This window comes from Pseudomonadota bacterium (assembly GCA_039033415.1).
Taxonomy (GTDB): Bacteria; Pseudomonadota; Gammaproteobacteria; order Xanthomonadales; family SZUA-38; genus JANQOZ01.
In genome coordinates this window covers 1-57,671 of record JBCCCR010000035.1, presented here as the reverse complement: position 1 = coordinate 57,671, position 57,671 = coordinate 1, and the positions used below count along the sequence as shown (strand labels likewise).

Sequence of the window (57,671 nt, the reverse complement as noted above, 5' to 3'; positions counted from 1 at the left end):
CGAGTACATGACGGGAGGCACCGTGGTGGTGCTCGGCAGCGCCGGCCCCAACTTCGCGGCCGGCATGACCGGCGGCCGCGCCTACGTGCTCGATCGCAACGATCGCCTCGAGCACAATCTCAACCCCGAGTTTGTCGACGCCGTAGCGCTCGATAGCCTGGAAGACGAAAGCCGGAAGGACGAGCTGCGGCGCCTGATTCAGCGCCACTTCGACCTGACGCAGAGCGCCTGGGGCCGTAGGATTCTTGAGCATTTCGACCAGTTCCTGCTGTCGTTTAAGGTAATCGAACCACGCAACGCCGGAGCGGCTGCTGCGCGTCAGCCCGAGGCGGTGCCGGTCAGACTGGTGAAAGGATGAGCGACAAAAACTTTCAGTTTCTCAACGTCAGCCGCTCCGGCCCCGACGTGCTGCCGGTGAAGATCCGGCAGGCCGAGTTTCGGGAGATTTACGAGCCGTTTGATCCGGTGGCTGCAAGCGAGCAGAGCGATCGCTGCCTGGACTGCGGTAACCCATACTGCGAGTGGAAGTGCCCGGTGCACAACTACATCCCCGACTGGCTGCAGCTGGTCGCGGAAGGCCGTATCGAGGAGGCCGCTGAGCTCGCCCACGAGACCAACAGCCTGCCGGAGATGTGCGGACGGATCTGCCCGCAGGATCGCCTGTGTGAAGGCGCCTGCACGCTTCATACGGGCTTCGGCGCCGTCACGATCGGTGCGGTGGAAAAGTACCTGGTGGACACCGCGTTCGAGCGGGGCTGGCGTCCGGATTTGAGCCATGTGCGCAAGACCGGCTACAGCGTGGGGATTGTCGGCGCCGGGCCGGCCGGCCTGGCGTGTGCTGACGTGCTGGTCCGGAACGGCGTGGCGGCGACGGTTTACGATCGCTATCCGGAGGTTGGCGGCCTGCTGAGCTTTGGCATCCCCGAGTTCAAGCTGGAGCTGGGGGTGGTGCGTCGCCGCCGCGAGGTGTTCGAGGGTATGGGCATCGAATTCAAGCTCAACACCAACGTAGGGACTGACGTCACGGCCGATGAGCTGCTGCGGCGCCACGATGCGCTGTTTCTCGGGATGGGTACCTACACCGCGGTCACCGGCAAGCTGCCAGGGGCTGACGCTAAGGGTGTAGTCCCTGCGCTCAGTTTTTTGATCGGCCAAACCAACCATCTTTACGATCTTGGCATGGACCACTATCCGCACATCGACCTGGCGGGCAAGCGGGTGGTCGTGCTCGGTGGCGGCGACACGGCGATGGACTGCGTCCGAACCTCCATCCGCCAGGGCGCCAGCAGCGTCACCTGCGTGTATCGGCGCGACCGCAGCAACATGCCGGGTTCGCAGCGTGAGGTGGATCTGGCGATGTCGGAGGGTGTGCAGTTTCAGTTTCAGGCCAACCCGCTGGAGATCCAGTCTGGGGACGGCCAGGTGACCGGGCTTAAGATTGAGCGCACCGAGCTGAAGCCCGACGCGAACGGCTCCCGACTGGTGCCCGTACCGATCGAGGGCAGCGAAACGGTGATTGAGGCTGACGCGGTGCTGGTTGCCTTCGGGTATCGCCCGAGCGTTCCGGACTGGATCACGCAGCTTGGCGTGCGCACCAGTCAGGACGGGCGAATCGTCGTCAACGGTACGGGCGGCGGTGGGCAGACGAGCAATCCCCAGGTTTTTTCGGGTGGCGATATGGTGCTCGGAGCTGACCTGGTGGTGACCGCCGTGGCAGGCGGCAGGACCGCCGCGCAGGGAATCCTTAAGCAGCTCAACGTGGCGGTTGAGGCCGCTGCGTGAAGCCAGGGGCCAGGCCCACGCTAGGGCTGCTCCTGTTGTTGGTCGCAGGATCGGCGTTGGCTGATCACCATGCGGCCGTCAGCCCGCAGCGACAGCAGGCGATCGTCGACGCCTGCACTCGCACCAACCAGGATTATCAATTCCATCGGGACCGGGGCAACGCCGAGGCTTATGGGGCGCTGTTCACCGAGGACGCGGAGTTTGCCCTCCAAAAACCGCTCAAGGGTCGAGTCGCGATCACGGCGGCGATGGAGAAGCGTTTTGCCGAGCGGGCAAGCCGCCATTTCATCAACGTGGTTCAGCTCGACGTCACCGGGCCGGACACAGCGGAGGGTCTGATCTATCTCATGCTGACCGGCGGCGCTCGCGGGTCGGCGGGCGCGAGGCCAGAAGGCAGCATCGACCTGGTTGCTGAGTATCAAGATCAATACGTCATGGACGGTGACCGCTGCCTGGTTCAGCGGCGCGCGGTGGAAGTCATCTTCTGGAGCCAGCCCGCCGGCTAGCGGCGCCGTCGACCGGCGCTGCAGCGGCCACCCGCGCTCGAAAGGCGGCGTCAATCCGGTTAGCATGCCGGCATGAAAAAACAACGCGAGCTGCCCACCGCAGCGATCCACGCTGGCGAGATCCGTCCCCGGATCGCCGGCGCCGTCAGCCTGCCCATCTTCCAATCGGCGACGTTCGAATCCACGCCGGGTTCGGGTTATCACGACCTGGGCTATATCCGCCTGAACAACACCCCGAATCACGATTCACTGCATGCCAAAATTGCGGCGCTGGAAGGGGCTGAAGCCGGCCTGGTTGCGGCCAGCGGCATGGCGGCGATCACCACAAGCCTGCTGACCGTCCTCGGCGCCGGCGACCACCTGCTGGCGCAGGATTCACTGTACGGCGGCACGCAGGATTTCTTGACCGAAGACCTCCCGCAGCTGGGTGTCGAGGTGACGTACATCGACGCGGCAAAGCCCGAGACCTGGGCTGATCTCGTCCAGCCCAATACCCGGGTGGTTTATGCCGAGGCGATTACCAACCCGTTGGTTCGGATCGGAGATCTCCACGCGCTAGCAAGTTTTGCCCGGCAGCACTCGTTGCTGTCGATGATCGACAGCACCTTTGCCTCGCCGGTCAATTTACTGCCGCTCGCCCTCGGCTTTGATCTGGTGCTGCACAGCGCGACGAAGTATCTGAACGGCCATTCCGACATTGTGGCCGGCGCGCTGGCCGGCAACGCACCGCTGGTGGAAAAGATTCAGCGCAAGCTCAACCACCTGGGCGGCTGTCTGGATCCACACGCGTGTTTTCTGCTGCACCGGGGGATCAAAACGCTGACGCTGCGCGTGGCGCAGCAAAACCGCTCCGCGCTCGCGCTGGCTGAGCGGCTTGAGGCCCACCCTGCGGTGTCTCAGGTTCACTACCCGGGGCTCCCGTCACATCCTGACCACGGCCGGGCGGCGGAGCTGCTGGAAGGTTTCGGCGGCATGATGAGCATGGAGCTGCGGGCCACCGGCGCTGCCATCGATCAGCAGCTCAGAGATCTTGAGGTGATGGCTTTTGCCCCGAGCCTCGGTGGTGTGGAGACGCTGATCACCCGCCCGGCCGAAACATCACATGCCGGCATGACTCAGGCGCAGCGCCTGGCGGCGGGGATTTCCGATTCGCTCGTGAGGATCAGTGTCGGTTGTGAGGCGGTCGACGATCTATGGGCGGACCTCAAGCCTAAGATTGATGCCCTGGCCGTTGCAGCCGCCCCCGAAGAGGAGCTGACGGCATGAGTCAGCCGAAGGTCGTTGGGGTGGTCGGCGCTGGCGTTATGGGCGCGGGCATCGCCCAGCTTTTCGCGGCCGCCGGCAGCGCCGTGCGACTCTTTGATACCTTCGAAGGCGCCGCTGAGAAAGCGCGTTTCGGCGTGGCTGGGCGCTTCGCCCGGCTGGCCGAAAAAGGCCGCCTGGACCCCGCGGAGGCTGACGCCGCCAGCGAGCGGGTCAGCGTGGTGGACGAGCTGGCCAGTCTTGCGGGCTGTGAACTGCTCGTTGAGGCGGTGGTTGAAGACCTCGACATCAAACAATCGCTTTTCGCCTCGCTGGAAGCGCTGTGCGGGCCGGAAACGGTGCTGGCGTCCAACACCTCGTCGCTCCAGATCTCCGAAATTGCGGCCCGCTGCGAGCGGCCGGAACGGTTTGCCGGCCTGCACTTTTTTAATCCGGTCCCGCTCATGAAGGTGGTTGAGGTGATACCGGGCGTTCACACCGATCCGCAGGTGGTGGACACGCTGTGTCGCTGGGTAGGACAAACGGGCCACCAGCCGGTGGTGGCGGCGGATCGGCCGGGATTCATCGTCAATCATGCGGGCCGCGGTCTCATCACTGAGGGGCTCAGGATCGTCGACGAGGGAGTCGCTGACGTGGTCGATGTGGACCGGGTGATGCGGGAGGCCGGCGGCTTCAGGCTGGGTCCGTTTGAGCTGCTCGACCTGACCGGACTGGACGTATCCGGCAAGGTCATGACGTCAGTCTATGAGCAGTTTTTCCACGAGCCTCGCTTCCGGCCCTCGGCCAGCACGGCGCCTCGGGCGGCCGCCGGGCTATTCGGGCGCAAGACCGGCGCCGGCTTTTACCGCTACCCGGAAGGTCGGCAGGAGTTCCCGGAAGAACGCACCGCGCCGCCGGTGACGCTGACCCGCGTGTGGATCGAACCGCCCAACGACTCAGCGGACCCGCTGGCCAGCCTGCTGGCAAAAGCTGGTGCGGAACGGGTCGCGCAGCCCGATGATGCGGAGCTGTGCGTGCTGAGGCCCCTGGGCAGAGACGCCACGAGCTCGGCGTCAATGCTGGGGCTGGATCTGGCCCGCTGTGTCGCCGTTGACACGCTGATGGCGGACCCGGATCGCCTGACGCTGATGCTCACGGTCAGTACCGATCCCGCCGTGCGAGACGCCGCGTATGGTCTTCTGGCCTCCGGCGGCAAACCGGTGACGGTGATCAACGACAGCCCGGGCTTTGTCCTGCAGCGGACGCTGGCCACGATCGTAAATATCGGCTGTGAGCTGGTGCAGCAGCGGATCGCCACGCCGTCCGACCTGGATAAGGCGGTGAAGCTCGGTCTGGGTTACCCGTTTGGCCCGCTGGCGTTCGGCGATCAGGTCGGGCCGGATCGTATCCTGACCGTGCTCCGTAATCTGCTGCAGGAGACCGGTGACCCGCGCTATCGCCCGAGCCGGTGGCTCACCCGTCGGGTCGCGGCGGGCCTCAGCCTGCTCGCACCCGACGCCCCGCGCAGCGCCGGCTGACCGACCCCACGCGAACCGCAAACCCACCGACGTCAGGGTTGGATCAGCTCAAGTTCACGAAGAATCTCTTCGGTGATGCCTTGGCGGTCGCGGCCGCGGCCGTCGCTGTGGATGTCCACCAGCAGGGCAAAAAACCAGACCCGGCGCTGCCGCTCCAGATAGCCGACGAACCAGCCGCGGTCGGGATCGCCCTGGATTGCCCAACCGGTTTTGCCTGACAGCCGATAGCCGTCTTCCTGCTTGCGGACAATCATGTCCTGCACGGCCGTCATATGGCGTTTTTCGAACGGCAGCTGATGGTGGTAGAGGCGGCGCAGAAACTCGATCTGCTCCTGGGGCTTGACCTTCAGCGAGCCGTCCAGCCAGAAGCGATCGATCACATCGCCAATCTGGCCGTTGCCATAGCCGAGCTGGTCGAGAAATCGCTGCATCGCCGAGCGGCCGACCGCGCGAGCGACACCTTGGAAAACCCATACGGTGGAGTACCGCACGGCCGAAGCCAGCGTCTGATCCTGATTCCAGCTCTTGATCTGGCGCTCAACCCCGTCCCACGGGATCACCTCATCCGGGGCAGTGATCACACCGGTCTGCAGGGCGATCAGCGAATTGGGAATTTTGAACGTGGACGCCGGAATTTCGGGGGTGCGACTTTTGGCCGGGTCACTCCGCAGGAAGAGCTGCTGCTGTTCGTCGTAAACCGTCAAGCTGCCGCTCGTCTCATGTTTCGCCAGCACGCGCGCAACCGCTTGCGTGAATGCTTCTTCTTCCAGCGAAGCTGCCGGCTTGGCCACCGGCAGCAGCAGCGCAACCGCCAGCAGCATCGGAATCATCGCCATGGGTTTGTCTCCTTTTTGTTGTTGTTGAGCGCGAGCTACTGTAGCGCCTGCGAGCGCGGGTCAGGTGGCATTTTTGTGGCGGTGCGCGACATTCCCGGGGCGTGTTCCCGCTTCGGCTGATCAGTTACATTGGCGCCATGGCCGACAACGAATCAATCGTGTTTCTCGACCGAGCCACGCTGGGGCCGGGTGTGCAGCTGCGGGCGCCGGCTTTTTCCCATCAATGGCACGAATATGACGCCTCCACAACCGAGGAGGCAGCGGCCCGAGCCCGCACAGCGTCGATCGTCATCACCAACAAAGTGCCAATCACCCGGGATCTGCTGCGGCAAACCAGCGCGCTGAAGCTCGTCGCCGTCGCGGCCACCGGCACCGATATGGTTGACCTGGGTGCCTGCAAAGCCCAGGGGGTGGCGGTTTGCAACGTGCGCGACTACGCAACCACGTCGGTCCCGGAGCACATTCTGGCCTTGCTGCTGTCGTTGCGCCGGCGCCTGCCGGCTTACCAGCGGCGGGTTCGTGAGGGTGACTGGCAACGCAGTCGCCAGTTCTGCTTTTTCGATCGCCCGATCATGGATCTGGCCGGTAGTACGCTCGGGATTATCGGAACTGGGAGCATCGCCCGAGCGCTCGGCACGCTGGCCGGCGCACTCGGTATAAACGTGCTCCATCACAGCCTCAGCGGTCGGGACCTCCCCGATCTGTCGGTGGTCAGCCTGGACGAGCTGCTGATCCGGGCGGACGTGGTGAGCCTGAATTGCCCCCTGACTGACGCCAGTCGGAACCTGATCAATCGTCAAACGCTGCGACAAATGAAACCGGAGGCGCTGCTGATCAATACGGCCCGGGGCGCACTGGTCGACACGCAGGCGCTGGAGACGGCGCTGGTGACCGGCGAGATCGGTGGTGCCGGTATCGACGTTTCAGCGCAGGAGCCGCCGCCAGTGGACGATCCGCTGATGCGTCTGTGTCATCTGGACAACGTGTTGGTGACCCCACACAGCGCCTGGGCCAGCGAAGCGTCGATGCAGGCGTTGGCGGACCAGCTGATCACCGCGATCGAGGCGTTTGTCGCCGGTCTGGAGATGAACCGCGTGGCGTAGGCCGCCACGGCCCCGCGGTCCAGCTTGCTATGATGCCAGCCAGGCCAAACCTGGGTACCACAGCATGCCCCAACGCCCGGTCGGGGGCGGCGCCGCCAAGGTGCTGTACACGCTAAAAACTGTTCGACGCATGGGGCTTGGTCGGGCCGCAAAAGCGCTGCGCTCCAATAACGCCTGCAAAGCGTGCGGCTACGGTATGGGTGGCCAGCTCGGCGGCATGACCAACGAACAGGGGGAATATCCGGCCGTCTGCAATAAGAGCGTGCAGGCGCAGTCGACCGACGTACAGCCGGCAATCCCCGATGAGATCTTTCATCGCCATTCGATCTCCCAGCTGCGCGAGCTGACCGCCAAGCAGCTGGAGCACCTCGGGCGACTGGGCAAGCCGATCCACAAGGGTGCCGGGGACAACCGATTCACGATCGTAGACTGGGAACGCGCGCTGGCGCTGGCCGCAGATCGGCTCAGGGCCTGTCCGCCTGAACGGAGCTTCTTCTACGCCTCCGGTCGTTCCTCTAACGAGGCGGGATTTCTGTTTCAGCTGTTCGCCAGGGCGTTTGGTACCAATAACGTGACCAACTGCTCCTACTACTGCCACCAGGCAACCGGCGTCGGCCTGCGTTCGACCATCGGTACAGGAACCGCCACGGTGGAGCTGGACGACCTGGATCGCTGTGACCTCATTTTTGTTATCGGAGCTAATCCGGCCTCCAACCATCCTCGGTTTATTCACAAGCTCAAGGCCTGCCGCGATCGCGGTGGTCAGGTGATTATGATCAACCCTGCGCTGGAGCCGGGGCTGGTGAAGTTTGCCTTGCCGAAGAGCCCACGGTCCATGCTCAGCGGCGGTAGCGACATCGCCAGCCACTACCTGCAGCCGCGTATCGGATCGGACGTCGCCCTGCTGCAGGCGCTGGCGAAGCGCGTACTGGATCTCCAGGTCGCGGAGAGTGAATTCCTGCGGCGCCACACGACGGGCAGCGAACGCTACCTGGCGGAGCTCGAATCGCTCGATTTTCCGACCTTGCTGCACCGGTGTGGGGTCAGCAAAGAAGCTCTGGACGCGGTGGCGCTGGCCTACGCCAATGCCGACAGCGCGGTTTTCGCCTGGGGTATGGGGGTGACACACCATCTGCACGGCGTGGAAAATGTTGAGGCGATCGCCGCACTGGCGCTGCTGCGGGGCATGGTGGGGCGCCCGGGTGCCGGGCTACTGCCGCTGCGCGGCCATTCCAACGTGCAGGGTATCGGCACCATCGGCGTCAAGCCGGTTTTGTCGGCGGAGATCGAACAGCGGATGGCGAGCACGCTGGGCCTGAAGCTACCGACAGCCCGGGGGATGGATACGGTCGAGGCGCTGCAGGCGGCGCATGACGGGCTGATGGATTGTGCGGTGCTGATGGGAGGCAACCTGTTTGGCGCCAGTCCGGACCGCGCGTGGATCACCCGGGCGCTCGAGCGCACCGGCTGCCGGATCAGCCTGACCACGACCCTCAACACCAGCCACGTGGAGGCGACAGACGGTGCGGAACTGCTGGTCTTGCCAGTCACCGCCAGGGACGAGGAGTGGCAACCCACCACCCAGGAATCGATGTTCAACTTTGTCCGGTTGAGCGATGGCGGAATCCGTCGGCTACCCGACGTCCGGCCTGAGGTGGCGATCCTGTCCGAGCTGGCCCAGCGGGCACTCCCGGACAGTCCGTTGGATTTTGCGGCGTTCGCTCGGCATCGCTTGCTTCGAGAGGCGATCGCGGAGATTGTCCCCGGACTGGAGGACCTGAAGGACATCGACGTCGCCAGGAAAGAATTCCACGTGCGGAACAGGCTGCTTCACCGGCCTGAGTTTAAGACCGCAGACGGCAAAGCGCGTTTTCCGCAGCTGACTTCGCTGGACCCAACCCCCGACAGCGGCCGGTTTCGTCTTGCCACGGTGCGCAGCGAAGGTCAGTTCAACACCATGATCTATCAGGAGCATGACAGCTATCGCAACATCCCGCATCGGTGGTGTGTGCTCATGGCCGAGCAAGATATTGCCAACCACGGGCTCCAAGCGGGTGATCGGGTTACGCTCCGGTCAGATCACGGCGTGATGGAAGATCTCCAGGTATTTGCCTTTGAGCTGCCGGCGGGCAATCTGCTGGCCTACTTTCCTGAGGCCAATCGTCTCACCGGCATTCAGGTTGATCCCCGCAGCAGAACCCCAGCGTTCAAGTCGGTTGAGGTATGGCTCGAAAAACCCGCCGCGACGCGCGTTGCGGCGGGCTGCTAAAATCGCGGCGCTGTTAATTCCGCAGGTTCCTCATGGGTGAAATCTATCTGGTCCGTCACGGCCAGGCGTCGCTGGGCGCGGAAAACTACGACCAGCTCTCCGAGCTTGGCCATCAGCAATCGCGCTGGCTGGGTGAGTACTTCGCCGAGCGTGATATCGCGTTCGACGAGGTGGTGGTCGGCGGCCAGCATCGTCATCAGCAGACCCTCGACGGGATCGCTGCGGCGCTGGCGCTGCCGGCCGCGCAGCAACGAGACACCGGCCTCAACGAGTTTGAGTTTCAGCGCCTCATCCAGGCTTACCTCGCTGCTAACCCCGGTCACCCCGCACCGGATCCGCGCGATATCAAAGGGATCTTTTCGACCTTCAGGCTGGCGATGCACGCGTGGGCGAAGGAGGCGCTGCCGGGCGGGATGGACGAGTCGCTGGCCGATTTTTGTGCGAGGGTTGCTCAGGCCTACCGTTCAATCCTTGCCGGTGATGCAAAACGGCGGGTACTGGTTGTCACCTCCGGTGGGCCGATTTCCATCATCATGAAAGAGATTATGGGTTTCGGGATCGATACGCTGATCGGGCTCCAGATCCAGAGTAAAAACACGGCGGTCAACCACCTCTACTTCAATCCCCATACCACCTATGTAACCAGCTTCAATCATGTGCCGCATTTGGACCAGCCCGGGCGGCTGGACGCCATCACCAACGCCTGATGCCAGTGAGCCGAGCGAATGCGCAGCCGGCCCCACGCCGATGCACCCCACAGGCTATAAAGCTTCGCGGGATTACCGTAACCTACGACGCTGTCGCTGCGCGCCGAACGTGGCCCGAACGCTACCCAAACATCACTGTTTAACCCCAGGAACTGTCCGTGAACTTTGAATACTCCGATCAGGTGAAACAGCTGCTGCAGCAGCTCGAAGACTTTATGGCCGACTTTGTGTACCCGGCTGAGCAGCGTTATCGGGACGAGCTGCACGGGGCCGCCAATCCCTGGGCCAATCCGCCCGTCATTGAGGAGCTGAAGGTCAAGGCTCGCGAGCTCGGCCTGTGGAATCTGTTTATTCCCGAGTCGCACCGGCAGTTTGGCGGCCTGGGCTTAAGCAACGCTGAGTATGCCCCGCTCGCTGAGGTGATGGGGCGGGTGCTTTGGAGCTCCGAAGTTTTCAACTGCAGCGCGCCGGACACCGGGAACATGGAGGTGCTCATGATGTACGGCACGCCCGCGCAGCGCGACCGCTGGCTGGCGCCGCTGCTGGCCGGGGAAATCCGCTCGGCGTTTGCCATGACCGAGCCGGCCGTCGCCTCATCGGACGCCACCAACATCGAGTGCCTGATCGAGCCGCGTGGGAACGACTACGTGATCAACGGCCGCAAGTGGTATATCACCGGCGCCATGCGGGAGTCCTGCCGGATCTTGATCCTGATGGGGAAAAACGATCCGGACAACCCAAGCCGACATCAGCAGCAGTCGATGATCCTGGTGCCTGCGGATACGCCGGGCGTCAAGCTCGTGCGGGCCTGCACCGCGCTGGGCTTCGACGATGCGCCCATCGGTCACGCTGAGGTGCTGTTCGAAGACGTGACCGTACCGGCAGAGAATATGCTGCTGGGGCCCGGGCGGGGCTTCGAAATCGCTCAGGGGCGGCTCGGCCCCGGCCGGATTCACCACTGCATGCGACTGATCGGGTGCGCGCAGAGAGCGCTGGAGCTGGCCTGCCAACGTTCCGTCAGCCGGTCCACGTTTGGCAAGCAGCTGGCGCAGCATCAGTCGATTCGAGAGGTCATTGCCCAGAGCTACGCGGAGATCGAACAAGCCCGGCTGTTGACCCTCAAGACCGCAGACCTGATGGATCGCGCCGGCAACAAGGTGGCTAAAAACCTGATTGCCGCCGCGAAGATTGTCGTGCCCGCGATGGCTCAGCGCGTGCTGGATCGCGCGATGCAAATCCACGGCGCCGGCGGGCTGTCGGAAGACTACTTTATGGCCGAGGCCTTCACCTACGCCCGGACCTGTCGGCTGGCTGACGGGCCCGATGAGGTTCACATGATGTCCCTCGGTAAGCAGGTGATCGGCGAGTTTGGCGGGGCGTAAGGCGCCGCCCCAGCGCGCCGCACGGGTCTACCGCTGAGCTCACCGGCTAACCGTCCCGCAGGACGCGTACCGCCATCCAGAGCACCAGCAAAACGCCAACGATCAGCGCTGCCCACAGCGCCCAGCGCCGCCAGCTGATCACTCTTGTCTCCCTAAGGTCGGTGGGGCCGCCCAGCGCATAGCGCTCCCCAAGCCGCGCGGCCGCGGTTGGCCCATCCGCGGCCAGCCCAAGGATCGCGTTGTCTCCATAAAGGCGTTCCAGCGGAAACTGCGCCCGTTCATCTTCGGCTCGCCCCGCCACCAGCACAAAAGGCGGCTCGCCCTGAGCAAGAAACGTCAGCTGGTCGGGACGCCACCCCAGCGCCAGCCTCGGTGGTCCGCCCGGGTTTCCGCGCTCGATCAGCACCTTGAAGTGACGCGCGCGGAGCCGGTTGACGCGTGCCGGCGGATTGGTCACCGACGCATCGCCGCGGCCGAGCCGGTAGTGGGGCCCGGCGGCGACCTGCACCCAGCGCTGGCGGCGGTCCTGCCAGTAGTAGATTCGAGCGTTGACGATGGTGTTCGCCTGCGGCAGATCCAGCCGCACGCGATCGATGGTGGGGGCGCCTCCCAGGTCGAAGAGGTAGCCGCCATCTTCGTCATCGTGACCCGCAGAATCAATCTCGGTGTACCGTCGGACCGGGCTGGTGCTGTCGTCTGAAACGATTGCGGTGCTGCCGATCAGGCGCCAGCCATCGGGCAGGTCCCGCCAGCTCAGGCGGAGAAATGCCTGCTTGCCGCCGTCGAGCGGGATGCGGTTCTGCAGCACGTGGGTACCGCTTTCCCGGAGGTCCGCAACGGCGCCGGCGCCCAGCGGGCGCCAGTCCTCGAGGTTGTTGCTGCCTTCGATGGTGATGCGGCCGATAAAACCCGCCAGATCTTCGGGCCATGCAAGCTCGATGGCCTGCGGCCAGCGATCCAGGTCACGGGCATCCAGGAGATAAGCATCGAGACGCTCCGTAGGTTCGTCGGCACCGGTTTGGCCTGCGTTGAGCTCCAGCAGGGTCCCGTCGCCGTTGCGTTCGAGCCGCAGCCGAAGGTCGTCGGGCGAAGTGTCGGTCTGCTCGTAAAGGGCCAAGGCTATTAGGGCGGCACGCTGCTCAGACGCTGACGTGGTGTCCTGAGCCACCTGAAAAACCCGCGGGACCGGGAGGCCCGCCCGATTGTACACACCGGCATCCCGCAGCTCGCTGTCCGCCACGGAACGGTTGACCAGCAGCGGCAGTTCGACGGTGTAAAAGCTCGCATCGCCGTCAAGCTCGAGGGGAAACCCCCATGCATAGGCGTCCGAGGTCGGCGTCTCGGTTGGCTGGCCCTGACAGAGGCCGGAAAACAGCACGGCGACAGCGATGGCAGGCCAGACCCTTCGACGTTTCTTGGTTGTCAGGCAGTTCATGCGCTCGGGGCTTCCTCGGCTGGCTTCAGGGCCTCGCGCGGCGGCGCGGGCGCCAGGTAGCCTACCACCAGGAGGAGTCCTCCGACGGCGAGGAAAGAGACGATTCTGGCGACGGTACCGGTGTTGCCGAGGTCGACTACAAACAGCTTGAGCACCACCAGCGCCATCAAGCCGGTTCCGATGAGCCAGGTCCAGCGTTTGCCCATTTTTGCTCCCCACAACATGGCGCCAAAGCCGAGCGAAGCCCAATAGACCGACAGCGCTGCCTGGACCTGAACCGCGTTCAGGAGCGCAGCGGCGTTCCAGGTTAGGTCGAACAGATGGAAAACGCTGCGCACGATGGCCAAGGTACTGAACAGAAACGCGGTGATCGCCATCGTCGTAAACGCGATACGCCAGCGCTGCGGCTCGCTGAGCCACCCACCGTTTTGCCGGAAAGTGATCAACAGCCTGAAGGCGGTGAGCAGGCCGGCCAACGTCAGCAGATCCAGCGGGTTCAGCAGCGGCACAAACGGCAGGGGTGCTGGATCACCCGGCATCTCCAGGCTGAGAAGCCCCAGTACCAGCAGCACGCCCAGGCTCAACACGCTGGCGGCGATCAGGTAGCTGCCGCCGAACCGGCTAAAAGGCCAATGCTTGATACCGGGAGAGAACCAACGCTCGATCTTCAGCCATGAGGGTGTGCTGAGCGCCACCGTCAGACCCACCAGGGCGAGCACCGCCGCCAGCCCGGCACTCCAAGACCAGAGCATGCCAAAGTCGGCTTGCTCCATGCGCATGACCACGTCGATCAGCAGAACCAACCCGAAGAGCAGCAGCCCGAGGCCGTGCCACAGCCGCACGAGGATCCGGCCTGCAGTGCTCGCTGCCGCTGAAAAGGGCTGCAGGACCGCAAAATGCGCGGCGATCGCCACTGGCCAGGCCAGCAGGCCAAGACCCACAAAAAAGTGGCTTCCGTCCAGCAGGTAAAGCAGCGCAGTCGGTGCCAGCAGCGGCAGGTAGACCAGAGACGCAAAGCGGGCCGCGGACCAGTCCAGGCGGGTGGCTAAACGCGCCAGGGCCCAGGCACTGAGCGCCAGGAATCCCAGGATCAGGTGGCGCCGAAACCCTCTGGGTCCATGGTCCAGGATCTCCGCGAGGCCGCCGCCGCCCCAAAAGGCCAGCCCCCAGAGTAGGAGCGGAATCGCCAGCAGGCTCTGCCAGCGCCGGGGTTTGGGATCATTGGTCAGATAGCGAGCCGCAAACAGCGCTGCGCCGGCAATCAGCACAGCCCTCAGGTAGTTCCCGTTGAGCACCGGCATGCCGGCATCCCGCAACCAGCCTTCATCCAGAAAGACCGCGCCACCGGCGAACAGCAGGAGCGTCCCGCTGATCCGCGCCAGCAGGCCGTCCTGCCGCACACCCACCCACACGAGGGCTGCACCCTCGAGGGCCCAGGCGGCGGCGGTCCAGCGATCGCCCAGGGCTAGCGGAATGGCGATCGTGGCAAATGCGATGGCCAGAGCGCTGAACGACTCGGTCAAGAGCCGCAGGCTGGCGTACCCAGATCGTTTCAGGCCGATTGCAGCCAGCACGTAAAACAGCGCTGTCAGGAGTGCTGAGATGGCGAGGCCGTATTCGGTATGCCGGACCATCTCAGCCTGCATCGCAAATGCGATGACCGGCGTACCGAAAACCAGCGTGCCGTCCACCAGGCCCCGCAGTTTGGGCGGCTGACGGAGAGCAAACAGCACGGCAATGCCCTGGTAAAAAAGGAAAAACGCGACCAGGAACGGTTGGGTGCTGGTCAGCAGCGCGGGCTCGTAGGAACGGACGCCCCATGCCGCGGCAACGCCGAAGGTAAAGAAGAAGCCCAGGAGATTAAGGACGCGCCAGGACTTGTACCAGGCGACCCCAAGCACGGCGGCGTTCAGCACCAGGTAATACGAAAACAGCGCGACATGGTTGCCGGCGCCGGTAGAGATCAGGACCGGCGCCAGAAACCCGCCGGCAATGCCCAGAATCGCCAGCCCTCGGGCGTCGAGGGCAACGGCCAGTACGCCGGCGGCCGCGGTGAGGCCCACCAGCAGGGCAAACGCCAGCGGCGCGGGCAGGAGGGGGTGCAACCGGAAGGCGGCAAAGATGGTCAGGAACAGCACGCCGATGCCGCCGCCCAGCAGGCTCAGGGCGTAGACGCGAAGGCGCTGACGCAGATGCCAGCCGATGCCCAGTATGGCGAATGCGGCGGCGGCGACACCCGCGTAACGCACCTCGATGGGAACGGCCAGCATCTGCTGGTCGACCGCGTACTTCAGCAGAAACGAAACGCCAAAAAAGGACACCACTACGCCCAGCTTGACCGGCACGTTGCCGGTGGTCAGCCAGACTCTGGCGGCCTCCAGCATCTTCTGGAAAAGGTTGGGTTCGGGTGGTGCGGTGGGGGCGGCGGGAGCTGACGCCTCGATCCCGGCGGATTCATCCTCGCGTGCCTGGCTGAGGGAGGTGCGAGCATCGGCGCGCGATGCCTGATCGGTGGTTTTGCTCCACGATGACTCGGCCGGCTGCGCCGGTGCTGCGGGCGTTTCGATTACCCGAGGATCCAGCCGCGCAATCGTGGCCGCCTGTTCCTCAAGCTGTTTTTTGTTTTGGCGGTTTTGCGCCAGCAGATAACCGAGCGCGCCGCCGAGGCATAGCCCAAGCGTCTCCCGCCCCATGTCCGCAAACACGATGCCGGCAAAAGCCCCTACGATGATCCATACCCATTGCATCAAATGATTCCCTCCGCCTAGACGCGGCACGTTCAGCTCCCACTATGCCAGTATTCAAACGACCGTTTTGATTTGAGCGTCACGGTATCGCTTGACGCAACTTTGGGTGCTGTGTGGCGCCACCGCGGTGGAAAAAGCCCGCATTAATAGCGATTTTGCGGCGGTCAGGTGAGTGTCAGTTGGAAGCTCTGGCGCTCGCTGATTGTGCCGTTGACGACAAGCGAAACGAAGTGTGTTCCGGGATAAAGCGTGCGGGTGGTCATCGGACGAAACGGCAGGCGCTTCTTGAGTTCTACGGACTCACCGGCCTGCAGCTCGATGTCCTTGAGCGTAAACATTTTGGCCTTGTGGGAGCCATCGTTCTTCAGAAAATCGACCTGCAGAAAAATTTTGAGACGCTGCTTGGCGCCGGATTTAAGCGTTGCACGCCAGTGTAGCGCCCCTCCGACCGGAACCCGATCGGTGAATTCCAGGCCAGCGACGCCAAATTTTGGTCGGTCGGGATAGCCCAGGAGCTTGAGCGCACCCACGTGGTTGCCCTTGACCAGGCTGCGCAGCGCGTGGCCGGTCAGCCAGCGCATCTCTGCCGGATCGGGGTGTGGACGGCGCTGCCAGCGTTTTAGCGTCGCCAGCAAGAGGTCCGGATCCAGCTTGCTCAGATCGTTCAGGTTGTTGGCCACCGACCGCACGACGTAGCGCGTCTTGTCTCGATAAAGCTGGTCGAGCACCTGGACAACGTCTTTGGAGGGAAGCACCACCCGCATGGCCCAGGGCAGCAGCGGGCGAATGCCTTCCGAGGCGAGCCGGCGCACGTGATAGTTTGGATCCTGCGTCCAGCGCCGAACCTGGACCAGCGTCTCCTTGGGATACTTCGCCAGGAAAGGCCGGATCGCCAGCTCTGACGAAAAGCGCATGGTGGCCTCCCGAAGGAAATCCAGCGATCGGTCCAGATGCTGCTCGGTGCAGCCATGTCGCGCTACGTACTCGCCCGGCACCACCCAGATAAAGCGCCCGAAGTCGTCATCGGTCAGCTCCGGGTCGAGCGGCGGGGGCAGAGCACCACGCAAGATTTCCAGGGCCTCCGGAAACTCGCTGGGGAGCTGCTGCTCGAGCAGATCGACCAGGCAAAAGATCCGTTCTTTGAGCTCCAGCTTTGGAAAGCGGCGACCGGCCGTTCGGATCAGCTTGGGTGCGCTGAAATTTGATCCGCCGGGGCGCTCAGCGGCTGACCGTGCCACCGACTCCGCCAGCAGCCGGGTGGTCTCTCGGTTAAACAGGTCGTCTTTGAGGGAAAACCCGGTTTCCGCTTTGACGCTCATCGGCGTGGGTTTCTGACGGGACGCTTACACGTAACGGCGGCGGAGCTTTCGCATGCCGCCGACCCAGCGACCGTAGTTCTCCGCTTTGTGCTGCATGTAATGAACCACCTGCGGGTGAGTGAGGATCAGAAACGATTCGTCAGTGATCCCCTGCATGATGGCTGCGGCCGCGTCGTCTACGCTTAAGATCCCGTCGAGGTCGTTACCGGCGATGCCAGTGGGCGCCTCGTCGCCGTCTTCGTCATAGCCGATCAGCGCGGTGGCCACCGCCTGCGGGCAAACCACCGACACCTTGATTCCGTCGTCACCGTGGGAAATCGCCAGCGACTCGGCCAACCCGACGGCCGCATGTTTGGTGCTGGAGTAGGCCGCGTCTCCGATCTGACTCAGCAGGCCGGCGGCGGACGCCACGTTGATCAAATAGCCATCACCACGCTCAACCATGCCCGGAATCAGGCGACGTGCCGAGTAAACGTGGGCCATCACGTTGACCGACCAGCACCGCTCCCAGACCGCGTTGGGCTGTGACGCAATATTTTTTGAATCCGGCGGCAGCTCGCCGACGCCGGCGTTGCTGACGAAAAGGTCGATCGGTCCGTGGGCCTGTTCAACCTCATCGATCAGCGCAACAACCTGACTTTCGTCGGCCACGTTGACCTCATGCCCGCTGCCGCCGATCTCGGCCGCCAGCGCCTGCGCTCCCGCGCCGTCGAGATCCGCAACCGCCACATGGCAGGCGCCGGCCTGATGTAAAGCTCGGCAAAGCGCCCGTCCAATCCCCCGGCTGCCGCCGGTCACTACCGCTGTCTTATTCTGCATATCCATTGCGTCAGTTTACCGCAGCCCGCCGCTCATCGGCGGTCACCAACCCGACTATTTCGTTCAAGCTCGAGCCCGGCGTCTCCGGATCCAGGCTCGACCCAGCAGCACGCCGATCAGCAGCAGCGTCACCAGAATTCCGGCGCCGATCAGATAGATCGGCGTCAGGTCCGGGCCGGTCAGCAGGTAAAAGGTCAGCTCGTTGCCGAGCTGCTCGCCGTACTCAGAATTGGTAAAGAGTACAAAGCCCCAATCTTTCTTGGGGTCCACCGCAAAGTAGGAGGTAAAGCCGTAGTTGTTGCCGCCGTGCAGGTAGATATTGGTGAACGGCAGGCGCGGCTTGAAGAAGCCCAGCGTGTAGTCCACCTTGATGCCGTTGTATTCATCGACAAACGAATGCACGGCGTACAGCTCGCGAAAGCTGCTGGGCCGTAACCCTTTATCGTCCATGAGGGCGATCAGCCAGCGGGAAAAGTCCTGAGCCTCCGAATGAACCGAGGCGGGTGCCACAAACCGAAAACGCACGGACCGGTCATAGTCCCTTTCCGGACTGATCCACTCGCCGTTCTCATCATACGGCTCCGCCTTGTGGGTTTTGCTGTAGTCGTCCTGGATGAAGACCGTGTGCTGCAGCCCCAGCGGCTGGGCCACGAGCTCCTGAAAGCGGGCCTCCAGGCCTTCCCAGTCGGTTTGGTCAATTTCCTTGAGCACCATCGCCAGGTACTGATAACCCTCGCCTGAGTAGAAGTAGTCGGTGCCGGGATCAAACTGGATCAGCAGCTTCTTTTCCGGCAGGTCTCCCCGCCAATTGGGAAAACCGGTCCGGTGACTCAGCACCATGCGCGCGGTGATCTGCTTGTATCGCTCGTCGTAGGCGATGTCCGGGTAGGGCAGGTAGGTATAGAGCGGCGTGTCGAGATCCAGCTTGCCCGCTTCCACATAGGTCATCACAAAATAGGCGAAGAGCGGCTTGGACAGAGAAGCGGCTTCGAAGATGGTTTCGTCATCGACCGCAACCTCATGCTGGACGTTGGCGAAGCCAAAGGTCCGATGGTGTATCACCTGTCCCTGGTTGATGAACGCGATTGACATACCGGGAATGTCGAGGCGCTCCATCTCGGAGGTGAGGTGCGCATCCAGTACCTCGGTCGGGATCGACAGGCCTAGATAGCTATTGACCGCGCGTGGGTCTCCACCGCACCCCGCGATCGCAAGGGTCAGCAGCAGGGCTGTCGTGGACGTCAGTCTCGTCATGCCGATGGTTTTCTCCTGGGTCTCAGACGGTACGCCGCTACTAGACAATCATTCGAATGCTTATGGAACCCCTCATCAGTCATGGGTGCTGCAACGAATTGTCGCCGCCGCAGGTCCATGGCGTATGAAGCGCATGATGTCCCTCTTCCTGCTGACCGGTCTGCTGACGGTCTGGCCCGGCCATGCCTTCGCGATCGAGCGATACCATCAACTGGCTGAGCTGTGGGGTCTGGAGCCGATTGAATCGGTAGAGCTTGTAGAAGATGACGTCGAGCTACGGTTCTGGACCTCGGGTTTTGGACCCAAGGGATACGTGCTCTCCAGACGGGGCGGACGCTGGACTGCGCTCCATCTTGGAGAAGACAATCATTCGATCGTCGAAGCGCTATTCGGGTATCGGGCGGCGCGGGTCGAGCCACTGTGCAATATGGATACCGTGTTCGCTCAGCTTGAGGCGCTTGGCGTTCGCACGCTTGCGCCTGCAAAACACAATCCCAGATGCGAGGCGCACCCAGACCAACCGTGCTCTGACCAAATCACCATAGGCGGCGGGTCCACTTACGTTGAGCTGAAGACCGCCCAAGGTCTCATCAGTCAAAGCTACTCCACGCCAGGTCTTCCGGTCTTCGCGAATAAGAGTGACGATCCGATGGTCTATCCATCGTATCGTGTTGAGCGTATGCATCGCCTTCTGGGTCACGTGCTAGGCGGGCAGCGCGTTACCGGCTTCGAGTACCACAGCGAACCCCTTTCTCTCCCCGCGATGGTGCTAACGCGTGCGACCTACATGCCGGGTGTAACGGCGACTCTCATTCATGAATACGCTTCAGATGAATCGGGTGGAACACTGCATTACGACGTCCAGTATTTTCAAGAGTTTCCGCAGGGCTTTTACGCGTGGGAAGACGAGGAGAGCGACTCGACCGTCGAGATGAACTGGAGCGGTTTCCGACGAGTTCTCGTAGGGCATGGAACTGAGGCGTTTCGCCTTGTGCGGGAAGAGAATCAACTTTGGGCAGCGCTAGAGACTGAGACCGCGGCTACGACGCTCACGCACGAACTTGCGATTAAGCAGGTAACCAATTTTCGCGATCTCACCTTCCTTGACCTAACGAGCGGCTTCGAACGAAATCTAAACGAACAGAATCGGACCAACGTATGCAGGCGCGCCGAGCCGCTGCAGCCGGCTGAATCCGTCAACCCGATCACGGAGGTCGTCGTGAACTCCACACCAACGGACAGTAAAGGTTGGTTCGTAGTACCTCCCGTGTTGGAATCTTTGAAGCTGCTTAATGTTACGCACGATCGAAAAGGCCACTTGCTGGGGGTAAGGGGCCTCAACATATATGTACCCAATCAGCGACTAGCCGTGACCCAGCGGGTTATTGCACCGATTCAAGGCAGCGACAAAGAGCTGCTCCTCCTGGAGCCTCTCCCGGTACCTCCAGGTCGATAACGAAGACCCTTCAATCGACGTAGCCTGTCGCGACGCGATCCGCAGCAAAACAACGATCTCGAAAGGCGCGACGCTACGCCGAATGACCCGATTTGGATCTGCACAACGCCAAGATAGCGGGGACGCGTTGGGAAACGGGTTCGTGCAACCACAGGTCAAAGCGCTGCAACGAGAGGGTCGGCACACTGCGTTGGTTTCTGACACACTTGAGTAATGAGTTATGCGGTGCCAGTCGGAAACGGCGGGCGCCGCCGTTGCCATACAGATCCAGGAAGAACTGAATGACGTTAGATCGATTTTGCAGGCTCTTGACCGGGATGAGGTCAGGACTCCTGTTGCTCCTTATCGCGCCGGCCCTGTGGGCCGGCACGACGCTACCGACCTTTGACCTGCTTTGGCCCAGCCAGCCCCGCCCGTACTTTTTTCAGACCAACTTTGCGACGGGGCCAAACTCGGTGGCGCTGGATGATCAGGGGTTCGTCTATGTTTCGGACCCTATCGCCAGCCAGATCCAGAAATACTCGAGTGACGGCGTGCTGGTCAGCAATATCGATTCTCCCGACCTTTTCAGCCCTCACGGAGTTGCCGTCGACAGCCAGGGCAACGTCATCGTGACCGATCGATCGGTTGGCTACGTCATCAAGTTCAGTCCTGACGGCGAGCAGCTGGCGCGAGTCGGGGGCTTGAGCGGCGGCGACGGGGAGTTCACGCCCCGCTGTATCCCCTGTGGATCGCGGCTCCAGGGTCCGTTTCAGCTCGCTGTCGATGACGCCGACAACTACTACGTGCTGGACCCGCCAGGCTATCGGGTCGTGAAGTTCAACAGCGATCTGCAGTTTGTCGCCAACTTCGGAGCCGAGGGGACCGGTCCGGGCCAATTCACCGAGCTGGGGCCCATTGGAATTGCCCAGCTAAACGGCGAGATTTTTGTTTCGTCGTTCAACACCGAGCTGATCAACGTCTTTTCGACTGAGGGCACCTTCGTGCGCGCGATCGACGGTCTGGGCAGCGGTCTCAACACCATCGTCAGGCCGGAAGGGCTTGGGCTGGATGGCGAAGGTAACCTGCTGGTCACCGCCGCTTCGCGTGTCGTTCGTATCGATGCGGCGGGCAACCAGCTGCTGGAGTTTGGTACCTTCGATAACAACGATGCCTCCCTCGGACCCGGGGAACTCGCGGGTCCTCGCCAGGCGCTTGCCGGCAGCAACGGAACGGCTTACGTGGTCGATCGCTATGGCATCACGCGGTGGGGCCGGGACAACGGCGAGTTCCTCTCGCGCTGGAGCGACGCCGGCGAGGAGCTGGGTAAGTTTGCGTCCCCGGACTCCATGGCGATCAGCAGCAGCGGCGATGTCTATGTCGCGGGCGCATTCAACAGGCGGATTCAGGTCTTTGATGCCGACGGAATCTTCCTGCGATCTTTCGCCCCCGTGAGGCCGGGGGAGAGCGAGACGGGCTTTCTGGGCGGCATGGCCATCGCGTCGGAGGGCAGCGTGGTAATCGTCACTTTTAATCAGGACGAGATTATTCGGCGCTTCAGCGCGAACGGCGGATTCCTGAACGGCTGGGGCAGGCGGACGCAGGAGCTGTCGGAAGCCGGCGTCGACGGGATTTTCGGCAACGCGGTTTCCATCGCCATTGGCCCGGATGATCTGGTTTACGTCGGTGACGAGCAGGTTCCGACAATCCAGGTCTTCGAGCTCGACGGCACTTTTGTTGGGGCGATCAGCGACACGTCGAGTGCTCAGCCACCGATCTTTTATGATGCCGTCACGGTGGCGCCTGACGGTACCGTGTTGGCCGCTTTTCTCAGGCAGCTGCAGCGGTTTACGCCGGAAGGTCAGCTGCTGGCTGAGTACGCGTTGACGGAGCGGACCTTTTCGCTGGCGGTCGACGACAGCGGGCGGATTTACGCCGGCGACACGCAGGTAGAGGTGCTGGCGGCGGACGGCACGCCGCTCGGCGTGATGGCGGAAGGGGGCGTGCTGCCAGGGCAGGTCAACACCGTGCGAGGTCTTGCCATCGGCAGCGGTCAGCGGGTCTATGCGCTTGAGCGTTCCAACAATCGGATGCAGCGTTTCCGCCCCGGAGTTTCTGCGGGCAACACCAAAGCGATTGTGGTCACCGGCGGTGGACCCTATCCCGGCAACGCGCTCTGGGATGCCACCCAGGTCAACGCCAACTTTGTCTACCGCACGCTGGTCAGCCAGGGGTTTCAGAAGGACACCATCCAGTATCTGTCGGCCGACACGGATCTGGACCTGGATCAGAACGGCGTCGCGGACGACGTCGATAGCGACGCGACCAACGCGTCGTTCGAGGCAGCGATCACCGGCAGCTTTGCGGACGACGCGGACAACCTGCTGATCTACATGGTGGACCACGGCGGCGTCGACACGTTTCGCATGAGCGGATCGGAGGTACTCCAATCGGCGACCCTGGACGGCTGGCTCAGCGCCTGGCAGGCCACCCATCCCGATGGGGAGCTGACGGTGATCTACGACGCCTGTGAATCCGGATCGTTTATGGACGAGCTGGCCGACACCAACCGTTTGGTGATCACGAGCGCCAGTCCCGGCGAAAGCGCCTACTTTGTGTCGGGCGGCACGATGTCCTTTTCGAACCAGTTCTGGACCCAGGTCTTCAACGGCGAGGATATCGGTGAGGCGTTTACCGTCGCCCGTGACTCAACGTTCGACTCATTCCCGACCCAGAACGCCCTGATCGACAGCGACGGAGACGGTGACGTCAACGAGCCCGAAGACCTGCAGATCGCCACAACCCGAATTATTGGGCGCGGGTTGTCTAACGCGGTGGACCGTCCGGTGCTAGGCACCGTGACCGCTCCGGCTGTCCTGAGCTCCGGGAATACGGCGGAGATCTCGGTGAGTAACGTGTTCGACAGCAACGGGATCGCGCGCGTCTGGTCGGTGGTTCGCCCGCCGGGCTTTCAGCCGGGATCTTCGGACAACCCCGTAGCGGAGCTCCCGCTGGTCGAGTTTGTGCCGACCGACAGCAACGGCACCTACGGCGCCACGCCGTCGCTGTTCAACAGCCCGGGCACCTACGAGCTGGCGGTGTATGCCGAGGACGAGGAGGGTAATGTCGGGGTTCCGCGTCTCGCCTCGATCACCGTTGACGACCCCTCGCGACGACGCGCGGTGCTGATTGTGGGCACCCGGGCCGACGGCAGCCGGCGTCGACCTTTCGAGCGCAACGGCAACCTGGCCCAGGCGGCGCTGCGCCAGCAGGGTTACGGCTCGGACGGCAGTCGCTGTCGCGCGACAGACTGCGATGACATCTTCTACCTGTCGCCGGTTGCGTCGTTCGGCACCGATGGGCTGTCGACCCTGGCGAACGTTGAGGAAGCCATCACGGCGTGGGGCACCGACGGGGTGTCCGATCTCACCGTCTACCTGGTCGGCGCGCAGAACAACGGTGAGTTCGTGCTGAACGACACCGAAACGCTCAGCGCGCAGACGCTTGAGGGTTGGCTGGATGAGGTTGAGGCGAGCAACGGGGGGCAACTCACCGTCGTGTATGACGGTAGCAACGCCGGTGCGTTCCTGCCGGTGCTTGCCAGCAACGCGACGAATCCCCGGATTGTCATCACCAGTACCGACGCTGGCGAAGAGGCGGTGTTCCGGCGTCGCGGGAGGCTGGCCTACTCGCGGTTCTTCTGGACTTCCCAGCTCAACGGCGCCAACGTGCGCCGGTCGCATCAGCTGGCGCGCAGCGCGGTACGTTTCTCTGGCGAGGGGCAAAACGCGCAGCTGGACGACCAGGGCAACGCGGCTGGCAACGAGCTGTTCGACGGGGCACTCGCCCGGTTCTATGCGCTGGGCCGAGGCATTTTGTTGGCTGGTGACGAGCCCGTCATCGGCGGCGTTGCGGTCGCCTCTGCGCTCACCGCGGACTTCGAGCCGATCACCGCCAGCGGCGTGACCACAACCGGCCGCATCGACGAAGTATTTGCGGTGATCACGCGGCCCGACGGGCAGGCGGTGCTCGAGCCCATGACGCCCTCCGGCGATGACTTCCAGGCCGCCAGCGTTGGGCTGTGCGCCGGCGCCGGGAGCTACGAGATCTCGGTGTTTGCTGCCGACGACGAGGGAAAAACTTCGCAGGCCAGCAGTGCGTCAGCCACGCGCAGCACGCCCTGTGCGGACACCAGTTTTGATTTGGTTGTGCAGGATGTCGAGGTGCCCGCGACGGTGCTCGCGGCAGACGCCGAAGCTGAGACAATCATCCGCGCCACCAACGTGGGTCCTGCGACGATCGCGGACAGCACGATTCGCGTTTACCTCTCTGAGGACTCGACGTTCGATGGGTCTGATCCAGAGCTGGCCGCGGCGCAGGTCGATAACCTGTTTTCTTTTGCCGAAGCGGAAGCGGAGTTTGTGGTTCCGCTGCCGACGAGTGAATCGGTTCGATTCCTGATCGCCTGCATCGATCCGGTTGGCGGTGAAGCGGACATGGACAACAACTGTGCAGCGCCGGCGCGGATCAAGATTGCGACGGAAGACCTCGTTTTCTCCGGCAGCTTCGAATAAGTGGCCTAGAACCAGGGACGCGTCGAGGACTCGACGTGATAAAGCGCTAGATCCGCGAAGCGCTGCGCGTCGGCGAGCGTCAGGTGAGGAATGGTGATGGTGTGTGAAGCCAGGTGCACATTGAGGGTAGCCAGCGAGCGCTTGCGCTGACCCGGGCTTTGACAGACGTCGACCCGCTGAACCTTGAACAGCGAGAAGACCGCCGTATGGGTGCCGATAAAGCCGCTACGAAGATAACCGGTGGCGCCGATGATGCTAGCGCCAAACTTGCTGCTGCGTTGCCGAATGCAGAAGACGGCGAGTGTCAGCCCAAGCAGGGGAACAATCGCCGCATAAAAGCCCACCGCAAACGAAAGCCCGAGCGTGATGCCGCCCACCGGCGCGAGCCAGTACCAGAGGCTGCGTTTCAAGTGGTAGGCCCGGTTGATGCCGGTAAAAGCAGGCTGTTCGGCCGGAGTGTCGGGCAGAAATTCTTTTGTGACCGGCACCACCTCATCGGGGCTGAGCGCGGGCACCAGGAAGGCCGGGGTTGAGGCGGGCATGCCGCTGCTGTTGACCTCCTGTCCTGCGCTCACCAGACGCAGCTGAAGATTGGTGATGCGCAGCAACCGCGCGATCGCGTTTTGCTTCCACACCGCGGCCTGCACCTTGCTCCCTTTCAGCGTCTGCTGCTGCCGGCTCACCAGCCCGCTGCTGCGCCGGAAGCTGCCGCCATCAGCGATAAGCTGATAGTTGGCGTAGCGCCAGAGCGCGCCGATGATGGAGAACAGCGCCAGCAGCACCGGCACGGCGAGTACTCCGAGGGCAAGCAGCAGCCCGCGGGCCGGTCCGCCGGTTTCCAGCAGGGTGCCCATGCGCAGCCGCTCGAGGACAAACTGTCCGGCGGTTTCCCAGGCCTCTTCGCCCAGCGCACCGGCCAGGACACCAAAAGCCACCGCAACCCAAAGCAGGCCGTTGGCGGTTAACCCATAGCGCACAATCTGCCGGTTGCTGCGTTCGAGCAGAACCGGCGCATCCGTCGGTGCGCCCGCGGCCGTTTCGCTTGCCGGATCGGGTGTCTTGGGCTGAAAACTGAGCAGCGTGTTGCGGATCTGGTTGGCCAGATCAACCCCGATCCCCGCCAGCGCAATCTCTTTCTGGGCGCTGCCCGCGGTATCGAGTTTGAGCACCGCCAGGCCAAAAGGCCGAACGTAAAAGGGCTCATCGATGGACGTATCCTGGACCCGGTCAAAATCGATGTTGAGCTGTTCTCGCTGAATCACCCCGCGGCGCACCAGGACCTGGGAGTCGGTCAGCTGATAGCGGAATCGCAGGTACGACAATACCGCCCAGACCGCCCCAACCGCCGCCAGCACGGCGAACCAGACGGCAGCCCACACCTTCATGCCGTCGCTGGCCGTGGCGTACCAGGCGACCGCCGGCGCCAGCATGGCGAACCCGTCGGTCACCAGGAACTTCAGCGCCTTGGTCAGGAAAAACACCACCGCAACCGGCGATGTTCGCCGCCAGGTGCCCGTCACCGGTGCTGCTGCATCACATGGTCGCGCAAGGAGCGCGCATGCTCCTGGCTCAGGCCGTCGATCTGCAGATCGACGGCCGCACCCCCGGCGGTGTAGAACTTGAGCGACGCCAGGCCGAACTTGCGCTGCAGCGGCCCGCTGGATAGCTCGATGTGCTGAACGCGATTTCGCGGCAGCAGCACGAGCTTGCGCCACCACAGGCCGCTGCGAAAAACGATGTCGTGATCGCGCAGCGCCATGCGTTTGGCCGCTGCCATCTTCACCGCCAGGATCGTGAACAGCGCGCTCGCGGTGGCGATGATGACGGGCAGCAGCAGGAGCCGGGTCTTGACCTCCGGCGGTTTGGCGACGATCACCGATGGAATAAAGCTGATCAAAAGCAGCACGCCCCAAATCAGGAGGCTCTGGGTCAGCACCTCTTTTTGATAGCGCGGATCCAGTGGCTTGAGATCGATGATGCGCGCGCTCGGAAGCGCGTCGATGTCCAGCGCCAGATTGGCAAATGTCATAGCAAGCGGGAGTCGAAGAAAGTGCTAATTTAGCACCCTTAGCGTGCTTCCCGTGAGTGAACAAAGTCTCCCTCCTTGCATCTCGAGCGTCAGTGCCGGACGATGCCGGCTTTGACTCAAGGCGCGAGTACCATGGCGAACCCAACAGGCAAAAACGTTCTGATTTCCGGCGGCACTAGCGGCATCAATCTCGGCATCGCCAAGGTTCTGGCGGCCGGCGGGGCCAACGTGGCGGTCTTTGGGCGTGATCCGGAAAAAGCTGCGGCAGCGGCATCAGCGATCGACGCAGAGGGCAGCGGGCAGACGCTGGGGCTGGCTGCCGACGTTCGAGACTACGACGCGGTTGCCGAGCTCGTTCGGCAGACCGCTGAGCAGCTGGGCCCGCTCGATCTGGTGGTCGCCGGCGCTGCCGGTAACTTCCCGGCTCCGGTCATCGACATCAAGCCGAAAGGATTCAAAGCGGTGGTCGACATCGACCTGCTCGGGACGTACCACGTTTTCTGGGCCGCTTTCGAGCACCTTCGCAAGCCGGGCGCGAGCCTGGTTGCCATCACTGCGCCGCAGGCCGAGGTGCCGATGGCGTTTCAGGCGCACGTATGTGCCGCCAAGGCCGGCGTCAATATGCTGGTCAAATGCCTGGCGCTGGAATGGGGTGCCGCCGGCGTTCGGGTCAACGCCGTGTCACCTGGCCCGATCGACGGCACCGAGGGCATGAGTCGCCTGGCGCCCACCCAAGCACTGCGAGACAAGTATCAGGCGGCCACCGCCCTGAAACGGTTTGGGCAGCCCGAGGACATCGGCCGCTTTATTCAGTTTCTGATGTCTGAAGAAGCCGCTTACGCCACCGGCGGCATCTATCCGGTTGACGGGGGCATGCAGCTTGGTGACGCCACACAGGACTGCCTGACGTCAATGAGAAAGTAGGGGTCTCGGTAACGCCCCTAGCCGGTCAGGCGGCGGTTCACATCGTAAGAAGAGAGTGAAACGATGCCGCGGGAAACCGCGACGCTGCCGCTTCGCGCGACCGCCGCGATCTCGCCCACATCCTTGGCTGTTTCCACGAGTTTTTTGAGATCTGCCGGGCTGCCGATCACCTGCATCGTGAAGCTTTCCGGCTCGGCGTCGAGGACCGTCGCGCCATACTCGCTCGCCAGCGCTTGAGCGCGGGCGACACCGCCGATGCCGAGCCGCAGCTTGAGGATGAGCATCTCGCTTTCGTAGTGCTCCCCGAGGGTCATGTCGTGGATGTTGACCACGTCGACGAGCTTGCCGATCTGGTTGGTGATCTGGCCGATAGCGTGGTCGGAACCGGTGACCACCATCGTCAGCCGGGACACCCCCGGATCGTCGGTTGGGGCCACATTGAGCGTCTCGATGTTGTAGCCCCGCGTTGAGAACAGACCGGTGAAGCGCGTGAGCGCGCCCACCTCGTTTTGCATCAGAACCGAAATGACGTGTCGCATGGCGCGATGGTGGCCGACCCGCCGGCCAAATGCAACGTTCAAAGCCCCCGGTAAGTCGTTGCATTGGCAGGGACTTTGGCGGACACTCCGGGGATTGGGAAGCAGTAAGCAAACGCTATGAGAATTGCCGAGGAAAACGCCAGTCAGCGGAGTCACCCGAAGGCCGGAGTCGCCATGTCCGGCGCCGACGTGGTCGTGCAGGTGATGGCCGACGAGGGCGTGGGCACCATTTTCGGCTATTCCGGCGGCGCCATCCTGCCGACCTACGACGCGGTGTTCCGCCACAACGAGGCCAGTCCGGAGCAGCCGATGCCGCTGATCGTGCCGGCTAATGAACAGGGCGCCGGCTTTATGGCCGCCGGCTACTCCCGGGCCAGCGGTCGAGTGGGTGTGGCTATGGTTACATCGGGACCGGGTGCCACCAACATGGTGACACCGGTGCGCGACTGCACAGCCGACTCGATTCCGATTGTGGTGATCTGCGGCCAGGTTCCGACGGCCGCTATCGGCACCGATGCATTTCAAGAGGCGCCGATCGCCGCCGTGATGGGCGCGGTGGCCAAACACGTGTTCCTGGTGACTGACCCAAACCGGCTGGAGCAGACCATGCGCACGGCGTTTGAACTGGCACGGACCGGTCGACCCGGGCCAGTGGTGGTCGATCTGCCGAAAGACATTCAGAACGCCACCTGCGAGTTTTCCGGGCAGGGGACGTTACCGCTACCCGGATACCGCCACCGACTGCAGGCCGTGATGAACAACCGCCTCGGACCGTCAGACTGCGAGCGTTTTTTCCGCATGCTCAGCGAAGCGGAACGGCCGCTGCTGTATGTCGGCGGCGGCGCGATCAACGGTCACGCCGTTGAGGCGCTGCGGAGCTTCATCGACGCGTTTCACGTGCCAGCGTGCACCACGCTGATGGGGATCGGAGCGGTGGATACGACCAGCGAGCTGTCGCTCCACATGCTGGGTATGCACGGGATGGCTTACGCCAACTATGCGGTCGAGGACTGCGATTTCCTGATCTGCGTCGGCGCGCGCTTCGACGATCGGGTTGCCGGCGTGCCGAACCGGTTTGCGCCCAACGCCACCTGCATCGCCCATTTCGACGTGGACGTCTCGGAGATCGGCAAGGTTAAAGGGGTCCAGTGGCACCAGGTCGGTAACCTGAAACAGGATCTGGCCGACCTCGTCGACTACGGAGAGCGCGTCGGCTTCGACAAGGACTTTGGCGTCTGGCACGGCGAGCTCGCTGAGCTGAAGAAAAGGCACGGCCTGAACTACGACCGCGACAGTGACAAGGTTCAGCCCTATGCGGTCATCGAGGCGATCAATCGGATCACCGCGGGCAATGCGATTATCTCCACCGGCGTAGGCCAGCATCAGATGTGGGCCGCTCAATATTTTGATTTCTGCGAGCCGCGCCTGTGGCTGACCTCGGGCAGCATGGGCACGATGGGCTTTGGGCTGCCGGCTGCCATCGGCGCTCAGTTTGCGCTGCCCGACGCGCTGGTCATCGACATCGACGGTGACGGCAGCATGCGAATGAACCTCGGCGAGCTGGAGACCGCCACGACGTACGATCTGCCGGTCAAGGTGGTGGTGCTCAACAACTACGGCGACGGCATGGTTCGGCAATGGCAAAAGATGTACTTCAAGGGCCGCATGGCCGGTAGCGACAAGTCGCTTCATCGCAAAGATTTTGTCCTTGCTGCTGAGGCTGACGGCTTCGGCTTCGCTCGTCGGCTCGATGACCCGGCAGAGGTGGACGCGGTGGTCGCCGAGTTCCTCGCCTTCGAGGGGCCGGCTTTTCTGGAGGTCATCATCGATCCGGATGCCGGCGTTTATCCGATGGTCGGACCCGGTCAGTCCTATGATCAGATGATCACCGGGGACTACATTGAGGGCCGCACCGCGCGGCTGGAAGAAAAGCTCGATCCGAGCGAGATGTTTTAAGTTCGAAGCCAGACCTCAAGGAATCCGCCATGACCGAAAAAATTGACGGCAAAGCGTTTGCCGGGCAGCTCTGTGAGCGCCTGGCGCAGGAGGTTGCCGCGCTCAAAGCTGAGCGTGGCGTCACGCCCTGTATCGCCGTCGTGCTGGTTGGAGAAGATCCGGCCAGCCAGGTTTACGTGCGCAACAAGATTGCCCGCTGCGCTGAGGTCGGTATCGAGTCTCGAGAGCACCGCCTGACGGCCGACACTTCGCAGGAAGCGCTGCTGGAGCTGCTGGCGACGCTGAACGGTGATGCGGGCGTTCACGGCATCTTGGTGCAGCTCCCGCTGCCGTCACAGATCGACGAAACGGCGGTGATCGACGCTATTTCTCCGGCCAAAGACGTCGACGGATTCCACCTCCAAAATGCTGGCGCGCTGGCGGTGGGCCAGCGGCGCATGGTGCCCTGCACGCCGCTGGGTTCGCTGATGCTGCTGGAGGACCGGCTCGGCGACTTGAGCGGGCTCCACGCGGTGGTTGTGGGGCGCTCCAACATCGTGGGTAAACCCATGGCTCAGCTGCTGCTCGGCGCCAACTGCACGGTGACGATCGCGCACTCGCGCACGCGAGATCTGGCCGCGGTCTGTCGTCAGGCCGATATCCTGGTGGCCGCTGTCGGCCGGCCGCGGATGATTCAGGGCGACTGGATCAAGCCGGGTGCTACGGTTATCGACGTCGGCATCAACCGGATCGAAGAAGACGGCAAGAAGCGCCTGGTCGGAGACGTGGACTACGCGGCGGCGCAGGGTGTCGCCGCGGCGATCACGCCGGTGCCCGGCGGAGTCGGTCCGATGACCATCGCCTGCCTGCTGCACAACACCGTTACGGCCGCCAAAAACGCGTCGACTGCCTGACGCGCGGGGCAGCTAGCCTGACATCCAAAGGCCGCGGCGATCCAGCACGGTAGCGCCGCTCGGCGGCCCGCCTTTCCCCAAATGATCCCGAAAATCTCGCGCGGGTGACGACCAGGCGCGATACCATAGCGACCTTTCTCTAAACATCAGGTTTTGTTGTGAAAATCCGAGCTGTTTTGACGAACTGGCGCGCGCTGCCGCTGGCCGCCCTTCTCATCCTAGCTGCCTGCGGCGGTGATTCCGGCGAAAGCGCCGGCGGTGCTGACGATGCGCTGCCGCCGCTGGCTTCCGCCGGCGAATTTCAGCGCAATGACGACATCACGGCCATGACCGCCACCGATCTACGTAGCGCCATGGTGGCGGAAGAGCTGTCGGCTGAAGCGGTAACGAGCGCTTTCCTGGAGCGGATTCAGCGGCTTGACCGCGCCGCTGACGGACCGAACGCCGTGATCGAAATCAATCCAGACGCGCTGGCTATCGCGCAGGGGCTGGATCAGGCGTTGGCGGCCGGAGGGGAGGCTGGCGATCTCCACGGCGTGCCGGTTTTGGTGAAGGCCAATATCGATACGGCGGACGCCATGGCTACCAGCGCCGGATCGCTGGCGCTGGCCGAACACCGGGCGGCGAACGACGCCCACGTGATAACGCTCCTAAGAAATGAGGGTGCAGTCATCCTCGGCAAGACCAATCTGAGCGAGTGGGCAAATTTCCGATCGACAGACTCCACCAGCGGCTGGAGTTCCCTTGGCGGTCTAACGCGCAATCCCTGGCGTCCGACCCACAACCCCTGCGGCTCCTCGAGCGGCTCCGGCGCGGCGGTCGCCATGCGCTTCGCCCCGCTGGCGTTGGGCACCGAAACCAACGGCTCGATCGTGTGCCCGGCTGGCGCCAACGGCGTGCTTGGCCTGAAGGGCACTATGGGGCGGGTCAGCCGGGCCGGCGTCATACCGATCGCGACGTCGATGGATATGGTCGGACCGATGGCGACGACAGCGGCCGACCTGGCGCTGCTGATGCGCGTAATCGTGGGTTCGGATCCGAACGATCGTTCCACCCTGATACGCTTCAAAAAGTACTCCATCCTCACGCCGGAGTTCAGCGGCCGCCTGAAAGATGCCCGAATCGGCGTTTGGCGTTCCTACCCTGGCGCCGGGACCAACGCTGAGGTTGACGCGCTGTTCAACAAGACCGTGGCTCAGCTGCAGGAGGCGGGCGCCGAGATTATTGACGACCTGGAAATCGAGCAGGGCGAGCTGGGCTCCCGGGCCTATCAGGTCATGCTTTACGAGTTTCGCGAGGGGATCAACAGCTATCTGGCCGGCGTGTCCGCGCCCGGCGCGCCGCGCAATCTCGAAGAGCTGATCGCTTATAACCAGGCTAACGCTGAACGGGTGATGCCCCATTTCGGCCAGGAAATCCTGGAGGCCGCGCAGGCCGTGACCTGGTCAAAGGTCGACTACGCCAAGGCGCTAACCGAGGTACGCCGGGACGCGAATCAGCAGCTCGAGGGCGCGCTGCAGCGGCACAATTTGACGCATCTGGTGAGCGTCACCAACGGCCCGGCCTGGACTACGGATCTGGAAAATGGCGACAGCTTCGGTATCGGTAGTTCGACCCTGCCGGCCATCACCGGCCATCCCCATCTCACGGTGCCGATGGGGCTAGTGGATGGCTTGCCGGTGGGATTGTCCGTGATGTCGTATCGTTCGAACGAATTCCGGGTGCTGCGGGTCGCGGCGGCCGTGGAGAAGCTGGCCGGGCCGGTTTCACCGCTCTGAATCGCGCTCCTTCGAAGCAGCAAGTTCGGCCTCGATTTCGGCGATTCGTGCCTGGAGCTGCTCCAGCTGCCGTGACAGCCGTTCCTGCTCCCTGAGCGCTGCCTGGTTGGCCCGGCGAGCCTCGTCTCGGGCCAGTCTGGCTTCCTCGCGGCTGGCTCGCATTTCTTCCTGGCGCGCACGGACCTCAGCCTGTGCCGCTCGCACCTGAGCCTTCTCGGCTTCCCTCATTTCCACGGCCCGGGCTCGCAACGTGGCTGCCTCGCTTCGCACCTCCGCGCGCTCAGCGGCTGCGGCCTCGCTCCTCCGGGCTGCCTCGGCGCGGCGCGCTTCGGCTTGCGCTTCCGGGGCGGGCGCTACGCTGGGGCGAGGCGCGGCGGCTGGGACGGACGCTGCCGTGGGCGCAGCAGTCGGAGCCGCAGCCGCCTGTGGTACTGGCGCGTCGGCCGCGACCGGCGTGGTGGGTGCCACCGGACTGCTGACGCTGTCGGGTGCCGGTGCTACCGCCGCTTCGGGGGCTGGCGCAGGTTCGGTTTGGGCAAAAGACAGCTGCCCGATCGCCAGCGGCAGGGCGATACCGGCTGCCAGGGTGAGTTTCAGTGAAAATCGCTGCATGGGAGTCTCCCGACAATAGAGTTGTTCGATACGTCGCCGCCACTGGTCGGTGCCGGCCATGGCCAGCACAGGGCTGACCGGGGTGTTTCGCAAAGGGCCGGCGGAATGGCTCACCGTGAGGGCCTTGAGCAATGTCCGTGCATACGCTGCGGTGTCGGTGAGTCCGGTAACCGCTGAGCGATCACACACGATCTCGGTCTCCTCCGCGAGCAGCCTCGAAAGCCGAGGCAGCAGCGGGTTGCACCAGTGAGCCGCCGCTGCAAGGCGCACGACCAGCAGCCACAGCCAGTCGCCGCGCGCCACGTGGGCGAGTTCGTGCGCTACGGCGTGCTCGGTGTCGTCCGCTGACATGTCTGGATGCTGGCGCCAGGTGTCTGGCAGCAATACCACCGGTTTTCGCCAGCCGAAACTTACCGGGCTGAGAACAGCGTTACTCCAACCGATCCAAACGCTGCGGTCGCCAACCGGCCGCAGCTGGTCGAACCGGGCTGCCCGACGGAACGTTCGGAGTGCGCGCAGCTGAAGCAGCAGCCGGACCCAGCCCACGACGGCGCCGATAAACCAGATCATCAGCAGCCAGGGTAGGGTCGAGCCAACCGTGACGATCGATTCGGCTGCGGGGCTGCTGGCCGGGACGGACTGGGAAGGAGTCAGGGGCTGACTTACATAGTCCGCGCCCGCCGATTGGGTTGTTGTGATCGTCAGGCTGAGGCCAGCGATCTCTCCCAGCAGCGCGAGGGCGGGCAGCGCAAGGAGCGTCACCATCAACCCCCGAAGCAGCCGGACACGGAGGGCCGGATTGCCACGGTAGGCGGCGGCAGCTGCGAGCCCAGTAAGCAGCAGGCCCTTGAGCAGCAGCACGAGCACCATCAAATCCAGGCCGCTCACGAGTTTTGCTTCCGGTGGCGTGACTCAAGTCGGTTCAGTAGCGCTTTAAGCTCGTCAATGTCGTCGCTGGTGATCTGCTGTTCCTCCAGCCCGAGCAGCGCGCTGGCGGCCTTTACCGGTGACCTGGCAAAAAACGTGTCAACCAGATGCTGGGTTGCCTGCAGCCGCGCCTGCGCGCGTGGTTCAACCGGTCGGTAGACGTACTGTTTGCCCTCGCTGTGAAAGGTCAGGAGATTGCGCTGGACCATCCGGGCGAGCAGCGCCCGGACGGTGGAATAGGACGGCGGGTTCGGCAGCGCGTCCAGCACGTCTCTGGCGCTCGCGTTTTCGAGCCGATGCAGCACATCCATGATCTGCCGCTCGCGTCGGGTAAGTTGGTGCGAATTTTTTAGCATGTGCTAAAAAATTAGCAGCATCCGTTCACGAAAGCAAGGGGCGATCGGAATCGCCCCGGATTGTTGTCCCGGAGGGTTAACGTAGCAGGGAGTGGGACTGGACCGGCCAGTCCCCTGACGTCGCTCAGCTGGTCAGCTTGCGTTGTGCCTCGCGCTTGCCCAGGCTTCGCACTGCCGCCAGCGCCTTGAGCTGTGCGGCTCGCGGCTTGGACTTTCCCTGTTCCCAGTTATAGATGGTGATCGGGTGGACGCCCACGAGGCGACCATAGTCTGCAGCGGTCAGGCCGAGCTTTTGGCGGTGCTTTTTAAGCCATGCCGGCGCAAACCGAATCTGCCTGGCCCCGTTCTCGGGTTCAGGCTCCGCCGGTTGTGGGGCTGATTTGGTCAGTCGCTGCAGCTGCCGCTGCAATGCTTTGTGCTCCCGTTTGAGCGCCGCGATGTCCCCTCGATAGCGCGCTACGGATTTTCTCAGCGATTCGGTTTCCTGGCGGATTTGGCGCCGGGCCACCCGTTCGATTTCTGCTTTAAGGGCCTTTTTTACATCCACTAGTGCTTGTAGTTCTTGTTGAAGTCATCGCAGGTTACTGAATTAGTTAGAAACTTTCCAACCGGAACATAGCCCGATGGTTTTTCGGACTAATGCCCCAGGTGTGGTTTCTTTTTTCCGCAGGATCCCGGCGATTCGATCACGCGAGGTTGCCGATAGTGATTTTGGCGTTGCGGAAAAGACCCGATTTTCGGCGGCCGCGACCCCGCCACGACGTGTTGGCGAAGAAACAGCACTACCTGACGACACGCGATTCAGCATTTCCGGCAACTGGATCGGAAATAACGCAACACTTTTCCGCACTCGCGGCAACACACGAGCGGGTGGCGTTCAAACCTCCCGACGGCACGCACGCAGCAGGACCCGCAACCGACCGATTGATATACGAAGATGTTCATACTAGTTTTTTCGTAACGTGCCCCAGCGGCGCCGCATACGTCTCAGGGGCGCGGCGCCCGCTGCGGGTGTTGACCACGAAAAAAGCAATGGGAGTTACTGTATGAGTGCCAACTCTACTGATCCACGTCGCTGGATCCGGTTGCCGCTGGCTGCGGCTATTTCCCTGACCCTCGCGCTAGACGCCGGGGCACAGGTTGAGGGTGACAACGCGGCGGATACCGCCGAACTCGATGATCTAACCGTCACTGGCTCGCGCCTGAAGCGCAGCGACATCGAAGGACCCACCCCCGTTCTCGTGCTCGAGCGTGCCGAGTTTGAGGACATGGGTTATCGAACGGTCCAGGACGTACTGGACAGCCTGACCCAGAACACGGGCGGCAGCCTGTCCCAGCAATTTGTTTTCGGATTCACGCCGGGCGCGTCGGGCGTCAACCTGCGGGGCTTCGGCACCGGTCGAACGCTGATCCTGGTGGACGGCCGGCGTCTGCCGGTCTACCCGCTGGGCCTGGGGGGAACCACCCAGTTCTACGACACCGCCTCCATCCCGACCGCGATCATTCAGCGGATTGAGGTACTCACCGACGGCGCGTCGGCGATCTACGGTTCAGACGCCATCGGCGGCGTGATCAACATTATTACGCGGCGCGAGTTCGACGGCATCTCCACCCGGCTGCGCACCGGCGACACGGATGCTGGCGGCTACCAGACCCGCCAGGCCGAGCTGGTTGCGGGTAAGGCGTTCGACGACACGTCGGTGTACTTCACGCTGCAGTACGACGACAACGAGGAGCTGATGTCGAGCCAGCGCGATTTTGCTGCGTCAGACATCGCCGATCCGCTGGGCCGGGGTGTTTTCTCGACCTTTGGCGCCAACATCGTTGAGCTGGTGCCTGGTGGCGGTATCGGCATCACGCCCGACCCGAACTGCGGCACGGCGGCCGGCGCCATTGGGACCGAGGGCATTCCGCCCGGTTCGCCGGGTGGCGGGCAGCTGTTCGGTCAGGACACCTGTGGCTTCAACCGCACCCAGTTCAGGCAGCTGTTTCCGCAGAATCGGCGGACCACGTTCGCCGGGCGCGTGGAGCACTCCTTAAGCGAAAACCTGTCGGCATTTGCCGAAGTTCGCTGGAACCGCGGCGATACGTTTGTGCAGATCGAACCGTTTGCCTATTCCGGGACCGCGCTTTTTGGCGGCGCGTCCGCCACCCCGGTTTCGCCGAACAACGGCGGTCTGATCACCGGGCCCAACGGCGGACCGGCGGTCTACATCCGGCGGCTGTTTGAGTACGGACCTCGGACCACCGACATCGAAACGCAGACTTTCGGCGGGCTGTTTGGACTCAGCGGCACCTTGGGTGACGGCTGGGACTGGGAGGCCGGCTACTCCATCAACAAGCAGGACTTCTTCTCGCAGCGCGGTGGATCGATCATCCTATCGGCCTTCGAGGCGCAGGTGGACGCAGGGCTCGACCTATTCCAGCCAATTCCGGACAGCGTGGTGGCCTCTACATCCTTCCGACCCTTCACGGACGCTGAGTCCACGAACCGGTTTGCCGACTTCCAGATTTCCGGCTACCTGCCGTGGGAGATGCCCGCGGGGCCGGTGGCTGTCGCCGGCGTGTTTGAGTGGGAAGACCAGGAGTTCTTCGACAATCGCGATCCGATCACCCTGTCGGGGGATGCGTCGGACGGCGGGTCCGCGGGCGGCGGCCAGCGCGATCGTCTCGCGGTTGGTGCCGAGATCTCTCTGCCGCTTTTCTCTCAGCTGACGCTCGACCTGGCTGGTCGTTTCGATGACTACGACGACGCCTCCGAAACGGGCAGCGCGTCCACCGGCAAGGCGGCACTACAGTATCGGCCGCTGGATAACCTGCTGCTGCGTGCCAGCTACGGGACAACCTTCCGCGCCCCCGATTTGCAGCGCCTGTTCGGTTCCACCACCCGGGCCTTCACCAGCGTGGTGGACTCGCCGCTGTGCGTTGCCGCCGGTGGTGATCCCAACGCACCGGGTGGCTTGGATCCCAACAACTCGAGCGACCCCTGTGACATCGTGCAGAGCGTTCAGATCCAGATCGGTGCCAACACGGCCCTGGAAGAAGAAGAGGGTGAAAGTATCAACATCGGCGTGGTGTGGGAGCCGCTCGACGCGCTCTCCTTTACCGTCGATTACTACGACGTGGAGCTGGAGAACATCATCGCAGCGCCCTCCGGCCAGTTCATCCTCAACCAGTGTGCAGGCCTAAGTACGGGTACGCCGGACGCCAGCTTCTGTTCGCTGATTACCCGGGATGCGGTCGGTACGCTCCAGGGCGGGAACATCTCGGCACAGGCGCTCAACCTGTCGACCCAGTCGATCCGGGGCATCGACGCCACCGCGCGTTACGACCTGGATACCAACGACTGGGGTCTGTTCGCCTTCCAGTGGGAAACCACGTACGTCGATTCTCTCAAGACCCAGTTTGCCGACGGGCAGCCGGAAGTGGAGAACCTGTCGCTGGCATCGCTGCCGGAATTTCGCCACAACCTGACCGTCAACTGGAACTACGAGGAGTTTGGCGCGACGATTCGCGCGGCTTACGTAGACGAGCTGCCGGGCATCAACGCCTTCTCAGATCCGGAAACGGGCAGCGTTCCTAGCGGCCAGTTTGTCGACGACTACCTGACGGTCAACGGCTCGTTCCGCTACGACTGGGGTGAGATCGGCCAGTTCCAGCTGGGCATCAACAACATGTTCGACGAGGATCCGCCGACCGATCCGACCAACGCCAACTGGCCGTGGTTTATCAACGCCGGTGGCTACTACAACAGCTTCGGCCGCGAGTGGTATCTGCAGTGGGAGAAGCGCTGGTAGCCGTCGATCACGGGTAACCAAAGGGGCCGCGGCAATTGCCGCGGCCTTTTCGTTTCTGAAGCTCGACACCCGATACAACCGAGGCCGCGAGCTGGTGCTTCGGTTGACGGACCCGTAAGATGCCGGCCATGGCACCCCGCCAAAAAACTTCGAAAACCTCAAAGCCCCGATTTGTTGACCCCCGGGCAGCGGAAGAAAAGCGACGCTACGAAAACCCCATCGCCAGCCGGGCGGCAATCCTGCTGCTGCTGGAGCAGCGCGGTGAGCTGATGAAGCGCAGCCATATCGCTGAGGCGCTCGACATCACCGACGAAGCGGCGCAGGAGGCTTTGCGCCGGCGCCTGCGCGCGATGGTTCGGGACGGCGAGCTGATCCAGAACCGCCGCGGCGGCTACGGCGTGGCGCAGAAGCTGGACCTGAAGGCCGGTCGCGTCATCGGCCACCCTGACGGCTTCGGTTTCCTCGCGCTGGATGAAGGCGGCGACGACTGGTATCTCTCACCGCGTCATATGCGGGGCGTTCTTCACGGTGACCGCGTGCTGGCCCGAATCCAGGGGCTGGACCGGCGCAACCGCGTGGAGGGTGCAATCGTCAGCGTTCTGGAGCGCGCCAATAGTCATCTCGTCGGCCGCTTTTACCGCGAGTCGGGCGTGGCGTTTGTCACGGCCGATGAAAAACGGATCAACCAGGACATTCTGATTCCGCCTGACGCCACCGGCGAGGCGAAATCCGGGGACTTTGTTTACCTGGAAATCACCGAACAGCCCGATCGACGTCACCAGGCGGTGGGCCGCGTAGTGGAGGTTCTCGGGCGCAGCATCAACGCGCCCATGGCCGTTGAGGTGGCCATTCGCAGTCACGACATTCCGTACGAGTGGCCGAAGGAAGTGCTGGCCGCCGCAATCCCCGACCACGTCAGCAAAGCCGACCGGGCCGGGCGCAAAGACCTTCGCGAGCTGCCGCTGGTGACGATCGATGGCTTCGACGCCAAAGACTTTGACGATGCCGTCTACTGTCGCCAGAAGCCGCGCGGCGGCTGGTCTTTGACGGTAGCTATCGCCGACGTCTCGCACTACGTAAAGCCTGGCACCGCGCTCGACCGAGAGGCGTCCCATCGCAGCACCTCGGTGTACTTCCCCAATCGGGTGATCCCGATGCTGCCGGAGGAGCTGTCCAACGTGATCTGCTCGCTGCGGCCGAAGGTCGACCGGCTTTGTGTGGTGTGCGAAATGCAGGTCAGCGCGGATGGCAAGGTGACCCGGAGCCGGTTTTTCCGCGCCGTGATGCACTCCCACGCCCGTTTGACCTACCAGGAAGCCTGGGCGTTTCTGGATGAGCAGGGGGACGCGCCGCAGCTGGAAGGCCCGGTGGCTGAGTCGCTGACGGCGCTGCACGAGGTTTATCGAGCGTTTCGTAGCCAGCGCGGCAAGCGCGGCGCCATCGATTTCCGTGGTCGGGAGGTGTACTTCAAGTTTAATGATGACGGCGAGGTCGCCAACATTGAGCCAAGCACCCGCAACGACGCGCACAAGATTATTGAGGAGTGCATGATTGCCGCCAACGTGGAGGCGGCGCGCACTCTGGACCGAGCTGAGCTGCCGGCCGCTTTTCGCGTGCATCCGCCGCCTCAGGAGCGCAAGCTTGAGGAGCTGCGCGGCGCGCTCGGGGAGCTGGCGATCAAGCTGCCGCCAGCTGAACGCCTGCGTCCCAAACACCTGTCTGACATTTTGCGAAAAGCCAGCGGCAGACCCGAGCGCTCGCTGATCGAGTCTCTGGTTCTTCGGTCACAGTCGCTGGCTGTTTATCTCCCGAAAAACGGCGGTCACTTTGGCCTGGCGCTGAAGGCGTATGCCCACTTCACCTCGCCGATTCGCCGCTATCCCGATCTGTTGGTCCATCGGGCGCTGGTCGCCCTGGCGGAGCGCAGCGCGCGGCCAGACCCCGACGATGTCGATCAGCAAACCGCCCTGGCGCGGCGGTGCGAACACGCCAGCATGGCCGAGCGCCGCGCCGAGGATGCCTCCCGAGACGTCGACGAGCGGCTGAAGTGCGCCTACATGCTGTCTCACCTGGGTGACGTGTTTACCGGGCTGGTGACCGGCGTGCGGGAGTTCGGCCTGTTTGTCGAGCTCGACGGACTCGGGGTGTCCGGTCTGGCGCACGTCACCACACTGCCGAATGACTACTACCACTTCGATCCGCTGAGCCACACCCTCACGGGCGATAAGCGCCGCATGAGCTATCGCCTGGGAGACAAGGTGACGGTGCAGGTACTGCGGGTGGATACCGACGATCGCCAGGTGGATTTTAAGATCCACGTTGCCGACGATAAAGACTGAGCATGGCGCCGGGTGGTGACCAGAAAATTCTGGGGATCAATGCGGTCCGCAGCGCGCTGAGCAACGACCCTGCCAACGTCACGCTGCTCGAGCTGTCCGGCGAACGGGGCGACAAACGGGCTAGAGAGCTGGAGACGCTGGCCCGCAACGTCGGCGTAGCGGTTTCTCGTGTCGGCCGGCGGGAGCTCGATCAGCATGGCCGCGGTCATCAGGGTGCGGTGGCCCACTACCGGGGTGCGGAGCCGCTCACCGAGGCGGCTTTGCTCACGGTGCTCGCAGAGCTTGAGAATCCCCTGGTCCTGCTGTTGGATCATCTGGAGGACCCGCGAAACTTCGGCGCCTGCCTGCGCAGCGCGGCGGCCGCAGAGGCGGACGCGGTGATCTACCCGAAAGACCGTGCGGTGGGCCTGACGCCGGCCGCGCGCAAGACCGCGGCCGGCGGCGCTGACTTGTTGCGCCTGGCGCAGGTGGTGAACCTCAACCGCACCGTCGACGCGCTCAAGGACCAGGGGCTCTGGGTGGTGGGAACCGCGGCGGATGCCCCACAGACGTTGTATGAGATTGATCTGCGCGGTCCCACCGTTCTGGTGCTCGGGAGCGAAGGCAAAGGGATGAAGCGGCTGCTGCGCGAGCGCTGTGATCATCTGGCGCGGATACCGATCAGTCCGCAAATGGAAAGTCTGAATGTCTCCGTGGCGGCGGCTCTGATGCTGTTCGAAGCGCGCCGGCAGCGCGACTCAGCCGGCCCGAGCCGCTAGCGCCGCCGCGTCTGCACCGCGATCCGTAACGCGGTAAGGTGTCAGAAAGACTCTCGAGCTTCGCGCTGGAGAGGTCCTGGCTGACCTAGGAACATGACCGCCCGGATCCGGGGCCAAAAGGTTTTAACTCATCCAACGAAGGAGACGTCTATGTCTGTTGCAAAAGTCACTGAAATTATCGCCTCGTCTGACAAGAGCTTTGAAGATGCTGTTGCCAAGGGCTGCAAACGAGCCGCCAAGACGCTGAAAAACGTCAAAGGCGCTTGGGTGGACGGTCAGAAGGTCACCCTCGACGCCAAGGGCAAAATCACCGAGTACCGGGTCAATCTCAAGGTGACTTTTGTGCTCAAAGACTGACTTTTTTCTGGCACCTGTCAACAAACGTCACCGGGTCTCTTGTGGCGGTTTTTTAATGTGCTAACGTGCGGCCAGGAGAGCTCAAAACGAGCGGTGGATGGAACAACAATCGATGAAAGCGAAACTGACCTTGCTGCTGGCCGCCCTCAGCTTTGCGGCCGGCGCTGCGGCCCAGGAAGCCTCCGATCCGCAGGTGCGGCTGACGGGGAGCGACGGCAATGCCCGAGTTTCTTACACCGGCGACTACCAGCGTCTGGGTATCGGCATCGACGACGACGGCGACCTGCAGGGTGAGTACCTGCATGTGTTCGGCGAAGACGAAAACTCCAACTGGATCGGCGAGCTGTGGGTCAGCGATGAGCGCGGTGGCCTGAAGCTCAATTATCACTGGCTCACCGGCGCGGATTCGCTTGAGCAGGCGGCTCGCCAGCAGAGCAGCGCCCGGGTCGCCAAGACCTTTGTCGCTCTCGATCAAAACGAATTTGACGACCGCAAAGTTTCGCTTGGCCTCGGCTGGGAGGGCCCCGATCTGTTCTGGGGTGCGTACGTGATGAAAGCGATCACCGGCCGGCGGCTGGTTGACCGGCTGGTGGATACGCAGCTGACGCAGCTCAGCGGTGTTGTTGGCAACCAGCAGTTTGTCCAGGATCAGTTCAACGACACCATCACAACCATCTACGAACGCGCCTACGATCATGGCGGTGGCCTTCGCATCGGGCGCTATTTTGACGACCAGCTGATCCGGCTTCGAGGCGGCGTTGATTTTGAGCAGGGCAGGGACGGTGCTGAGCAGCTGTCGGCGACCGTGGGCGTTGAGAAGTTTTTCTCCGGCACACCGCACTCGCTCGCGCTGACAGCGGAGTACCTCGACCGGTCGGGCGACTTTGTCACCGACAACAGCGACACCCGCGCGGTGCTCTTCTACCGCTATGCGTTCGGCCAGCGCCATCGCCCGAGCTACAAGGCGGCCCGCGACACGCTGGAGCGGCGCGTCGAAACCCGCACCGAGCCCCAGCCGGCGGTTACCGAGAAACGCCTGGTCAGGAACGAGGCGACCCTCAACGAGGCGGTCCTCTTCGATCTCGACCGGTCCCAGCTGAGGGGCGCGGCCGAAGACAGTCTGAACAGCGTGCTGGCAACGCTCAGTGCCGCCAACATCGTTGGCAAAATCACCGTCTCTGGCCACACGTGTGACCTGGCGCCCGCCGAATACAACGACGCCCTGTCCCAGCGGCGGGCGGATTCGGTTGCCACCTACCTGACCGGCAACGGTGTGGATCTCGACCAGCTTGTGGTGCGCGCGCTCGGTGAAAGCGACCCTGCGGTACCCAACACGTCAGAAGATAACCGCAAGCTCAACCGACGTGTTGAGATCGAGTTTGTCACCCTCGAGGAGCGCACCGAAGATGTGGTGATAACCCCGGCAGTCGCCGGCGGCACGGACGTGCGCTGGGAGCGCGAAGAAATCGACGATCCGGCCTGGCTGGAACGGGCGCTCAAGAACCCGATTGCGCACAAGCGCGAGGTCGATACCTACCGTTATGCTGAGGTGGACAACGAGCAACGCCTCGGGCCCCAGGTGATCGTCAACACGTTCCCGAGTGCGCAGGATGACGCCGTCACCATCGATCAGGATCAGTCCGTGTCGATCGATGTGCTCGGCAATGACAGCGATCCGGATGGCGACGCACTGACCCTGGTTTCCGTGACGGCGCCGGCCAACGGCTCCGCCACCATCAGCGGTGATCAGGTGCTGTATACGCCCAACCCGGGCTTTTTTGGCACCGACACGTTCAGCTATGTCGCCAGCGATGCCGGCGGGGAAGCCTCGGCCAACGTGACGGTTACCGTACTGGAGCTACCGCCGATCACGGCAGTTGACGACCAGACGACAACGCTTCGCACGCAGCCCGTCACGGTGGACGTGCTGAGCAACGACGTGGGTGATTCACTCAACATCGTGTCGTTTACCGCTCCCGCCAACGGCGAGGTCACGCAGCAGGGCGCTCAGCTGGTCTACGCGCCGGAACGCAGTTTTGTCGGCTCCGACAACTTCAGCTACACGGTCCAGGACGAACGCGGCCAGCAGGCGGAAGCGCTGGTGACGGTGATCGTCGATGCGTTTAATACCTTGCCGGTGGCGCAGGATGACACCGCGGTAACACGAAAAAATACGGCGGTCACCATCGACGTGCTGGCCAACGATTCCGACCCGGATGGCGATCCGCTCACCATCGTGGCGGTGGATACCAAGACCCCGTTCGGCACCGCGGCCATCACCGCCGATCAGCAGATCCTTTATACCCCGATGTCCGGCTGGTGGGGTGGTGATGAGTTCACCTACACCGTTGAAGACGGCTTTGGCGGCACCGCCACGGCGACCGTCACGCTGACGGTGACGTCCCAAAACTGGGGCCGGTAAGCCATGGGGGCGCGCGGCGGTTCGCCGCCCGCTCTAGACCGCCGGCGGCCGCTGACGTCGCCCTTCGCCCGTGCCGCCGGCCTGGACAACGCTTGCCGCACGTCGGGTTTGCGGGCCCTGGAAGAACATCACCGGGGTGAGTGGGCGGAGCCCCAGCGTGACGTTGAGGCCGGTCCGAATAACCGACAGCAGGACGCTGAACGACCAGCGGAACAGCTGCGCCGCGGCCGCGAAAAACCGCTGGGGAGCTAGCAGGGCCCACGCTGCACCCGGCATCAGGCAACACCATAACCAGGCGGGCCCGATCAGCTGCTCCAGAGCCTGGCCCCAGGGACTCACCTGCCAAAGTACCAATGCGGCTGCGGTCCAGAAAAGCAGTATGCGGCTGACGTCCGCGCGTATAATTGAAGCCATGATTTCAGGCCCTCCAAACGTCTTTGCTGCTCGCTATCCTGACCGATGAAGTTCTCATTTCTTGAGAAAAGCCGGTTTTGGATTCTGACCGCTACGCTGGTCGCCCTGGGGGCGGTCTGGTTCGGTGCGCCGGGCACGGTTTACCGCATGTTTATTGCAACGGAGCGCCAGCTCGCGGGGTTGACCCCGGTAGCCCAGACCATCGGCGACGAGCGTTGGGTCTTCCTGCGCAGCGACCCGGTTGAGGAGCCCCGGCCGGTGCTGCTGCTGCTGCACGGTTTTGGTGCGGATAAAGACAACTTCAATCGACTGGCCCGGCACCTGAAGGACACCGCCGAGCTGGTGGTCCCCGACCTGCCCGGGTTTGGGATGAGCAGTTCGGCCCTGGACAACCGCTACACGGCTACCGCCCAGGCTGAGCGGGTGCTGGCGTTTATGGATGAACAGGGCCACCAGCAGTTTCACGTCGGCGGAAACTCGATGGGCGGCTATATTGCGCTCGCGATGGCGCGGCTGGCGCCCGAGCGGATTCAGTCGCTGTGGCTGCTGGCGCCAGGCGGGGTGGTAACGCCACCGTTGAGCCCGTTTGTTCAGGCGATTGTTGACGGCGAGCCCAACGTACTGATCCCGGCCAGCGAAGCCGACTTTGAGTACATGCTGGACTTTATTTTTGAGGTCAAACCCTTTCTCCCCGGCCCGGTGCGGTCTTACCTGGCGGAGAACACGGTGGCCCGGCAGTCGCGTATGGAGACGATCTTCGAGGGCCTCAAACTGTCCGATCCAGCCGAGGCGCTCGCTGAAGGTCTCGCGCAGCCCACGCTGATCGTGTGGGGCGAGCAAGATCGGGTCCTGGATCCCTCCGGAGCCGTCACGCTGTCCCGGCTGCTGCCGCAGTCCAGAGTCAGCTACCTGTCAGGCGTTGGGCATCTGCCCCAGCTTGAGGCGCCGCGGGAGGTTGCGGATGACTACCGGCAGTGGCTGGCGGCAACGCTGCGTTAGGAGACTCCGCCGGTGCTACGACGCTGACTCATACTGGCTGAGCGTCTCTCGCGCCAGCTTTGCGACCCGCTCTCGCAGCTCGGGCGGCGACTTCACCTCAACCTCCGGGCCGTAGCGAAGAATGTCCATCGCCAGCTCAGCCGTTTGGCCGAAGGGCAGCGTGAGCTCGTAGCGCCCGTCGTCCAGCCAGCGGCCCTCCTGCCGCGAATGCCACTGCTCGTCGGCTACCCAGCGGGCGATGCGCGCCGAAAAACGCAGCACCGCTGAGCCGCTGGCCGGTCCCGAAAAGATGCCGTAGGCGCTCGCGTAATGCTGGTTCAGCTCGATGTCCGGAATCTCGATGGCTTCCGCGTCGGTGGGTGTGGCCACCACTATTTTCTCCAGCGCGAAGCTGCGGAGGCCTTCGCGCAGATGGCACCAGCTGTCCAGGTACCAGTTGTGCCGATAGCTGGTTAGACGCTGGGGTGAGACCTCCCGTTGGGTGGTCTCAGCGGTCCCGCGCGACTGATAGGTGATCTGCAGCCGGCGGCGATTGACCAGGGCGTCCAGCGCCGGGCGAAACTGCTCGCCCGAAAGCAGCCGGCTGGCCTGGTGAATGATGCGGATTCGATTGCTTTGGGTGGCGACGTTGACACCCTGCGAGTCGAGCAGCTTTTCGATTCGCGATTGCAGGGTGGCCAAGGCGGTGTCCATCAGGCCCGGCTGCACGCCGGCAAGCAGCTCGCGGGCCGACATCAGTGCCCGCAGTTCGTCGGAGCTTATCCATACGCCGGGAAGCTCGAAGGGCCGCACGCCCGGATGTTGATCGTAATAGTAACCTCGGCCGTCGGGGTCGGTTTCGATCGGCGCGCCGAGATGGTCGCGCAGATCGTTGATCAGGCGATAGAGCGTCGCCTGAGAACAGCCCAGCTCGGCCATCAGCGCTTGCCGGGTAATGGGGGTGCGGCGCTGACTTAGCAGGTTGTGGAGATGGTAAAGGCGCTCGGTCTTGCTCATTGGTTGCGCTGACGTATGATCATGGCCCTGGAGTTTACGCGGCGCGACGCGCCGCCCGAAGCAATTGGGACCACTAGTTTGATGAAACGGTTATTCCTGGCGCTGCCGCTGCTCTTCAGCGGGAGCCTGCTCGCAGCGGATTGGGAAGTGGACGGGACGGCCTCTTCCCTAAGCTTTGTTTCCACCAAAAATGTCGACGTGGCGGAATCGCACCAGTTTACGCGTGTGTCCGGCTCGCTGCAGGGAGACGGTAGCTTTGTGCTGGAGATCGATCTCAAAAGCCTGGATACCAAAATCCCGATTCGTAATGATCGCATCCACGAACACCTGCTCGACGACGCTGCGGCGGCGAGCGTCACCGGCAAGGTGGATCCCATGCTGCTGGGGGATATTGGCGTCGGCGAAAGTCAGCAGCTGGATCTGTCCGCTGAACTCAACCTGCTTGGCACCAGCACGCCGCTCGCGACCAAGGTGAGCGTGACCGCGGCCGAAGGTTCGCTACAGGTTGTCAGCATCGAGCCGGTGCTGCTGAATATGCGGGTCCTGGGGCTGGGCAACGGCCTCGAGAAGCTGCGCGAAATCGCTGGCCTGACGTCCATTTCGGTTGCCGTCCCGGTCTCATTCAACGTCTTGCTGCGCCGCTAGTGGGTTGTGACCTCTAGTGTCCTGTTTGAGCTGAAATACAACGAATTTTTCAAACAGGACACTGACCGGTTCGGGCGTCATATAAGCCGGATCGGACCTGCGGAGTGTTGGGGGCACTGAGAACGAAGAGAGGGATTCTCAGCTCAGGTACCGATCCGGCTGCCTGTCTCTATAGACCGCTGACGCGGGATTTGGTTGCACTAGCCACGGCGGCGCAGGCGGAGGCGTCAACGCGTCAGGCCTGGTAGTCCTGCCAGTAGGTATCGCGGCGTTCGCTGCTGCGGCGACGTCCGTCGGTCGTATGGCCATCACTTTTCTGATCAAAAAAGCGCTTAAGGCCCTGGCTGACCGCCTCAAAGAGTGTGTCGAGCTGACCGGCCCAGCGGCGCATTTTTTGTTGAGCCCCCGGTCGGGTCTCGTTCATCAGCATCGCCAGGGCAAAGTAGCCAAGGATTGTCAGCAGCGACATGATCAGCAGACTCACCAGCACAACGGCGCGGACCGCCCACAGCTCCCAACCGGTGCGGCGCGCGACGTTGGCGCAAACGCCAAAGACCCAGCCTTCGCCCGGGCCGCCGCCGAGTACCCGCTTCACCTTGTCGAAACCGTCGCTGTTGTGAGAGCTATTCACCGCTGATTGTGTCCTTTTGGCAAAGATTCAAACCTAAAGGATCTCGCGCCTCCTCGAAGGCGCCAAGTGCCGTAAGTCCCGCGCACTCGCCCTCGCTGGCGTAAACGTGTCCTAGCTGCAGCGAGGCCCAGGCCAGCGATAGCGCCAGCAAGCTTTCAACCGCCAGTCGTTTGATCCCTGATCCATGCAACAACATTTCCGGCTCCCTTGAGTGGTCGTTCAGCCAGATACCAATCAATTTACGTGCCAAGACAGCAGGTCCAGGAAAAACAGGGGGTTAGCCAGGGTCGGCAAGGAAAAACCCTTGGCGCAAGCGGTTTTGCGGTGAGGCGCGCCTGCAAGTTGGCCAACTGTTGGTGAGACTCGCCGGTAGCGAGGGAGCATTCCGTTCTCCGTGAACCGCGGGACTCTCTCGTCGCGTCCAATAAGGTGGTTGCAGCAGCGGACACCGGACCAAGCCGGGTCCTCGAAGCGGGTGGTTTCCGAGCCGGGCAGCGCTGCTAAAATACCGGCCATGACAGCTCCGGACACGGTTTCGGCCACCGATCAGGTTGATGGCGCCTGGATGCGCTGCGCCCTCATCGCGGGTATTCATCGGCTGATCTCCAATCGAGATCACATCAATCGCATCAACGTCTTTCCGGTGGCGGACAGCGATACGGGCACCAACATGGCGCTGACGATGCACGCGGTCCTGACCGGCGCCACCCGGCAGGTTCAGCACCACCTCGGTCTCTTTATGGAGGAGGTGGCCGACCACGCCCTGGACGGCGCTCGGGGAAACTCAGGCGCGATCTTTGCCCAATACTGGCAGGGGTTCGCGGAAGGCGTTGCGGGGCAGGAACACGTGGACATGCAGCGATTTGCCCTGGCTGCGCAGCAGGGTGCAAGCAGCGCGCAGGTTGCCATCGCTGAACCTCGTGAAGGCACGCTGCTGACGGTTCTGACCGATCACGCCCGCTCTTTGCAGCAGGCGATTGCCGACGGTGCCGCCGATTTTCGCGAGTTGCTGGAGGAGGCACTCGCCAGCGCCCGTCGCTCGCTCGCTAACACCCCCAATCAGCTGGACGTACTCGCGGCGGCGGGCGTGGTGGACGCCGGAGCACAGGGGTTCGTTGATCTGCTTGAAGGTATGCAGGACTACGCAGAAACCGGCGAGATCACCTCCGTGCTGCCGGTGGGCCTGAAGTTCGAGGAAGGCCCGGTGCCGAACATGGTGCACGGCGTAGATGCTGAGCACCGCTACTGCACCGAGTGCATGCTGACCGCCGACGCGCTGGACAAGCGGCGGCTTCGCGAAGCGCTGGCAGATCTTGATTCATCGTCGCTGGTGCTCGCGGGCACCCGCAGCAAAATGCGTATCCACATCCACACCAACGAGCCGCAGGATGTGTGGGGTGTCTGCGAGCGATTCGGTGACATCAGCCGCGAAAAGGTCGACGACATGTACACCCAGTACGAGTCGGTGCGCAGCGGCAAGCGGCTGGCCATTCTGGCCGACACCGGGGCGGACATCCCCGATGAGCTGCTGGAGAAACACAACCTTCATCTGGTGCCGCTGCGCGTGACGATCGATGACCACCAGTACATCGACAAAGTGTCCTTTGACGCCGCGGATTTCTATCAGCGGGTGGCGACCGCAAGCAGTCACCCGACCACCTCGCAGCCGCCGCCCAGCGACTACCGCCGGCAGTATGAGTTTCTGGATTCCCACTTCAAACAGACGGTGTGTATCAGCATTTCAGCGGCCCTGAGTGGAACCTGGCAGGCCGCTGACAGCGCTGCAAAAAGGGTCAGCGCCGAGCGGATCACCGCCTGGGACTCGCGCCAGGTAAGCGCCAGCCAGGGGCTGCTGGCCGTGTTTGCCGCCGAGTGTGCTGAGGCGGGTTACACCAGTGAGCAAACCGTCGAGATGCTGGAGTTTATGAAGGGTCGCAGCCGCTCCTTTGCGATTGTTCGTGACCTGAGCTTTGCGGTGCGCGGAGGGCGCGTGCCGCCCTGGGTGAAGAGCGCCGCCGACTTCCTCCGGCTGACCACCGTCCTTGGGACCCGTCCCGAGGGTATCGTTGGCCCGGTCGGCGCAATCTTTAGCCGCCGCCGGGCCGTCGCCGGCTTTGCCCGCTGGCTGAAGCGACGCCTAGCCACAACCCAAACCTATCGCCTGATCGTGGCCCACTGCGCCGCGCCCGAAGATAGTCGCGAGCTGTCCGACCTCCTCGCCGGTGAGTTTCCCGACAGCAGCGTGTGGGAGGCCGAAGCGGGGGCGGCGCTTGGAGCGCACGCCGGGCCCGGCTGCGTGATCGTCGGCATCCAGGAATATCTGACGCCCAAACAGGTCGCCGATCGCCGCGCCCAGCCCTCGCCGGAGGGTCCGTGACCATCACCGCTCTGGCGGGGCTCACCCTGCTTATCATCGCGGCCTATCTGCTGGGCTCACTGTCAGGCTCCCTGCTGCTTGGCCGCGTCTACCGGCTTGATATAAGACAATCCGGCAGCGGCAATGCGGGCGGCACCAACGCGCTGCGAGCCCGGGGCTGGCGCTTTGCGCTGCCGGTTGTGATGATCGACGTTGGGAAAGGCGCAGTGGCCACCGGCCTGATGCCCCTGCTGTGGCCGCTGCCCCTGCCGCCGATCGACGCCGTGGCCGCCGCCTGTGGCGTGGCCGCGATCCTGGGTCACGTGTTTCCCGTCTTTTTCGGCTTTCGCGGTGGAAAGGGCGCCGCGACCTTTGTTGGCGGGCTGTTGGGTATGCTGCCGCTGGTCGCGCTCGGGCTGATGGTGTTGTGGCTGCTGTGCCTCACGCTGACCGGTTTTGTCGGCCTGTCCACCATCTGTGCTTCGCTAGGCGCGGTGCTGCTGTCGCTGTGGCTTGCGCCAGAGCCGTCAATGCCTTGGGCTTTTGTGTTCTGCGTCCTGGCTGCGATGACGGTGGTCCTCGCGCATCACAGCAACGTCCGGCGGCTGTTTGCCGGTACCGAGCCGCGGATGCCCAAGGCAATGGTTTTTCGGCGATGGCAATGAGCGCCAATCAGCAGCGCCTGATCGGTCTGCTGGCCGATGGAGAGCTGCATTCGGGGGAGACTCTTGGCGAAACGCTCGGAATCAGCCGGGCTGCGGTCTGGAAGGCGATTCAGAAGCTCCCTGACTATGGGCTTAGCGTCCAGCAGCGCGCCGGCAGCGGCTACTGGCTTGCGGCGCCAATGGAGCTCCTCGAAGAGAACCGGATCCGCGCAGGCCTGGGCGAGACGGCCGGCGAGCGGCTGGCACTGGAGGTGGTGCCGAGCTGTGACTCCACCAACGCTGTCCTGAGGTCGGCCGAACTGCCCGCGGCGCCACGCTATCGAGCGCTGCTGAGTGAGCATCAGGGCGCCGGCCGGGGTCGGCATGGCCGCGTCTGGCGATCGAGTTTTGGCGAGGGTGTCTATCTGTCGTTGGGGCAGGAGCTGGGTGGCGGGCTTGAGCGGCTTGCGTCGTTGAGTTTGGTGATCGGCATCGGCGCCTGTCGCGCACTGACCCAGCTGGGAATCGAGGGCGTCGGGCTTAAATGGCCCAACGACCTCTGGGCGGACGGCCAAAAGCTTGGCGGGATCCTGCTGGAGGCTGATGGCGAGATCGCCGGCAGCTGCCGCTGGGTCGCCGGCCTCGGTCTCAACTGGCATCTGCAGGGTGAGGTCAGCATCGATCAGGCCTGGACCGATCTCCAGCGCCTGAGTCCGGGGGATCCGCCGAGTCGCAACGCGCTGTGCGGTCGGCTACTGGATCAGCTGATTGAGGTATGCGATCAGTTTCGCGAGGAGGGGTTTGCGCCGTTCAGCGGCGAGTGGCAGGACCTGGACGTCCTTGCGGGCAAGACGGTTACGGTCACCGTGGGTAACCGCAGCTTCGACGGCATCGCCGCCGGTCTATCGCCGAGCGGTGAGCTCAACGTTGAGGTGGGCGAGGATACGCTCCGGGTCGCGAGCGGCGAAGTTTCAGTCAGGCCTTCCGCAGCCGGATGATGCGGCGTGAGACCGATGGCGGCATGCCGAGATGAGCGGCGGCAAAGATCTATTGATCGACCTGGGCAACACGCGGCTCAAGTGGACGCGGGCGGGTTCGGAGGGCCTGGAACCGTCGCGCGAGCTTGACTGCAACCAGCCCCTGGCGCCCGCGCTGGCTCGCGCCTGGGACCCGCTGGAGACACCCCGCCGAATCGCCGTCGTCAGCGTCGGTGCCCGGCCGGTTCTGGAGGCCCTCGCCGAGTGGATCCGCAGTCGCTGGCCCTGCCCGCTTCGGCAGGCCGAGTCGGCCGCGACGGCGCAGGTGCAAACCCCTATGGGCGAAGCACCCAGGGCGCTGATCAATTCTTACGCCGACCCGCAGCAGATGGGCGCCGATCGCTGGATTGCCATGCTCGGTGCGGCAAGCGTTTGCTGCCGTGCGTTTGCCGTCATCGACGCAGGCACCGCGCTGACCGTTGATGTGGTCGGTGATGACGGCCAGCATCGGGGTGGCTGGATTCTGCCGGGACGGGCGCTGATGCATCAATCGCTGAGCCGGGGAACCGCGGCGGTGCGCCCGGACCTGATTGATTCAGACGCAGCGTTCGGTCAGGATACGCGCACTTGCGTGGCCGGTGGTGTCAGCGCCGCTGTACTCGGCGCTCTCCAGCTGCTGGATCGGCAGCTTCCCCCCGACTGTCAGCTCCTGGTTTGCGGCGGTGACGGCGGGTGGCTGAGCCAGCACCTCCCGCGCGCGCGGTACGAGGCTGACCTGGTATTGCAGGGACTGAACATGTGGTTGCAAAGCTCGTGAAAAACGTCAGCGACCGAACCTGGCTATGGATGTTGCGGGGCGTGTTTTTTGTGCTGCTGCTCGCCAACCTCGGTTACTACGCTTTCAGCACAACCCAAACCCGTCGTGGACCGGTCGCGTTGCCGCCGCTGCCGCCCGGTGTGGCGGAACTCAAGCTTATCGCCGAGCGGGAAGCTGAGATGTTGGTGACCGACGGGGATCTGGGCGGTAATCTCTCCAGCGAGTGTTTTTCGCTGGGACCCTTCACGAATCAGTCCGATCTGCGCCGGGCCGCTCAGGCCATGAGTCCCTACGTGGGCGCCAGCCGGCAGCGCCAGGATCAGCGGCTGGTCGATCGAGGTTTCTGGGTCTATCTGCCCGCCGTGGCAACCCGGGAAGAGGCCATCAATCAAGCGCGCTCGCTATCTGAAGCGGGGCTCAACGACTATTACGTGGTCACGGGCGGCGACCGCGAAAATACAGTCTCGCTGGGTTTGTTTCGGGAACAAAACAACGCGATGCGCCGCCAGCGTTCGCTTCAGGCGCTGGGGTTTGAGGCGGAGATCGCCCGTCGGCAGGAGGAAGCGGTCGTTTACTGGTTCGACTATCGACGAGCCGGGGATGAGGCGCCTTGGAAAGAAGTATTGGCGTCACTCAATAGCGTCGGGCAAAAACCAATACCCTGTTTTCGCTAAATCTCCCGGCTGTTTACGGCGAAAAAACCGAGTGTAAATGATCGTGACGTATTGCAGCACTGCGTTGCGAATGTTGCGCTGATCGGGTCTGATGTCGGCTACCAGATTGTGGAACGACAACTGATGGATCAAGCCCGTTGGTTTCTGAGCCGCGTCGGCAGTGACAGCGCGAGGGTCAGCATCGAACAAATGCCGTTTATGGTCGGCCGCGACGCCGGCTGTCATCTGCAGCTGCAGTCGCAGCGAGCCTCACGCATGCACGCTCAGCTCAGCCCCAGTACCGTTCCCAACTGTCTGTTTCTCCAAGACCACGAAAGCGCCAACGGGACCTACGTCAACGGCGTTCGTTTTGTGGAGCCGGTACCCGTGGGCCACGGCGACCTGATTCGTTTTGCGGACGAGGACTGGACGCTTGAAGTGGTCGACTCGCCTTCAGCGACCCCCACGGTTCGAAACCTCAACTTATCTGAAGTCGCCGACAACCTGTCCGACTAGCGATGGCCTCCGCCGCAGCGCTCAGGTTGACGCGTTGGTGCGGCGGCGCCAGATCAGACCCATCACCACCAGCCCGATCAGAGCCAGCAGCGGCGCAAGCACCTGGGGATCGAGCAGCAGCCCAAACCCCGACGCCTCCTCCAGATCCAGCAGCGAGCTCATCTGGCTTCCCACCCGGGTAACCAGGAGCGCAATAGGCACCGTTCCTACGACGGTAGTGATCAGGTAGCGGGCCCAGGGAACGCCCGCCACGGCGAGGCCGACATTCAGCAGCGCAAACGGAAAAAGCGGAATCATTCTGACTAGCAGCAGTCCGAGTACGCCCTGCCGATGAACGAACAAGCTCATCTCGCCCATCCGGGCTGAACCCGCACGCCGAGTGACGAAGCGGCCCAGCGGCCCGCGCGCCATGGGATAGACCAGCGCGGCCGCCAGGCCAGCGCCGACGAGCGCGAGACCGGCGGCAGGCAGATTGCCGAACAGAAAACCACCCAGCAACAGCATGGCAAGCCCACCCGGCAGTCCTGCCAGCATGACGCCGGCGTAAAGCGATATGTACGCCAGCGCCGCCAGCAGCGGCTGCTGCTGGGCCAGCGACTGCAGCTGTTCAATCCACTCCAATGTCTTGCTCCCGCCCCATTCACGTAAGCTACCGGATCTAGGTTAGCCGGGTCTTGGTGAAGCCGATGTCGCGCTCAGCGGCGCTGAGGGCCAGCTACTTCTTCCGCCCCGCCACCGGTTCCTCAATCTCGGTGATATCCACCAGATTCCAAGGTAGCGGATGGTTGCGAAAGAGCCGCTTGCCCTTCCTGGGATAGTCCGCAACGTCGTGGGCAAAGCGGTGCCCGGCCACAATACACTTAAGGACAGTGTCGCCCGTATTTTTCAGCGAATGGGCCTCCCCACCCGTGCGATAGCCTACGAAATCTCCCGCCCTGACGGTGAACGTCTCGTCGCCAACGGTGGCCTGCGCTTCCCCCGCCAGGACATAGAGACATTCTTCTTCGTGGTAGTGAACGTGGGTTTCCGTCGACTCAAAGCCAGGCTGCACCTCAATGATGTGAAACCCGAGCTGCTTAAGGCCGGTCAGGTCTCCCAGCGATTTGTTGACCCGGCGGGCGGAATCGTTCAGAAAATGGGTTTTGGCAAAGCCTTCCATCCGTTCGATTTCATCGGCGGTCACAAGATATCTGTCCATTACTTTTCCTTTGGCACCAGCAAGCGCCACTACCCTACGCGAGGGCCGACAGCCCGCCCAGCCCCAGAATCGGCGCGCCCCGGTTGCGATTTGTCATGGCTGTGCCAAAGCGACGTCGCGCGCTCAGCGTCGTTTAGCCTGCTGCGGCTGGGCAACAGCACCAAACGATTCTGGTAAATTCACGGGATCAACATCGGCTGAGAATCGGAAAATGCAAAAGTCCCTTATGATCGTGCTCCTGTTGGCGCTAACCAACCTTGCCGCGGCGCCCGCGGAAGAGGTTCGGGGGCCGGTCAGCTTCGGTGATTTGACCGGCGTGATGGTGCTGGACAACCTCTACATCGCGGGCCAGCCGTCGTCCGAAGCGCTGGCCGCTGCCCGAGCACAGGGCATCGATGTGGTGATCAATCTTCGCACCAGCGGCGAAATGCGCTTCGACGAGCAAGCGACCGCGGAAAGTTATGGCCTGTCGTATCACCAGGTGCCCATTGCGGGCGCCGACGGTTTCAGCGCAGACCTGCTCGCGCAGATCCATTCGCTGGTATCGGCGGCTGGCGATCAGAAAGTACTCGTACATTGCGCGAGCGGCAATCGAGCCGGCGGCTGGTTGGCACACTATCTGGCTGACCAGCAAAACATCGAAATCGATGACGCGTTTGCGGCGGGTCGGCAAGCCGGTCTGCGCAGTCAGAAAATCGAAGCAAACCTCCGTCAGCAGCTAGGGCAGCAGCCCTGAGGCCAAACGCCTGATGGCCGATTTGTTTGAACCGGTGGACACCGACGCGGCGCCGCCGACGCCGCTGGCCGAGCAGCTGCGGCCCGCTAATCTGTCGGAGGTGGTCGGTCAGGATCACCTGCTGGGTGAGGGAGCGCCGCTGGCGCGGATGGCCGCTGAAGGGCGCATACCGTCGCTCATCCTCTGGGGGCCACCGGGGGTGGGCAAAACCACGCTCGCCAGGCTCCTGGCGGAACGTGCGGTGCTACATTTTGAGGCGCTGTCGGCGGTGTTTTCGGGCGTGGCAGATTTGCGCAAGGTCTTTGCCGCCGCCAAAACGCGGCGCGAGACCGGTCGCGGGACGCTGATTTTTGTAGACGAAATCCACCGCTTCAATCGCAGTCAGCAGGACAGCTTCCTCCCCTTTGTCGAAAGCGGCGTTATCACGCTGATCGGCGCCACTACCGAGAACCCCTCGTTCGAGCTAAACGGCGCGCTCCTGTCACGAGCTCAGGTTTTTGTGCTCCATAGGCTGGATGACGCTGCGCTGGAAAGCCTGCTCCTGCGCGCTGAGCAAACCGCGGGCCGACTGCTGCCCGTGACCGATGAAGCGCGGACGGCGCTGCGGGCCATGGCTGACGGGGACGGCCGTTACCTGCTCAATCTCGCCGAAGAGCTCCTGGCACTGCCTAAGGGGACCCAGCTAGATCAGTCGGCGCTCGGCGGCCTGCTGCAGAAACGCGCGCCGGCGTACGACAAAAATCGAGACGAGCACTACAACCTGATCTCGGCGCTCCATAAATCGGTTCGCGGCTCGGATCCCGATGCGGCGCTGTATTGGTTTGCCAGGATGCTGGCCGGCGGCGAAGACCCGCTCTATCTGGGACGCCGGCTGGTCCGCATGGCCAGCGAAGATATCGGTTTGGCTGATCCGCTGTCGCTGATGATCGCAAACGAAGCGGTTCAGACCTACCGTCTGCTCGGTTCTCCTGAAGGTGAGCTGGCGCTGGCTCACGCCGTCGTGCATCTGGCAACGGCACCCAAGTCCAACGCCGTTTATCAAGCGTTTGGCGAGGCCATGAAAAGCGCCCGCAAGACCGGGTCTCTGGCGCCACCGGCGCACATCCTGAACGCGCCCACGACCCTGATGAAAGAGCAGGGCTACGGGGCGGGCTACCAGTATGATCACGACAGCCCCGACACTTTTTCCGGCCAAAACTTCTTTCCGGATGGGCTCGACCGCCCGGTGTTCTACAACCCCAAGGGAATCGGGCGGGAAAAAGACATCCGCACGCGGCTCGAGCGATGGCGGCAGCTGCGGAAAGATCGGGGACACTAGTGTCCTGTTTGGCAAGTTCGTTGCGTTTCAGAGCCCCGTTGGGCGCCAAGAACAAGGCGCATCGCGCCGGCAATGGCCGTAGCCCTTGGCAAGCGATGCAACGCGGTTATTGGTGCCCAAGGGGGCTCCCTTCGGG

48 protein-coding genes (1 of these 48 running past the window's edge) are annotated in these 57,671 nt (G+C 63.3%); 30 read left to right on the top strand and 18 right to left on the bottom strand.

All coding sequences use genetic code 11. The features are described 5' to 3' along the window. The 5 genes from gltB to AAF358_23140 form a co-directional block, all read left to right on the top strand. Positions 1-358, top strand: partial view of a glutamate synthase large subunit gene (gene gltB / locus AAF358_23160; GenBank protein ID MEM7708473.1) — the end only. 4,109 nt of this gene lie to the left of the window's left edge; only the last 358 of its 4,467 coding nucleotides appear in the window; the start codon falls outside the window, past its left edge; it ends in the stop codon at positions 356-358. After that, positions 355-1,782, top strand: a complete 1,428-nt coding sequence (locus tag AAF358_23155; GenBank protein MEM7708472.1) for an FAD-dependent oxidoreductase — start codon at positions 355-357, stop codon at positions 1,780-1,782. Before gltB ends, AAF358_23155 begins: the two co-directional genes overlap by 4 nt. Positions 1,783-1,838: 56 nt before the next feature. Further along, positions 1,839-2,288: a nuclear transport factor 2 family protein gene (locus AAF358_23150; GenBank protein ID MEM7708471.1), complete on the top strand. Its 450-nt coding sequence runs from the start codon at positions 1,839-1,841 to the stop codon at positions 2,286-2,288. Between the two features lie 72 nt (positions 2,289-2,360). After that, complete coding sequence (locus AAF358_23145; protein MEM7708470.1) at positions 2,361-3,554, top strand: aminotransferase class I/II-fold pyridoxal phosphate-dependent enzyme; 1,194 nt, start codon at positions 2,361-2,363, stop codon at positions 3,552-3,554. Continuing rightward, positions 3,551-5,068 (top strand): 3-hydroxyacyl-CoA dehydrogenase, encoded by a 1,518-nt coding sequence (locus AAF358_23140; GenBank protein ID MEM7708469.1) that lies wholly within the window; start codon positions 3,551-3,553, stop codon positions 5,066-5,068. The genes AAF358_23145 and AAF358_23140 overlap by 4 nt, the downstream gene beginning before the upstream one ends. A 32-nt stretch (positions 5,069-5,100) precedes the next feature. On the opposite strand, the gene blaOXA is transcribed toward AAF358_23140, so the two are convergent. Beyond that, entirely contained in the window at positions 5,101-5,904 is an 804-nt protein-coding gene (gene blaOXA, locus AAF358_23135) for a class D beta-lactamase (GenBank protein MEM7708468.1), read from the bottom strand. A 137-nt stretch (positions 5,905-6,041) separates the two neighbouring features. Between blaOXA and AAF358_23130 the strand changes: the two genes are divergently transcribed. The 4 genes from AAF358_23130 (at position 6,042) to AAF358_23115 (ending at position 11,365) form a co-directional block, all read left to right on the top strand. After that, a complete protein-coding gene (locus AAF358_23130) occupies positions 6,042-7,007 on the top strand; it encodes an NAD(P)-dependent oxidoreductase (GenBank protein MEM7708467.1) in 966 nt (321 codons plus the stop codon). A gap of 64 nt (positions 7,008-7,071) precedes the next feature. Then, a complete protein-coding gene (locus tag AAF358_23125; protein MEM7708466.1) occupies positions 7,072-9,276 on the top strand; it encodes an FdhF/YdeP family oxidoreductase in 2,205 nt (734 codons plus the stop codon). Positions 9,277-9,308: 32 nt separating this feature from the next. Continuing rightward, positions 9,309-9,983, top strand: a complete 675-nt coding sequence (locus tag AAF358_23120) for a histidine phosphatase family protein (GenBank protein ID MEM7708465.1) — start codon at positions 9,309-9,311, stop codon at positions 9,981-9,983. 158 nt (positions 9,984-10,141) lie between these two features. Then, the gene (locus tag AAF358_23115) at positions 10,142-11,365 is read left to right on the top strand and encodes an acyl-CoA dehydrogenase family protein (protein MEM7708464.1); all 1,224 of its coding nucleotides are present in this window, start codon (positions 10,142-10,144) and stop codon (positions 11,363-11,365) included. 46 nt (positions 11,366-11,411) lie between these two features. On the opposite strand, the gene AAF358_23110 is transcribed toward AAF358_23115, so the two are convergent. The 5 genes from AAF358_23110 to AAF358_23090 all read right to left on the bottom strand — a co-directional run bounded on the left by AAF358_23110 (position 11,412) and on the right by AAF358_23090 (position 18,939). Next, positions 11,412-12,800: a DUF3999 domain-containing protein gene (locus AAF358_23110; GenBank protein ID MEM7708463.1), complete on the bottom strand. Its 1,389-nt coding sequence runs from the start codon at positions 12,798-12,800 to the stop codon at positions 11,412-11,414. Next, a complete protein-coding gene (locus AAF358_23105) occupies positions 12,797-15,547 on the bottom strand; it encodes a DUF2339 domain-containing protein (GenBank protein MEM7708462.1) in 2,751 nt (916 codons plus the stop codon). Before AAF358_23105 ends, AAF358_23110 begins: the two co-directional genes overlap by 4 nt. A gap of 164 nt (positions 15,548-15,711) precedes the next feature. Then, positions 15,712-16,866, bottom strand: a complete 1,155-nt coding sequence (locus AAF358_23100) for a DNA alkylation repair protein (GenBank protein ID MEM7708461.1) — start codon at positions 16,864-16,866, stop codon at positions 15,712-15,714. Positions 16,867-16,890: 24 nt separating this feature from the next. After that, positions 16,891-17,685, bottom strand: a complete 795-nt coding sequence (locus AAF358_23095) for an SDR family oxidoreductase (protein MEM7708460.1) — start codon at positions 17,683-17,685, stop codon at positions 16,891-16,893. Positions 17,686-17,748: 63 nt separating this feature from the next. After that, positions 17,749-18,939 carry a serine hydrolase domain-containing protein gene (locus tag AAF358_23090; GenBank protein MEM7708459.1) on the bottom strand — a complete coding sequence of 397 codons (1,191 nt, stop codon included), beginning with the start codon at positions 18,937-18,939 and terminating at the stop codon, positions 17,749-17,751. On the opposite strand from AAF358_23090, the gene AAF358_23085 reads away from it, so the two are divergent. Both AAF358_23085 and AAF358_23080 read left to right on the top strand, forming a co-directional pair. Next, positions 18,920-20,395 carry a hypothetical protein gene (locus AAF358_23085; protein ID MEM7708458.1) on the top strand — a complete coding sequence of 492 codons (1,476 nt, stop codon included), beginning with the start codon at positions 18,920-18,922 and terminating at the stop codon, positions 20,393-20,395. The genes AAF358_23090 and AAF358_23085 overlap by 20 nt on opposite strands. Positions 20,396-20,712: 317 nt before the next feature. Continuing rightward, complete coding sequence (locus AAF358_23080) at positions 20,713-24,948, top strand: C13 family peptidase (protein MEM7708457.1); 4,236 nt, start codon at positions 20,713-20,715, stop codon at positions 24,946-24,948. Between the two features lie 5 nt (positions 24,949-24,953). Here AAF358_23080 and AAF358_23075 read toward each other — a convergent pair whose 3' ends face one another. Together AAF358_23075 and AAF358_23070 are read right to left on the bottom strand one after the other, a co-directional pair. After that, on the bottom strand, positions 24,954-26,468 hold the full coding sequence (locus tag AAF358_23075) for a PH domain-containing protein (GenBank protein ID MEM7708456.1): 1,515 nt from the start codon (positions 26,466-26,468) through the stop codon (positions 24,954-24,956). Further along, a complete protein-coding gene (locus AAF358_23070) occupies positions 26,465-26,977 on the bottom strand; it encodes a PH domain-containing protein (GenBank protein MEM7708455.1) in 513 nt (170 codons plus the stop codon). The genes AAF358_23075 and AAF358_23070 overlap by 4 nt, the downstream gene beginning before the upstream one ends. A gap of 132 nt (positions 26,978-27,109) precedes the next feature. On the opposite strand from AAF358_23070, the gene AAF358_23065 reads away from it, so the two are divergent. Next, a complete protein-coding gene (locus AAF358_23065) occupies positions 27,110-27,901 on the top strand; it encodes an SDR family oxidoreductase (protein MEM7708454.1) in 792 nt (263 codons plus the stop codon). Between the two features lie 17 nt (positions 27,902-27,918). Here the strand turns inward: AAF358_23065 and ilvN are convergent, their stop codons facing one another. Then, positions 27,919-28,440, bottom strand: coding sequence for an acetolactate synthase small subunit (gene ilvN, locus AAF358_23060; protein ID MEM7708453.1), 522 nt, complete (start codon positions 28,438-28,440; stop codon positions 27,919-27,921). 117 nt (positions 28,441-28,557) lie between these two features. Here ilvN and ilvB point away from each other — a divergent pair, with 117 nt between their 5' ends. The 3 genes from ilvB to AAF358_23045 all read left to right on the top strand — a co-directional run bounded on the left by ilvB (position 28,558) and on the right by AAF358_23045 (position 33,067). Next, complete coding sequence (ilvB, locus tag AAF358_23055; GenBank protein ID MEM7708452.1) at positions 28,558-30,396, top strand: biosynthetic-type acetolactate synthase large subunit; 1,839 nt, start codon at positions 28,558-28,560, stop codon at positions 30,394-30,396. Between the two features lie 29 nt (positions 30,397-30,425). Continuing rightward, a complete protein-coding gene (folD, locus tag AAF358_23050) occupies positions 30,426-31,289 on the top strand; it encodes a bifunctional methylenetetrahydrofolate dehydrogenase/methenyltetrahydrofolate cyclohydrolase FolD (protein MEM7708451.1) in 864 nt (287 codons plus the stop codon). 158 nt (positions 31,290-31,447) lie between these two features. Beyond that, the gene (locus tag AAF358_23045; GenBank protein ID MEM7708450.1) at positions 31,448-33,067 is read left to right on the top strand and encodes an amidase family protein; all 1,620 of its coding nucleotides are present in this window, start codon (positions 31,448-31,450) and stop codon (positions 33,065-33,067) included. Here AAF358_23045 and AAF358_23040 read toward each other — a convergent pair. The 3 genes from AAF358_23040 to AAF358_23030 form a co-directional block, all read right to left on the bottom strand. After that, positions 33,056-34,567, bottom strand: a complete 1,512-nt coding sequence (locus AAF358_23040) for a M56 family metallopeptidase (GenBank protein MEM7708449.1) — start codon at positions 34,565-34,567, stop codon at positions 33,056-33,058. The genes AAF358_23045 and AAF358_23040 overlap by 12 nt on opposite strands. Continuing rightward, positions 34,564-34,962, bottom strand: a complete 399-nt coding sequence (locus tag AAF358_23035) for a BlaI/MecI/CopY family transcriptional regulator (protein ID MEM7708448.1) — start codon at positions 34,960-34,962, stop codon at positions 34,564-34,566. The genes AAF358_23040 and AAF358_23035 overlap by 4 nt, the downstream gene beginning before the upstream one ends. Positions 34,963-35,086: 124 nt before the next feature. Continuing rightward, positions 35,087-35,470, bottom strand: a complete 384-nt coding sequence (locus AAF358_23030; GenBank protein ID MEM7708447.1) for a helix-turn-helix transcriptional regulator — start codon at positions 35,468-35,470, stop codon at positions 35,087-35,089. 538 nt (positions 35,471-36,008) lie between these two features. Between AAF358_23030 and AAF358_23025 the strand changes: the two genes are divergently transcribed. The 5 genes from AAF358_23025 (at position 36,009) to AAF358_23005 (ending at position 44,635) form a co-directional block, all read left to right on the top strand. Beyond that, complete coding sequence (locus AAF358_23025; protein ID MEM7708446.1) at positions 36,009-38,759, top strand: TonB-dependent receptor; 2,751 nt, start codon at positions 36,009-36,011, stop codon at positions 38,757-38,759. A gap of 128 nt (positions 38,760-38,887) precedes the next feature. Then, positions 38,888-41,098: a ribonuclease R gene (rnr, locus tag AAF358_23020; GenBank protein MEM7708445.1), complete on the top strand. Its 2,211-nt coding sequence runs from the start codon at positions 38,888-38,890 to the stop codon at positions 41,096-41,098. Positions 41,099-41,100: 2 nt separating this feature from the next. Further along, the gene (gene rlmB / locus AAF358_23015) at positions 41,101-41,856 is read left to right on the top strand and encodes a 23S rRNA (guanosine(2251)-2'-O)-methyltransferase RlmB (protein MEM7708444.1); all 756 of its coding nucleotides are present in this window, start codon (positions 41,101-41,103) and stop codon (positions 41,854-41,856) included. A gap of 150 nt (positions 41,857-42,006) precedes the next feature. After that, positions 42,007-42,213 (top strand): dodecin family protein, encoded by a 207-nt coding sequence (locus AAF358_23010; GenBank protein ID MEM7708443.1) that lies wholly within the window; start codon positions 42,007-42,009, stop codon positions 42,211-42,213. A gap of 112 nt (positions 42,214-42,325) precedes the next feature. Then, on the top strand, positions 42,326-44,635 hold the full coding sequence (locus AAF358_23005) for an Ig-like domain-containing protein (GenBank protein MEM7708442.1): 2,310 nt from the start codon (positions 42,326-42,328) through the stop codon (positions 44,633-44,635). 33 nt (positions 44,636-44,668) lie between these two features. On the opposite strand, the gene AAF358_23000 is transcribed toward AAF358_23005, so the two are convergent. Then, positions 44,669-45,049: a hypothetical protein gene (locus tag AAF358_23000; GenBank protein MEM7708441.1), complete on the bottom strand. Its 381-nt coding sequence runs from the start codon at positions 45,047-45,049 to the stop codon at positions 44,669-44,671. Positions 45,050-45,094: 45 nt separating this feature from the next. On the opposite strand from AAF358_23000, the gene AAF358_22995 reads away from it, so the two are divergent. Next, the gene (locus AAF358_22995; GenBank protein MEM7708440.1) at positions 45,095-46,048 is read left to right on the top strand and encodes an alpha/beta fold hydrolase; all 954 of its coding nucleotides are present in this window, start codon (positions 45,095-45,097) and stop codon (positions 46,046-46,048) included. A 15-nt stretch (positions 46,049-46,063) separates the two neighbouring features. Here the strand turns inward: AAF358_22995 and AAF358_22990 are convergent, their stop codons facing one another. Further along, complete coding sequence (locus tag AAF358_22990) at positions 46,064-47,044, bottom strand: transcriptional regulator (protein ID MEM7708439.1); 981 nt, start codon at positions 47,042-47,044, stop codon at positions 46,064-46,066. A gap of 81 nt (positions 47,045-47,125) precedes the next feature. On the opposite strand from AAF358_22990, the gene AAF358_22985 reads away from it, so the two are divergent. After that, positions 47,126-47,689 (top strand): YceI family protein, encoded by a 564-nt coding sequence (locus AAF358_22985; GenBank protein MEM7708438.1) that lies wholly within the window; start codon positions 47,126-47,128, stop codon positions 47,687-47,689. 235 nt (positions 47,690-47,924) lie between these two features. On the opposite strand, the gene AAF358_22980 is transcribed toward AAF358_22985, so the two are convergent. After that, a complete protein-coding gene (locus AAF358_22980) occupies positions 47,925-48,320 on the bottom strand; it encodes a PspC domain-containing protein (GenBank protein ID MEM7708437.1) in 396 nt (131 codons plus the stop codon). Then, positions 48,313-48,570 (bottom strand): hypothetical protein, encoded by a 258-nt coding sequence (locus tag AAF358_22975; GenBank protein ID MEM7708436.1) that lies wholly within the window; start codon positions 48,568-48,570, stop codon positions 48,313-48,315. Before AAF358_22975 ends, AAF358_22980 begins: the two co-directional genes overlap by 8 nt. Before the next feature lie 264 nt (positions 48,571-48,834). Here AAF358_22975 and AAF358_22970 point away from each other — a divergent pair, with 264 nt between their 5' ends. From AAF358_22970 to AAF358_22945, 6 genes are all read left to right on the top strand, one after another. Beyond that, entirely contained in the window at positions 48,835-50,697 is a 1,863-nt protein-coding gene (locus tag AAF358_22970) for a DegV family protein (GenBank protein MEM7708435.1), read from the top strand. After that, positions 50,694-51,341, top strand: coding sequence for a glycerol-3-phosphate 1-O-acyltransferase PlsY (gene plsY, locus AAF358_22965; protein ID MEM7708434.1), 648 nt, complete (start codon positions 50,694-50,696; stop codon positions 51,339-51,341). Before AAF358_22970 ends, plsY begins: the two co-directional genes overlap by 4 nt. Continuing rightward, positions 51,338-52,318, top strand: a complete 981-nt coding sequence (locus AAF358_22960) for a biotin--[acetyl-CoA-carboxylase] ligase (GenBank protein MEM7708433.1) — start codon at positions 51,338-51,340, stop codon at positions 52,316-52,318. The genes plsY and AAF358_22960 overlap by 4 nt, the downstream gene beginning before the upstream one ends. A 31-nt stretch (positions 52,319-52,349) precedes the next feature. Next, a complete protein-coding gene (locus tag AAF358_22955) occupies positions 52,350-53,114 on the top strand; it encodes a type III pantothenate kinase (protein ID MEM7708432.1) in 765 nt (254 codons plus the stop codon). Beyond that, entirely contained in the window at positions 53,111-53,788 is a 678-nt protein-coding gene (locus AAF358_22950) for an SPOR domain-containing protein (GenBank protein ID MEM7708431.1), read from the top strand. The genes AAF358_22955 and AAF358_22950 overlap by 4 nt, the downstream gene beginning before the upstream one ends. 123 nt (positions 53,789-53,911) lie before the next feature. Next, positions 53,912-54,283, top strand: coding sequence for an FHA domain-containing protein (locus AAF358_22945; GenBank protein ID MEM7708430.1), 372 nt, complete (start codon positions 53,912-53,914; stop codon positions 54,281-54,283). A gap of 21 nt (positions 54,284-54,304) precedes the next feature. Here the strand turns inward: AAF358_22945 and AAF358_22940 are convergent, their stop codons facing one another. Both AAF358_22940 and AAF358_22935 read right to left on the bottom strand, forming a co-directional pair. After that, positions 54,305-54,904 carry a VTT domain-containing protein gene (locus AAF358_22940; GenBank protein ID MEM7708429.1) on the bottom strand — a complete coding sequence of 200 codons (600 nt, stop codon included), beginning with the start codon at positions 54,902-54,904 and terminating at the stop codon, positions 54,305-54,307. Between the two features lie 94 nt (positions 54,905-54,998). Next, a complete protein-coding gene (locus AAF358_22935) occupies positions 54,999-55,481 on the bottom strand; it encodes a cupin domain-containing protein (GenBank protein ID MEM7708428.1) in 483 nt (160 codons plus the stop codon). Between the two features lie 211 nt (positions 55,482-55,692). Here AAF358_22935 and AAF358_22930 point away from each other — a divergent pair, with 211 nt between their 5' ends. Continuing rightward, complete coding sequence (locus AAF358_22930; GenBank protein MEM7708427.1) at positions 55,693-56,217, top strand: sulfur transferase domain-containing protein; 525 nt, start codon at positions 55,693-55,695, stop codon at positions 56,215-56,217. 13 nt (positions 56,218-56,230) lie between these two features. Then, positions 56,231-57,535 carry a replication-associated recombination protein A gene (locus AAF358_22925; protein ID MEM7708426.1) on the top strand — a complete coding sequence of 435 codons (1,305 nt, stop codon included), beginning with the start codon at positions 56,231-56,233 and terminating at the stop codon, positions 57,533-57,535. Positions 57,536-57,671 lie beyond the last annotated feature (136 nt).

Coding starts and splice junctions, on each gene's coding strand:
- AAF358_22985 (MEM7708438.1), top strand. CDS start 47,126: ATGAAACGGTTATTCCTGGCGCTGCCGCTGCTCTTCAGCGGGAGCCTG.
- AAF358_23110 (MEM7708463.1), bottom strand. CDS start 12,800: ATGAACTGCCTGACAACCAAGAAACGTCGAAGGGTCTGGCCTGCCATC.
- AAF358_22960 (MEM7708433.1), top strand. CDS start 51,338: ATGAGCGCCAATCAGCAGCGCCTGATCGGTCTGCTGGCCGATGGAGAG.
- AAF358_23140 (MEM7708469.1), top strand. CDS start 3,551: ATGAGTCAGCCGAAGGTCGTTGGGGTGGTCGGCGCTGGCGTTATGGGC.
- AAF358_23130 (MEM7708467.1), top strand. CDS start 6,042: ATGGCCGACAACGAATCAATCGTGTTTCTCGACCGAGCCACGCTGGGG.
- AAF358_23025 (MEM7708446.1), top strand. CDS start 36,009: ATGAGTGCCAACTCTACTGATCCACGTCGCTGGATCCGGTTGCCGCTG.
- AAF358_23145 (MEM7708470.1), top strand. CDS start 2,361: ATGAAAAAACAACGCGAGCTGCCCACCGCAGCGATCCACGCTGGCGAG.
- AAF358_23120 (MEM7708465.1), top strand. CDS start 9,309: ATGGGTGAAATCTATCTGGTCCGTCACGGCCAGGCGTCGCTGGGCGCG.
- AAF358_23125 (MEM7708466.1), top strand. CDS start 7,072: ATGCCCCAACGCCCGGTCGGGGGCGGCGCCGCCAAGGTGCTGTACACG.
- AAF358_23010 (MEM7708443.1), top strand. CDS start 42,007: ATGTCTGTTGCAAAAGTCACTGAAATTATCGCCTCGTCTGACAAGAGC.
- ilvB (MEM7708452.1), top strand. CDS start 28,558: ATGAGAATTGCCGAGGAAAACGCCAGTCAGCGGAGTCACCCGAAGGCC.
- AAF358_23005 (MEM7708442.1), top strand. CDS start 42,326: ATGAAAGCGAAACTGACCTTGCTGCTGGCCGCCCTCAGCTTTGCGGCC.
- AAF358_23090 (MEM7708459.1), bottom strand. CDS start 18,939: ATGACGAGACTGACGTCCACGACAGCCCTGCTGCTGACCCTTGCGATC.
- AAF358_22990 (MEM7708439.1), bottom strand. CDS start 47,044: ATGAGCAAGACCGAGCGCCTTTACCATCTCCACAACCTGCTAAGTCAG.
- folD (MEM7708451.1), top strand. CDS start 30,426: ATGACCGAAAAAATTGACGGCAAAGCGTTTGCCGGGCAGCTCTGTGAG.
- AAF358_23065 (MEM7708454.1), top strand. CDS start 27,110: ATGGCGAACCCAACAGGCAAAAACGTTCTGATTTCCGGCGGCACTAGC.
- AAF358_23080 (MEM7708457.1), top strand. CDS start 20,713: ATGAGGTCAGGACTCCTGTTGCTCCTTATCGCGCCGGCCCTGTGGGCC.
- AAF358_23000 (MEM7708441.1), bottom strand. CDS start 45,049: ATGGCTTCAATTATACGCGCGGACGTCAGCCGCATACTGCTTTTCTGG.
- AAF358_22945 (MEM7708430.1), top strand. CDS start 53,912: ATGGATCAAGCCCGTTGGTTTCTGAGCCGCGTCGGCAGTGACAGCGCG.
- blaOXA (MEM7708468.1), bottom strand. CDS start 5,904: ATGGCGATGATTCCGATGCTGCTGGCGGTTGCGCTGCTGCTGCCGGTG.
- AAF358_22995 (MEM7708440.1), top strand. CDS start 45,095: ATGAAGTTCTCATTTCTTGAGAAAAGCCGGTTTTGGATTCTGACCGCT.
- AAF358_22935 (MEM7708428.1), bottom strand. CDS start 55,481: ATGGACAGATATCTTGTGACCGCCGATGAAATCGAACGGATGGAAGGC.
- rlmB (MEM7708444.1), top strand. CDS start 41,101: ATGGCGCCGGGTGGTGACCAGAAAATTCTGGGGATCAATGCGGTCCGC.
- AAF358_22970 (MEM7708435.1), top strand. CDS start 48,835: ATGACAGCTCCGGACACGGTTTCGGCCACCGATCAGGTTGATGGCGCC.
- AAF358_23035 (MEM7708448.1), bottom strand. CDS start 34,962: ATGCTAAAAAATTCGCACCAACTTACCCGACGCGAGCGGCAGATCATG.
- AAF358_23155 (MEM7708472.1), top strand. CDS start 355: ATGAGCGACAAAAACTTTCAGTTTCTCAACGTCAGCCGCTCCGGCCCC.
- AAF358_23095 (MEM7708460.1), bottom strand. CDS start 17,685: ATGCAGAATAAGACAGCGGTAGTGACCGGCGGCAGCCGGGGGATTGGA.
- AAF358_23105 (MEM7708462.1), bottom strand. CDS start 15,547: ATGCAATGGGTATGGATCATCGTAGGGGCTTTTGCCGGCATCGTGTTT.
- AAF358_23070 (MEM7708455.1), bottom strand. CDS start 26,977: ATGACATTTGCCAATCTGGCGCTGGACATCGACGCGCTTCCGAGCGCG.
- AAF358_23100 (MEM7708461.1), bottom strand. CDS start 16,866: ATGAGCGTCAAAGCGGAAACCGGGTTTTCCCTCAAAGACGACCTGTTT.
- rnr (MEM7708445.1), top strand. CDS start 38,888: ATGGCACCCCGCCAAAAAACTTCGAAAACCTCAAAGCCCCGATTTGTT.
- ilvN (MEM7708453.1), bottom strand. CDS start 28,440: ATGCGACACGTCATTTCGGTTCTGATGCAAAACGAGGTGGGCGCGCTC.
- AAF358_22930 (MEM7708427.1), top strand. CDS start 55,693: ATGCAAAAGTCCCTTATGATCGTGCTCCTGTTGGCGCTAACCAACCTT.
- AAF358_22955 (MEM7708432.1), top strand. CDS start 52,350: ATGAGCGGCGGCAAAGATCTATTGATCGACCTGGGCAACACGCGGCTC.
- AAF358_22925 (MEM7708426.1), top strand. CDS start 56,231: ATGGCCGATTTGTTTGAACCGGTGGACACCGACGCGGCGCCGCCGACG.